Origin of the sequence: Pseudonocardia petroleophila, from assembly GCF_014235185.1 — a bacterium.
GTDB lineage: Bacteria > Actinomycetota > Actinomycetes > Mycobacteriales > Pseudonocardiaceae > Pseudonocardia > Pseudonocardia petroleophila.
The window spans coordinates 627,033-683,900 of the sequence record NZ_CP060131.1; the positions used below are offsets into that span (position 1 = coordinate 627,033).

A 56,868-nucleotide genomic window follows, 5' to 3' on the forward strand; every position below is an offset into this window, starting at 1 on the left:
CCCGTCGGGGGCGGTCGCGACCGCCTCCTCGCAGTTCGCCGCGGGCACCAGGAACACCGTGGCCCCGACCTCGCGGGCGGCGATCATCTTGAACGGCACGCCGTCGATCGCCGACACCGCCCCGGACGGACCGATCGACCCCGTCCCCGCGACGAACGTCCCGCCGGTGAGCTCGCCGGGCGTCAGCTTGTCGACCACGCCGAGGGCGAACATCAGCCCGGCCGACGGGCCGCCGATCCCGCCCAGGCTGATCGTGACGTCGGTGTCGGGCAGCGGGCCGAGCCCCGGTGTGATGCCCAGGAACCCCTGCGGCCGGTCCGGCCGGGTCCCGAGGACGACCGGCACCGTCAGCTCCTCGCCCGCCCGCCGGATCACCAGCGACGCGGTCTGGCCCGGCAGCGACCCGCCGAGCTGCTCGGTGACCGCCTCGGCCGTGGTCACCGGCACGCCGTCGACGCTGACGATCTGGTCCTGCAGCTCCAGCAGGCCGTCGGCCGGCGAGTCGGGGACGACGCCGACGACGACCACGGACGCGGGCGTCCCGAGCTCGTGGAGCGCGGCGGACACCGCGTTGAGCTCCGACGACGTGAACTGGGCCGCGTTCTCGTCCTGGACCTCCTGCGTCGTCCGGTCCGACGGGAAGATCGGCTCGCGGGGCACCAGCCGCCGCTCCGGGGACAGCCAGAAGGCCAGCGCCGTGAACAGGGAGAGCTTGTCGGTCACCGACACCGTCGTCATGTTGAGGTGCCCGGACGTCGGGTACGTCGGCAGGTCGGCGACGTCGATGATCGGGGCGCCCTCGTAGTCGCCGAGCGTGTCGTAGGTCGGGCCGGGGCCCAGCGCGACGAACGGCACCGGCAGCGTCGCGCCGATCACGCCGAGGGACAGCGCCAGCAGGGTGGCGGCCACGACGGTCAGCATGCGACGACTCACGATCGCGCACCTTATGCCGCGCCAGGTGAGGGCCATCTACGGTGGTGCCCGAGCGCGTACCGTGGGGGCCATGACTGACAAGCCGCCGTTCGGGTTCGGACCCTCCGACCGCGACGACTCGGACAAGGAGCGCGACCCCGCACGCGGTGACGGTCCGCTCGATCCCTTCGGCTTCGGCAACCTCCCCGGGATGCCCCCGGGCGGGCTCCCCGGACTGGGTGGCCTGCCGGGGATGGGCGGTCCGGGCGGGTTCGACGTCAGCCAGCTCGGCCAGATGCTCACCCAGCTCGGGCAGATGCTCAGCCAGGCGCAGAACAGCGGCGACGGCCCCGTCAACTACGACCTCGCCGCCCAGATGGCCACCCAGCAGCTCGCCGCCACCACCTCCTCGCTCACCGGGGCCCAGCGCTCCGCGGTGACCGACGCCGTGAAGCTGGCCGAGCTGTGGCTCGACGCCGCCACGGGGTTCCCGGCCGGCGCCACGGAGACGAAGGCCTGGTCGGCGAGCGAGTGGGTCACCGCGAGCATGCCCACCTGGAAGCGCCTGGTCGACCCGGTCGCGCGCCGGATGGGCAGCGCCTGGACCGACGCGCTGCCCGAGGAGGCGCGCGCCGCGGCCGGCCCCATGATGGCGATGCTCGGCCAGATGGGCGGGCTCGCGTTCGGCACCCAGCTCGGGCAGGGCCTCGCCACCCTCGCCGCCGAGGTGCTGACCTCCACCGACATCGGCATCCCCGTCGGCCCCGACCGCGTGGCCGCGCTGCTGCCGGAGAACGTCGAGAAGTTCACGAAGGACCTGGACCGCCCCGCCAGCGAGGTGCTGCTGTTCCTGGCCGCGCGCGAGGCCGCCCACCAGCGGCTGTTCGCGCACGTCGGCTGGCTCAAGGAGCGGCTGCTGCGCACCGTCGAGGAGTACGCGCAGGGCATCACGATCGACACCTCCAAGATCGAGGAGCTGGCCCGCGGCATCGACCCGTCCAACCCGGCGGCGATCCAGGAGGCCATGGGCTCCGGGATGTTCGAGCCCGAGACCACCCCCGAGCAGAAGGCCGCGCTCGCCCGCCTGGAGACGCTGCTCGCGCTGATCGAGGGCTGGGTCGACGCGGTCGTGGCCGACGCGGTCGGCGAGCGCCTGCCCGGCGCGGAGGCGCTGCGCGAGACGCTGCGCCGCCGACGCGCGTCCGGCGGGCCGGCGGAGCAGACGTTCGCCACGGTCGTCGGGCTGGAGCTGCGACCCCGGCGGCTGCGCGCCGCCGCGGAGCTGTGGCGGCTGCTCGGCGAGCAGCGGGGGGCCGAGGGCCGCGACGCGCTGTGGGCCCACCCCGACCTCATCCCGTCGGCCGACGACCTCGACGACCCCGCGGCGTTCGTCGCCAGGGACGAGGTGGGCGACCCGATCGCGGAGCTGGAGAAGCTGGCCGACACCGAGGCCGCGCCGGACCCCGAGGACGGGAAGGACTCCTAGTCGGGAGCGGGCTCCGGCTCGTCGCCGTCGGTGCCGACCAGGCCCAGCCCGGCGGCGGCGGAGAGCCCCTCGAGGTAGCCCATCGCGCGCTCGGTGCGCGGGTAGCGCCGCACCCAGGCCCAGAACTTCTCGTCGTGGCCGGGTTCGAGCAGGTGCGCCAGCTCGTGGACGAGCACGTAGTCGACCACCCAGCTCGGCGCGTCGCGCAGCCGCTCGCTGATCCGGATCGTCCGGTCCGCGGGGGTGCACGACGCCCAGCGGGTGCGCATCGTGGGCACCCAGCGGACGGTCTCCGGCACGGCGAGCCCGTCGAGGTGGCGGCGGTTGAGGTCGAGGCAGCGGCGGCGCAGCGCGTCGTCGCCCGCGCGAGCCGGGGACCGGCGGCGGGCCTCGCTGCGCTCGAGCCGCGACACCATCTCGTCGACCCAGCGGCGTTCCTCGCTCTCGCTCATCCACCCGGGGATGAACACGATCACGGTGTCGCCCTCGCGCCGCGCACTGACCATGCGCTTGCGGCGATGGCTGCGCCGGACCTCGACGACCGCGGGCAACGCCATGGGCCGAGTTTAGTCCCCGCACGTCACGACGGGACGACGACGTGGGTTGTCCACAGGCCCGCGCGGTCGACTGTGGATGGTCGGCGAACAGCGGCCCGGACCCGGCGCATCCTCGGGTCGTGCACCCGCTGCCGTCGCTGCTCTCCCTCGCCCCGCACCGGTCGCTGCTCCCCGTCGGGCCGCGCGCGCGGCGGATCGGCCTGTGCCCGGACGGCGGGGTACTCGTCGACGACCTCGACCCGCCGCTGGCCCTGATGCTCGACGAGCTCGGCTCCCCCGTCGAGCCCGGCCCGCTGCTCGACCGGGCCGTGCACCGGGGAGCCGACCGGGCGGCCGCCGTCGACCTGCTCCGCACCCTGCTCGCCGCCGGGTGCGTCGTCGACGCCGCGGCCGCGCGCCGGGTGGCCGGGCGGCGGACCCACCACGTCGTGCTGGTCGTCGGGGCCGGGCCGCTCGCCGCGGGTGTGGTCGTGGGGCTGGTCCGGGCGGGCGTGGGCACCGTGCACCTCGCCACCGACGGCACGGTCACCGGAGCCGACCTCGGCACCGGTCTCGTCGACGCCGACCGCGGGGCCCGCCGGGACCGGGCGGTCGCGCGGGCCGCCGCGCGGGCGGTGCCGGGCACCGTCGTCTCGGCGCCGCCGCAGCGGTCCGCCGCCGACCTCGTCGTGCTCGCCGACGCGCAGGCACCGCCACCGCGGCTGGTGGAGCGGCTGGTCGGGGACGGGGTCGCGCACCTGCCGGTCCGGCTGCGCGACGGCGTCGGCGTCGTCGGTCCGCTGGTGCTGCCCGGCCGCACCGCCTGCCTGCGCTGCCTGGACCTGCACCGGACCGACCGCGACCCGGGCTGGCCGCGCGTCGCGGCCCAGCTCGTCGGCAGCACGGGCGCCGCCGACCCCAGCTGCGTCGCCGCGACCGCGGCGCTGGGCACGGCGCAGGCGCTCGCGGCGCTGGACGACACCGCCGCGCCGCCCACGCTCGACGCCACGATCGAGTTCGACGTCCTGGCCGCGGCGGCCGTCACCCGTCGCTGGTCCCGGCACCCGGGGTGCGGGTGCGGTGGGCCGCGACACCCTCCGGCGACATGCGGTGGGGGCGGCCCTCGGGGGACACTGGGGTCGTGACGGACATCCCACGGCGCACGGCCGCCCGCACCGCGAAGCTCGCCAGCCTCCCGCTCGGGGCGGCCGGACGGGTCGCGGCGGGCTGGGGGCGTCGACTCGCGGGGGGCGACAGCGACGAGATCTCCGCCCAGATGATGCAGAAGAGCGCCGAGCAGCTGTTCGCCGTGCTCGGCGAGCTCAAGGGCGGCGCGATGAAGTTCGGCCAGGCCCTGTCGGTGTTCGAGGCGGCGGTGCCGGAGGAGTACGCGGCCCCGTTCCGGGAGTCGCTGGTCAAGCTGCAGTCGGCGGCCCCGCCGATGCCGCCGCGCGACGTCGACCGGATGCTCGCCGAGCAGTTCGGGCGCAACTGGCGCAGCCGGTTCACCGAGTTCGACGACACCCCGGCCGCCGCCGCCAGCATCGGCCAGGTGCACCGCGCGGTGTGGCGCGACGGCCGCGAGGTGGCCGTCAAGGTGCAGTACCCGGGCGCGGAGCAGGCGCTGCTGTCCGACCTGCGCCAGCTCTCGCGGATGAGCCGGGTCATGCAGCCGTTCATGCCCGGCCTGGAGATCAAGCCGCTGATCACCGAGCTGCAGGACCGGATGGCCGAGGAGCTCGACTACCGCGACGAGGCCGACAACCAGCGCGCGTTCGCCGCGGCGTACGAGGGCGACCCGCAGGTCAAGGTGCCCCGGGTCGTGGCGTCGGCGCCCAAGGCGATGGTCAGCGAGTGGGTCACCGGGCGGAAGCTGTCCGACGTGATCGCCCGCGGCACCCAGGAGGAGCGCGACCACGCCGCGGTGCAGCTCTCGGAGTTCCTCTACGCCTCCCCCGGCCGGGTGGGGCTGCTGCACGCCGACCCGCACCCGGGCAACTTCCTGCTGCTCGACGACGGCCGCCTCATGGTCATCGACTTCGGCGCCGTCGCCCGGCTGCCCGACGGGATGCCGCGGCCGCTGTCGGAGATGCTGCGGCTCGCGCTGGCGGAGCGGCCCGTCGACCTGCTCGCGCACCTGCGCCGCGAGGGCTTCGTCCGGCAGGGGTCGCCGATGACGGCCGACGAGGCCATGGCCTACCTCGCGCCGTTCACCGAGCCGATGCACACCGAGTCGTTCCGCTTCGACCGCGCCTGGCTGCAGAAGCAGGCCGAGCGCGTCGGCGACCTGCGCAGCCCGCAGTTCAACACCGCGCGCGAGCTCAACCTGCCGGCGCAGTACCTGCTCGTGCACCGCGTCACGATGGGGACGATCGGGGTGCTCTGCCAGCTCGACGCCGACGTCCCGCTCCGGGGGATCGTCCGGCACTGGAACCCGTGGATCTTCGAGGACTCCCCGCCGCCGTCCTGACGCGCCGACGGCGCCCCGGTCGCGGGAGGACCGGGGCGCCGTCGGCATCGGGGCGGCACCGCGCAGAGGGCGCCGCAGGCGGGTGGGGCTACCGCACCGCGAGCCGCGCGCGCTCGGCCCGGCGGGCGGCGAAGGCCGCGAGCCACGACCACCGCCGTCCGGCGGTGAGCTGGCGGACGAGGGCGTGGTCACGTGCGGCCTGTTGGGCCTCGTGCTGTCGGGATCGGGCCAGTGCTTCGTCCATGAGCAACATGCCGGGTCCTTCACGGTCGCGGATCGCGCTGGGGCCTGCGGGGGAAGCGTTGAAGTAGGTCATCGGAACTGCTCCTGTCTGGTGGTTGTCGCTGGTCAGGCCGTGGCCGCGGCGTACGCGCGGTCGCGGGCCAGGTCGGCCTTGCTGGGTCGCCCCCGGGGCCGCTTGCGCGGGATGACGGCGCCGCGCTCGAAGATCTCGCCGCCCCACACCCCCCACGGCTCCTCGCGCGCCAGCGCGCCGGCCAGGCACTCGGCCCGGATCGGGCACGCCCCGCACAGACCCTTGGCCCGCTCCAGCTCCGCGGGAGCCTCGGCGAACCACAGGTCGGCGTCGCCGGAGCGACAGGGCAGGTCCAGCCCGGCGCGGGGTGCCGCGTCGAGCAGGGACCCCAGCGGGGAGACGGGGTCGCCGCCCAGCTGGTCGGGACTGATCGCTCCGCCGTCCAACGGAACTGATCGGACTAGCACCGCACTACCTCCTGGTACTCGTGCTGCTACCGGAAAAACACGAAGGCCGCGAACCCTGTACGGGTCCGCGGCCTCGACTGCTGCCGGTGCGTGTCGGCGTCTACCTGAGACGACACCTCACCGCGGACATACCTGTGCTGTTGTCGACATCGATTCCCGCGAGCGTGACGACGGACGGGCGCGGCTTCACGACGCGCGCGTGGCCGCCCGGCACGAAGGCGGGCTCGGTCCACAGACGGGTGCCGTGAACCGGGACGAGGGAGACCGTCATCGTGATCATCGTGGGCACCTCCTCTGCGGATGGTCGTGGTGAGCAACGGGCTGGTGCAGTCCGTCGGGGAGATACGTTAGGGATACCCCGCCGGGGTGGGCAACCTATTTACGGGAACTTTCTCGCGGACGGGTTCACGCGTCGCTGACCAGGGCGAGGACGGCCGGTCCGTAGCGGTCGAGCTTGCGGGCCCCGATGCCGGGGATCGACACGAGCGCGGCGCTGTCGGCCGGGCGGTGCTCCGCGATCGCCGTCAGCGTGGCGTCGGTGAACACGACGTAGGCCGGGACCTGCTGCTCCCTGGCCTCCTCCGCCCGCCAGCCGCGGAGGCGGTCGAGCAGCTCGGTGTCGACGTCGGACGGGCAGTCGGTGCAGCGCCGCATCTTGAGCGCGTCGACGCCGAGCAGCGGCGACCCGCACACCCGGCACTTCGGCTTCGTGCCGCCGCCCCCGGAGGACGCGGCGATCCGCGAGGCCGGGTGGGAGTCCGGGATGAGGCCGTAGAGGAACCGGCTGCGCCGGCGCTTGCGCGCCCCGCCGGGCTGGCGCGACAGCGCCCAGGACAGCGCGAGCCGGCGCCGGGCGCGCGTCACCCCGACGTAGAGCAGGCGGCGCTCCTCCTCGATCGCGGCGTCGTCGCCGTCGGCGTGCTGGATGGGCAGCGTGCCGTCGGCGAGGCCGACCAGGAACACCACGTCCCACTCCAGGCCCTTCGCCGCGTGCAGCGAGGCCAGCGTGACGCCCTGGACGGCGGGCGGGTGCGCGGCGTCGGCGCGGACGTCGAGCTCCGCGCAGAAGCGGCGGACGTCGGCGTCGGGCTCGTCGGCGACGAGCTGCTCGGCCAGCTCGACGATCGCCAGCAGCGACTCCCACTGGGCCCGCTGCGCCGCACCACCGGGCGGCTCGTGCGTCAGGCCGACCGGGGCGAGGACCTCGCGCACCGCGTCGACGAGGGGGTCGGTGCGCCCGCTCGCCATCCGCAGCACGCTCATCGCCCTGCGCACCTCGGGCCGGGAGAAGAACCGCTCCCCGCCGCGGACCTGGAACGGCACGCCCGCCTCGGTGAGCGCCTGCTCGTAGGCCTGCGACTGGGCGTTGATCCGGAACAGCACGGCGATCTCGCCCGCCGACTCCCCGTCGTCGATCAGGCGGCGGATCCGCTCGGCCACGGCCGCGGCCTCGGCGGGCTCGTCGTCGTACTCGGTGAAGTCGGGCTCCGGGCCGGGCGGCAGCTGCCCGACCAGCGCGAGCCGGCTGCCGGCCACGCGGCCGCGCGCGGCGCCGATCAGCGTGTTGGCGCACGACACGACCTGCGGGGTGGAGCGGTAGTCGCGCTCGAGCCGCACGACGACGGCCTCCGGGAAGCGCCGCGGGAAGTCCAGCAGGTGCTTCGGGGTGGCGCCGGCGAAGGTGTAGATCGTCTGGTTGGCGTCGCCGACGACGGTGAGGTCGTCGCGCTCGCCCAGCCAGGCGTCGAGGACGCGCTGCTGCAGGGCCGTGACGTCCTGGTACTCGTCGACGACGAAGCACCGGTAGCGGTCGCGGAACTCCTCGGCGACGCCCGGGTGGTTCTCCAGCGCGGCGGCGGTGTGCAGCAGCAGGTCATCGAAATCGAGCATCTCGGCGCGGTTCTTCAGTGCCTCGTACCCGGCGTAGACGGCGGCGACCTGCTCGGCCGGGCCGGGGATGTCGCGGCTGCGGCGTGCGACCTCGGCCGGGTAGTCGTCCGGGGTGATCAGGCACGCCTTCGCCCACTCGATCTCCCCGGCGAAGTCGCGCAGCGAGGCCGCGTCGGTGCCCGCCTTCAGCCGCGCGGCAGCCTGCCCGACGATCCGCAGCTTGCCCTCCAGCAGCTGCCACTGGTCCCCGCCGACGACGCGCGGCCAGAAGTAGCGCAGCTGCCGCAGGCTCGCGGCGTGGAACGTGCGGGCCTGCACCCCGGACACGCCCAGGCCGCGCAGGCGGGTGCGCATCTCCCCCGCCGCGCGCGCCGTGAACGTCACGGCGAGGACCTGGCCCGGGGCGACGTGGCCGGTGCTGACCAGGTGCGCGATGCGGCGGGTGATCGTGCGGGTCTTGCCGGTGCCTGCTCCCGCGAGGACGCACACGGGGCCCCGGGGGGCGGTGACCGCGGCCCGCTGCTCGTCGTCCAGACCCGAATCACGCACGCGACCATCCTGACACCCGCGCCGGGAAGAGCCGCGCCCACCGCACTGTTGCACCGGACATGTCTCAGGTGACGATGTACTCGACGACGTGGTGCGGCTTCTGCCGGCGCCTCAAGCTGCAGCTCGACCAGGCCGGCATCGCCTACACGGAGATCGACATCGAGCGGGACCCCGACGCCGCGAGGTTCGTGGAGGGCGTGAACGGCGGCAACCAGACGGTGCCCGTGATCCTCTTCCCCGACGAGACGACGGCCACGAACCCCAGCCTCAAGCAGGTGCAGGACAAGCTCGCGGCCTGACGCTGCACACCGGCCGGTCGCCGTGCACATCTCACGAGCTGTGCACGGCGACCCGGTGGTGTGCACGGCACGTCACCGAGAGCGGTAGCGGTCGCGCAGGCGCTGCGCCACCGGCCCGAACCGGTCGAGGTCGCCCCACCCCCACCGGACCACCCCAAGGTCCTCGGCCCGCAGGGCGTCCTCGCGCAGCTTCTCCTCGTACAGCACCTCCGCCGGGTCCTGACCGGGCCGCAGTTCCCGGCCGTACTTGACGCGGCCGTCGAACTCACCGACCGTGCGCAGCTCCGGCCAGCCGAAGTCGACCCGGCCCACGAACCGTCCGGACACCGTCCGCACCTCCCACTGGAGCACCGGGGCCGGCAGCCCGGCCTGCGCGATGGCCACCCGGCTGCGCGATTCGCCCGGGCTCACGGCTCCGGCGTCGGCGAACGCCAGTGCCCGCCGCGCCGCAGGCATTCCCGGGAGGCGCGGTCTGCGCACCGACGCGAGGTCGAGCGCGCCGCGGCTGGTCAGGTGCCGGTGCAGTGCCTGGTCGGCTGCGACCACCGCCTGCTCGAACGGCACCGTCCGGCCCAGGTCGACCAGCGTCCGCTCCACCGAGGTCACCGCGATGCCTGCGACGGGTACCACCTCGTCGGTGTCGAGTGCGGCGCTGTGCACGTGCACCCGGCGTCCGCGACGGGCCCCGGAACTCCGCCGGTCCCTGGTGACGTGCACCCGGTCGAGCGGGGTCACCCACAGGGCCAGACCGTGCACGACCGCCGCGGAGGCGTGGCTGACCACCGCGTCGGTGGACAACTGCTCGCACGCGGCCCGCACCTGCAGCAGGTGACGGGCGGCGGCGTCGGGTGGCACACCACCGAACACGTAGGCGCCCGGTCGGACCGGGTCGAGCTGGCCGTCGCGCAGCAACCGGCGCAGCTCCCGCTCGGAGTACCCCTCGGCGAGCAGCCCGCCCCGCGTCCGCAGATCCATCCGCCCAGCCTGACGCGGCGGCGGATCGTCGACCAGTCCCCTGTGGACAACTCCGACCGTGCACACCCCGGTGTCGCCGTGCACACCTCAGGGCGTGTGCACGGCGACCGTCAGGTGTGCACGGCGTCCGTCCCTGTGGACTAGAGGGCGGCCCAGGCCTCCAGCATGCTGCGGGCGATGCTCACCTTGCCGGGCATGAGGAAGGGGGCGTCGGTGCGGGCGCTCCAGTCCCCCGCCGCCAGCGCCTTGCGGACGTCGGCGCGGGTGGCCCAGAAGGCCTCCGCGATCTCTCCGTCGGCCGGGACCAGGGGCACCGACGGGTCGGCGACGGCCTGGAAGCCGACCATCAGGCTCCGCGGGAACGGCCAGGACTGGCTGCCGAGGTAGCGGATGTCGGTGACGGTGGCGCCGACCTCCTCGTGGATCTCCCGCTCCACGCACGCCTCCAGCGACTCCCCCGCCTCGACGAACCCGGCGAGCACCGAGTAGCGCCCCTCGGGCCAGATGGGCTGGCGGGCGAGCAGCACCTGGTCGGCCCCGTCGTGCACCAGGCAGATGACCGCGGGGTCGGTGCGCGGGTACTCCTCGTGCCCGGCCGCCTCGCAGTGCCGGTGCCAGCCCGCGTTCGCCGGGTGCATCGGGGAGCCGTCGCGCGAGCAGAAGCCCGCGGCGTCGTGCCAGTTCAGCGCGGCGACGGCGGTGGTGAACAGGCCGGCGCCGAGCGCGTCGAGGACGGCGCCGGTCATCCGCAGGTCGGCCCACTCGCTCGGGTCGTCGCCCGCCACCAGGTCGGGCCGGCCGCGCACCCCCCAGTACGCGACGCCGTCGCGCTCGCCGAGCAGCACCGCCTCGGGGGGCGGTGCGTCGCCGGTGGTGGCGCGGGTCTTCAGGCGGGCGCCGCCGCCGACGTCCCAGCTCCCGGCGTCGCCGACGCGGAAGCCCGCGTCCGGCTCGGTGTCCCAGACGACCGGGGTGCGCCCGTCGGCGTCGACGACGACGAGCTGAGCCGTCGGCCACCCCGCCACCTGGCGGGCGGTGTCGGTGCGCAGCGGCTCGTCGCGGTCGACGGCGGAGCGGGACAGGACGGGCTCGGCGAGCAGGTCGAAGCTCACGCGATCCCGCCCAGCGCCCGCACGCCCCGGCCGATGACGTCGGCGTCGCCGACGACCACGCCCGAGAACCCGGACGGCGCGAAGAACCGCAGCGCCGCCTCCGCCACCTCGTCGGGGGTGACGGCGTGCAGCCGCGCGGGATGGGCGCGCAGCCAGTCGAGGTCGAGCCCGACGGCGGCGAGCCCGGCGATCGTGGACGCCAGCCCGCCCTGGTTGTCGAGCGAGATCAGCAGGGATCCGACGGCGTAGCTGCGGGCCGCGTCGATCTCGGCGGCCGTGGGCGGCACCGCGGACAGGCGCCCCAGCTCGTAGCGGGTCTCCAGCAGGGCCGCGGCGGTGACGTCGCTGGCCACGTCGGTGTCGACGCCCAGCACCGCGCCCCCGGGGATGAACTCGGCCCCGGAGTGCGCGCCGTAGGTGTAGCCCTTGTCCTCGCGGATGTTCTCCATCCAGCGCGAGGAGAAGTAGCCGCCGAACACGAGGTTGGCGAGCTGCAACGCGGCGTAGGCCGGGTCCTCGCGGGGCACGGCGGGACCGGACAGGCGCAGCTGCGACTGGACGGACCCGGGCCGGTGCACCAGCACCAGGTCGCCCGCCGTCGGGTAGGGCGGGGCGGCCAGTTCCAGCGCGGTGCGCTCCGAGGTCCAGGACCCCAGCGCCCGCTCGACGGCGGCGGTCGCGGCGGCCGGGTCGACGTCGCCGACGAGGGTGAGCGTGGAGCCGCGCGGCACCAGCGACGCGGCGTGCGTGGCCCGGACCTGCGCCGCCGTGACCGCGGTGACGGCCTCGGCCGTCGGCATCTCCGCGGTGATCGGGTGGTCGCCGAAGCGGACGCGCTGCAGCGCCTCGCGGGCGATCGTGCGCGGCTGCGCGCGGGCCACCGCGATGCGCTCGACGAGCCGCTCGCGCTCGCGGGCGACCTCGTGGTCGGGGTGGGTGGCGCCGGTCAGGAGGTCGGCGAGGACGTCGAGGACGACCGGCAGGCCGTCGGCCAGACCGGAGCCGTGGACGAGCAACCGCTCCGGGTCGACGCTCGCGCCGAGCTCGGCCCCGACGGCGGCGAGGTCGTCGTCGACGGCGACGCGGTCGCGGGTGGCGGTGCCGGTGAGCAGCGTCTCCGACAGCAGCTCGGCGATGGCCGGGTGCCCGTGGCCGGGGTCGGGGTCGGCGAACGGGACGCGCAGGCGCAGCTCGACCATCGGGACGCTGGCGCGGCGCGCCACGAGCACCCGCAGCCCGGTGGACAGGGTGGTGTCGGTGACGTCGGGCAGCGGCACCTCGCGGGTGACGCCGAGGTCCGGCAGCGGGCGCGGCCCCGTGGGGGTGCGCCCGATCTGCTCGGCGGAGCGGTGGGTGGCCGTCGTCATGCGTCTTCTCCCTTGGCCGGCTCCACCAGCAGCACACCGCGGCCCGCGCCGCGCAGCGTCGCCGCGGCGGCGCTCACGGCGGCGGGGGTGACGGCGGCGAGGCGGCCGGGCAGCTCGTCGGTGATCTCGGCGCGGCCGTAGAGCAGCTCGCGCGCCCCCAGGCCGAGCATGCGGTACATGACGCGGTCGTTCTCCTGGTGCGCCCCGGCCGACCAGCGGGCGACCTGGCGGGCCAGCTCGTCGGCGCTGGGGCCCTGGGCGGCCAGCTTCTCCAGCTCCTCGTCGACGGCTCCGATGACGCGGTCCGGGTCGACGGCGGCCGGGTGCACGGCGGTGATCGTGAACGTGTCGGGGTCGCGGGCGTCGAGCGAGCCCATCAGCCCCGCGGCGGCGGAGATGTCGGTGACGAGCCCGTCGGCGTGCACGAGCCTGCGCTGCAGGCGGGCGGCCTCGCCGTCGCCGAGCACGGACGCGAGCAGCATGTGGGCGAGGTAGCCGTCGAGGTCGGCGGCCGGGTCGGGCAGCCGGAACCCCATCGCGAGCGCGGGCAGCGGGGCGTGCGCGTCGGGGACGGCCTGGCGGCGCTCGGCCCCCGGCGCGGGTTCGGCGAACGACGGCCGGACCGGCGTCGGCCGGGCCGGGATGTCGCCGAAGTGCTTCTCGACGAGCGCGAGCGTCTCGTCGACGTCGATGAACCCGGCCACGGTGACCTGCGCGTTGCCCGGCGCGTAGTAGGTGTCGAAGAAGGCCGCGGCGTCGTCGAGGGAGGCCTGCTCCAGCTCGGAGAAGTCGCCGTAGCCGTTGTGCGCGTTGGGGAACGTGTCGTAGAGGACCGGCGGCAGCAGGATCCAGGGGAACCCGCCGTAGGGCCGGTTGAGCACGTTGAGGCGGATCTCCTCCTTCACCACGTCGATCTGGTTGGCCAGGTTCTCCTGCGACAGCGTGGGCGCGCGCAGGCGGTCGGCCTCCAGGAACAGCGCCCGCTCCAGCGCCGCGGCGGGCAGCACCTCGAAGTAGTCGGTGTAGTCCTGGTGCGTCGAGCCGTTGAACACCCCGCCGGAGCCCTGGACGTGCCGGAAGTGCGCCAGCTTCTCCAGGCTCTCGCTGCCCTGGAACATCAGGTGCTCGAACAGGTGCGCGAACCCCGTCCGCCCCTCGGGCTCGGACCGGAACCCGACGTCGACGTGCACCGCGACGCCGACGACGGGAGTGGCGGGATCGGGGACCAGCAGGACCCGGAGCCCGTTGGCGAGCGTGGTTCTGTGCAGCACGCCGCCGAATCTAGTCCGCCGTCCGGCCGACGGCTCGGCGCGCGTGCGGGAGCCGGGCGCAGAAGCGCGCGACGAGGTCCCGGCACGCGGCCGCGCTCGCCGCCGCCCGCCCGTCGAGCTCCGCGACGAGCCCGTCGAGGTCGAACTCGGCCTCGACGGCGGCGCGTCCCCGCTCGCCCCACGACTCGATCCACTGGGCCAGGACGTCCGGGGTGATCTCCGGGTGGAACTGCACCCCCAGGTGCGCGCCGTGGGTGAAGGCCTGCACGCACACCTCGTTGCGGGCGATCTCCACGGCGCCGGGCGGCAGGGTGAAGGCGTCGTCGTGGAACTCGATCCAGGTGCCCGGCGGCAGGAGGTCGGGGTCGGCCGAGCCCAGAGCGACGAACCCGCGCTCCGACCGCACCGCCCGGCCGACGGTGCCGCCCAGCGCCCGGGCCAGCAGCTGCCCGCCGAAGCAGATCCCCAGCACCGGGACCCCGGCGTCGAGGACCCGGTGCAGGTAGGAGAGCTCGCGGGCCAGCCACGGCAGCGCGTCGTCGGCGACGGACTCCGCCGACCCCATGACGACGAGCAGGTCGAGCCCCTCCGGCGCGGGCACGGACGCGCCGTCGCCGACGAGCGAGCCGATCGTCACCGCGAAGCCCTGCTCGGCCAGCGCGGGGACGATCGTGCCCGCGTTCCGCACCCCGTCGCCGGGCGCCGTGGTGTGGACGAGGACGAACGCGCGGCTCATCCCTCGGGCGCGACGGCCGGGAGCACCACGAACTGGCGCAGGCTCAGGTCGACGTAGGTGACCGGGCCGCGGGGCCCGGGGGTGTGGTCGACGTTGATGCCGGTCTCGGGCAGGCCGAGGAGCTTGTAGCCGTCGAGCAGGCGGGTGGTGGTGTTCCAGAAGACGCCGGTGCCGGTGTAGGCGTCGATGAACTCCGTGGCCGCGTCGGCGTCGGTGGCGCAGACGCACGCGGCGAGACCGGACGTCTCGCGGGCGGCGGTGAGCGCGGCGTCGACCGGGCCGTCGACGGTCGCCACCGTCACGTGCGCCTCGGCACCGGAGTCGAGCGCCCACTCGTGGCCGAGCGGGTGGTCGTGCGGGGCCAGGCTCGGGGTGATGTCGCGGTCGGCGAGCGCCTCCTCCGCGACCGGCCAGAGGCGGTCGTAGGCGTCGGCGTCGATGAGCAGCAGGTTGAGGCGGTTGCACACGCCGAGGCGGTCGGTCGACTCGGTGACCAGGCGCTCCACGTCGTCCTCGTCGGCGGAGCCGTGCAGGTAGAGCACCCCGCCGCCGTCGGCGTGGGCCAGGATCCGGGTGCCCGCGGCCGCCCCGAGAGCCGACAGGCGGCGGGTGACCTCGCCGCTGCCCCGCACCACGACCAGCGGCACGAGGCCGGGCAGCCCGACGAGCGCGTCGGCGCCCGCGTGCCCGGGCAGCGGCACGAGCTGCACGGCGGCGGCGGGCACCCCGTGCCGCTCCAGCGCCGGGGCGAGGACCAGCTCGACCAGGGCCGTCGCCGACCCCAGCGCGGCCGCCCCGGTGCGCAGGACGGCGGCGCTGCGGGCCTTGAGCACCTGCGAGGCGACGTCGACGGTCACGTTGGGGCGTGCCTCGAACACCGCCCCGATGACGCCGACGGGCACGCGCCGCTCGAACACCCGCTCCCCGGTGGGCAGCGTGCGGACCTCGCGCTGCAGCGGGGGCTCGGGGGTGTCGGCGAGGACCTCGAGCTGGGTGGCCATCTCGGCGATCCGCTCGGGCGTCAGGCGCAGGCGGTCGAGCAGGCCCGGCGCCATGCCGTTCTGCTCGGCCGCGGTGACGTCGGTGTGGTTGGCCTCCAGCAGCTGCGCGGACCGCTCCCGCAGCAGCGTCGCGGCGGTGCGCAGCGCGGCGTCGACGGCGGCCCCGCCCGCGGCCCGGACCCCCGGTGCGGCGGCCGCGGCGCGGACGGCGGCCGCGCGGACGGCCCCGTGCTCGGGGGACTCGGCCTCGGGGGTCTCTGCGGACGTGTCGACGCTGGTGCTCACGCGCAACAGGTTGCCACGGTCGCGGGCGGGGCCGCGCCGGGGTTTGCGACGGCGGTCAGGCCGGGGTCGCGTGCACCACGACGTTGTCCTCGTAGTGGCCCGTCGCCGGGTCGAAGGCGCCGCCGCAGGTGATCAGGACCAGGCCGGGCGGGCCGGCGCCGTCGAACAGGTCGAGCGGGAGGTCGGCCTTGCGGTACTCGCGCCGGGCGGTCACGGCGTAGCGCAGCTCGCGGCCGTCCGCCCCGCGGACGACGACCTCCTCCCCCGGCTCGACCTCGCGCAGCACCGCGAGCGCGCCGAGTCCGTCGGCGGCGGTGTCGACGTGCCCGGCCAGCACCGCCGAGCCGGACGCGCCGCCCACCAGCGGGCCGGGGGCCCACCAGCCGACCGTCGACGGCGGGTCGGGGATCACCAGCGCGCCGCCCGGGGCGGTGCCGACCGGGACGACGGGGGCGAGCACGCCGCGGCCCGGCAGGGCCAGCTCGACGGGCACGGCGCCGACCACGACCGGCGCGGCCGACGGTCCGGCGCCGGCCGGGACCGCGGCCCCGGAGCCGGTCGTCGGCACCGTCCCGAAGTCGGGCGCACCGGGCCCGGACAGCAGCAGCGCTCCCCCGGCCACCAGGCACGCCAGACCGGCGCCGGTGACCACCCGCAGGGGCCACCGGCGCGCGGAGGGGCCGGGCGTCAGGAGACCTGACGGCGGCGCCACGCGGCGCCGCCGACCAGGGCGACCCCGCCGCCGAGCAGGGCGATCGCGAGCAGCGGGGCGTCCGGCCCGGCCTGGCCGCCGTTGCCCGCGTCGACGGCGGTGGGCGCGTCGGCCCCGGCCGCGGTGGAGGCGTCGGACAGGCTCGCGGCGAGCGCGTCGAGGCGGTCGAGGGCCTCCTGGGCGGCGGCCTTCGCCTCGGGCGAGGCGTCCGGGGAGGCCAGGACGGCCTCGGCCGCGCTGCGGGCCTGCGCGAGCGCCTGCCCGGCGGCACTGAGCCACGCCTGGTCGAAGGGCTCACCGGTGCGGGCGCCGAGGTCGGCGAGCTGGGCCTGCTGCTCGGGGGTCAGCGCGTCGGTGACCGCGACGCCCTGCTCCTGCGCGAGCGTGCGGAGCTGCGCGGTCAGGGACTCGGCGTCGGAGGAGAGCTGCCCGCCGAGGTCGCGGACCCGGTCGCCCGCGCCCTGGTCCTGGCCCAGGCCGCCCAGTGCGGCGAGCCCGGTCGCGGCGGTGAGGGCGCCGCCGAGTGCGGCCGTCCCGGCCGCGTCGGCGTCGGCGGGCGCGGAGGCGGGTGCCCCCTCGGCCGGCGGCGCGGCCGGGTCGGCGGGCGCGGGCGACGAGCAGGCGCTGACGGTCACGAGGGCGAACGCGGCGAGCGTCGCCGCCGTCGAACGGATCTTCACGGATACCTCCGGGGAGCGGTGGGGAGTGCCCCGGAGGTTGGCCCGCCCGCCCGTCCCCCGCAGCGCCGGAGCGGGCCAACCCCTCGATCGGGTGAGATCCGGCCGCCGCCCGCGTTGACCTCGACCCGGGTCCAGGGAGCACGATCGCCCCATGACCGCACCCACCGCCGTCCGCACGGAGCTGTTCGGACCCGACCGCCGGTCGACGACCGTCGGGCTGGTCCTGCTGATCAGCCTCGTCGCGTTCGAGGCGATGGGGGTCGGGACCGCGATGCCGGCGCTGGTCGCCGACCTCGGGTCGGTGTCGATGTACGCGTGGCCGTTCGTGGCGTTCATGGCCGCGTCGGTGTTCGGCACCGTGCTCGGCGGGCGCTTCAGCGACCGGGCCGGGCCGCGGGTGCCGCTCGTCGTCGCACCGCTGTTGTTCGGGATCGGGCTGCTCGTCGCCGGTACGGCGGCGACGATGCCGCAGCTGCTCGTCGGACGGCTGCTGCAGGGGCTCGGGGCCGGCGCGCTGGGGGTCGGCGTCTACGTGCTGATCGCGCTGGTCTACCCCGAGCGCGTCCGGCCCGCGGTGTTCGGGCTGATCTCCTCGGCGTGGGTGCTGCCCTCGCTGGTCGGGCCGCCGGTCTCGGGGCTGGTCACCGAGGCCGTGTCGTGGCACTGGGTGTTCCTGGGCCTCGTGCCGTTCGTGGCGGTCGCGGTGGCGCTCGTCGTGCCGGCCGTGCGCCGCCTGGGCCCGCCGGACCCGGCGCGCACCGCCGCCCCGGCGCGCCCCGGTCTCGTGCCCGCCGCCGCGGCGGCCGCCGTCGGGATCTCCGCGCTGAGCTGGGCGGCCCAGCAGGGTGACGCGACCGGGGCCGTGGTCGCGGGCGTCGCGGTGCTGCTGCTGGTGCCCGCCGTGCCGCGGCTGCTGCCCCGCGGGGTGTTCCGGGCGGGGCGCGGCGTGCCGACCGTCGTCCTGTCCCGGGGGCTGCTCGCCGGCGTGTTCTTCACCGTCAACTCCTACCTGCCGCTCATGCTCAACGGCACCCACGGCTGGACGCTGGCGGCGGCCGGGCTGCCGCTGATCGTCGGCTCGCTGGGGTGGTCGAGCGCGGCGGCGTGGCAGGGCCGCCGTCCCGACCTGCCCCGCGCCCGGCTGCTGCGGATCGGCTTCTGCGCGCTCGGCACGGGCGCGGCGGGGATGCTCCTCGTCGCCCCGGCCTGGGGGCTGCCCTGGCTGGCGCTGCCGTTCTGGGCGCTCGCGGGCGTCGGGATGGGGCTCGGGTTCTCGTCGGTGTCGTTCCTGCTGCTGCAGAAGTCGGCACCCGAGGCCGTCGGCTTCCACAGCTCGGCCGCGCAGATCGCCGACCAGCTGACGACCGCGTCGATGATCGGCCTCGGCGGGGCGCTGCTCGCGGTGCTGGTGGCGCCGGGCGTCGCCCTGCCGGTGCTGGTGGCCGTGCTGGTCGGGCTGGCCGCGCTCGGTGCGGCGCTGGCCGGGCGGACGGCCTAGCGGCGCCGCTTCGGGTTCGACGGCGGCGGGACGACCGGGCCGATGTCGCCGTCCGGGGCGGTGTCCAGGTCCATGATCACGGGGGCGTGGTCGCTGGGCCCCGACCCCTTGCGCGCCTGGCGGTCGACCCACGCCGCGGCGACGCGCCCGGCCGGGTCGGCGCCGGCGAGCACCAGGTCGATGCGCATGCCCTGGTCCTGGTGGAAGCGGCCCGCGCGGTAGTCCCAGTAGCTGAAGAACCGCTCGGTGGGCCAGCGGTCGCGGACGACGTCGGCCAGGCCGAGGTCGCGCAGCGTCGTCAGGGCGCCGCGCTCGGCCGGCGTCACATGGGTGGAGTCGACGAACAGGGACGGGTCCCAGACGTCGTCGTCGGTGGGGGCGATGTTGACGTCACCGGCGATGACGGTGGTGGCCGCGTCGTCGACCGACGCCGCGAGCGCGGCCAGCCACTCCAGCTTGTAGGCGTAGTGCGGGTCGTCGGGGGTGCGGCCGTTGGGCACGTAGACCGAGGTGACGCGCAGCCCGCCGCAGGTGGCGGTGACGGCGCGGGCCTCGACGGCGTCGTTGAACGCCGGGGCGGCGGGCAGCGCGCGCCGCACGTCCTCCAGCCCGACGCGCGAGAGCAGCGCGACCCCGTTCCACCGCCCCTCCCCGACGTGCGCGACCTCGTAGCCGCGCTCCTGGAGCGGCTCGTCGAACGCCTCGGCGAACTGCTCGTCGGTCACCTTCGTCTCCTGCAGGCAGACGACGTCGGGGGCGCGCTCGTCGAGCCAGGGCAGCAGCCGCGGCAGCCGGACGAGGGCGGAGTTCACGTTCCACGTAGCCAGGCGCACGCCCGGCACGCTACCGTGGACGAGTTTGTACGATCATCGAACAAAGGGGTTCCCCGTGGTGCAGCCGACTCGTGACGACCACTTCAGCTTCGGGCTCTGGACCGTCGGCTGGCCCGCCGCCGACCCGTTCGGCACCGCCACGCGCCCCTGGCTCGACCCCGTCGAGTCGGTGCACCGGCTCTCCGACCTGGGGGCCTGGGGCGTCACGTTCCACGACGACGACCTGCTCCCGTTCGGCTCCACGCCCGACGAGCGCAGCCGGATCCTCACCCGCTTCCGCGCCGCGCTCGACGAGACCGGCCTCGTGGTCCCGATGATGACCACCAACACCTTCACGCACCCCGTGTTCAAGGACGGCGCGTTCACCAGCAACGACCGCGGCGTGCGCCGGTTCGCGCTGCGCAAGATCCTGCGCAACCTCGACCTGGCCGCGGAGCTCGGCGCGTCGACCTACGTGTTCTGGGGCGGGCGCGAGGGCGCCGAGGTCGACTCCGGCAAGGACATCCGGGCCGCGCTCGACCGCTACCGCGAGGGCATCGACACCCTCGCCGCGTACGTCAAGGAGCAGGGCTACGGCATCCGCTTCGCGATCGAGCCCAAGCCCAACGAGCCCCGCGGCGACATCCTGCTGCCCACCCTCGGCCACGCGCTCGCGTTCATCGCGGGCCTGGAGCACGGCGACATCGTCGGGGTGAACCCGGAGGTCGGGCACGAGCAGATGGCCGGGCTCAACTACTCCGCGGGCATCGCGCAGGCGCTGTGGGCTGGCAAGCTGTTCCACCTGGACCTCAACGGCCAGCGCGGCATCAAGTACGACCAGGACCTGATCTTCGGCCACGGCGACCTGATCAACGCGTTCTCGCTCGTCGACCTCATCGAGCACGGCGCCCCGGGCGGCGGCCCGGCCTACGACGGCCCGCGGCACTTCGACTACAAGCCGCTGCGCACCGAGGACGTCACCGGCGTGTGGGACTCCGCGGCGGCGAACATGCGGACCTACCTGCTGCTCAAGGAGCGGGCGGCGGCGTTCCGCGCCGACCCCGAGGTGCAGGCCGCGCTGGCGACGGCCGGGGTCGCGGAGCTGTCGACCCCCACGCTCAACCCCGGCGAGACCCTCGCCGACCTCGCCGCCGACCGCACCGCGTTCGAGGACTACGACGCCGACAAGGCGGGCGAGCGGGGCTACGGCTTCGGCAAGCTCAACCAGCTGGCGGTGGAGCACCTGATGGGGGCCCGATGACCACCCGTGCGCGGATAGCGTGCGCACCACGGTTTCCGCGCACGAGGGAGCACTGATGACGCTCGTGGCCGGCGTCGACTCGTCGACGCAGTCCTGCACGGTCGTGATCCGCGACGCCGCCACCGGCGCGCTGGTCCGGGAGGGCGGGGCGAAGCACCCCGTCGGCACCGAGGTGGATCCCGCGGCGTGGTGGTCGGCGCTGCAGGAGGCGCTGGCGCGGGCGGGCGGGCTCGACGGCGTCGGGGCGATCGCCGTCGCGGGTCAGCAGCACGGGATGGTGTGCCTGTCGGAGTCCGGTGACGTCGTCCGCCCGGCGCTGCTGTGGAACGACACCCGGTCCGCCGACGCCGCGCGCGACCTCGTCGACGAGCTGGGCGCCCGGGCGTGGGCCGACGCGACCGGCAGCGTGCCCGTCGCCTCGATCACCGCCACCAAGCTGCGCTGGCTCGCCACGCACGAGCCCGGGCACGCGGCGGCCACGGCGGCGGTGTGCCTGCCGCACGACTGGCTGACGTGGAAGCTGCGCGGCACCGGCGCGCTCGACGACCTCGTCACCGACCGCTCCGACGCCTCCGGCACCGGCTACTGGGGACCCGACGGCTACCGCCTCGACCTGCTGGAACGGGCGCTGGGCCGGTCCGACGTGCGGCTTCCCCGGGTGCTGGGGCCCGGGGAGTCGGCGGGCCGGACCCCGGACGGGCTCGTGGTCGGGCCGGGTGCCGGGGACAACGCCGGCGCCGCACTGGGTCTGGGTGCGCAGGTCGGCGACGTCGTGGTGTCGCTCGGGACCTCCGGCGTGGTGTCGGCGGTCAGCCCGGTCCCGACGGCCGACGCCACCGGGATCATCGCCGGGTTCGCCTCCGCCACCGGCGAGCACCTGCCGCTGGTCTGCACGCTCAACGCCGCACGGGTCCTGGACGCCGCGGGCACGCTGCTGGGGGTCGACCACGCGGAGCTCTCGCGGCTCGCGCTGTCGGCGCCTGCCGGGTCCGACGGGCTCGTGCTCGTGCCGTACCTGGAGGGCGAGCGGACGCCCAACAGGCCCGACTCCACCGGGGCGCTGCACGGCCTCACCCTCGGCAGCTCCACGCCAGCGCACCTCGCCAGGGCGTCGGTCGAGGGGCTGCTGTGCGGGCTCGCCGACGCCCTCGACGCCCTGGTCGAGGCCGGGGTGCCGGTCGACCGGGTGTTCCTGGTCGGCGGCGGGGCCCGCTCCGACGCGGTGGCCCGGATCGCCCCCGCGGTGTTCGGGCGCCCGGTGCTGCGGCCGACGCCCGGGGAGTACGTCGCCGACGGGGCGGCCCGGCAGGCGGCGTGGGTGCTCGCGGGCTCGGCCGCTCCCCCGGTGTGGGAGGCGGCCGACACGGAGTCCTTCGACGCCGACCCGGTGCCGTCGGTCCGCGCCCGCTACGCGCAGGCCCGGGACCTCACCGTCGCGAAGATCGGGGTCTGAGTGGGTGCGGCGGTGCGCGGGTCGGTGGGCCCTCGCGCGCGGGGCGAGGCGCGGCGCACGGGTCGAGGAGCCGTGGCGCGCGGGTCGGGGCGCGCCGCCGCACGGGTCGCCCTCCTGCGCCGGCCCGGGACCCCGCGGTGCGCGGGTCGGGACGCGTCCGGGTCGGGGCCGCGGTGACCGCCGGCCGGGACCTGGTCGCCCGCGGCGCGGGGGCGCGGGCGGCCGGGGGCGACGTGCGCCGGCACAACCTCGCGCTCGTGCTCGGTGAGGTCGTCGCCGCCGAACCGGTCTCACGGGCCGCGCTCGCCGCGCGCACCGGGCTGACCCGCGGCACCGTGTCCTCGCTCGTCGAGGAGCTCCTCGACGCCGGCCTGCTCGACGAGCTCGCCGCCGAGCGCAGCGGTCCGGGACGGCCGGCGAACCCGTTGCAGCTCAACCGCTCCGGGCCCGCCGGGCTCGGCGTCGAGATCGAGGTCGACCACATCTCGGCCTGCGTCGTCGACCTCACCGGGTCGGTGCGGGCGACCGCCCGGATCCCGTCGGCCCACCGGGACGCGCACCCCGGTGTCGCCGTCGGCCGGGCCGTCGCGCTCGCCCGGACCGTCCGCGCGGAGGCGGGGCTGGAGGTCGTCGGGGCGGCGGTGGCGGTGCCCGGCGTCGTCGCCGCGGACGGGGTCGTGGTGCGGGCCCCCAACCTGCCGCAATGGTCGGGGGCGGAGATCGGCCCGCTGTTCGACGGCCTGCCGGTCACCACCGCCAACGAGGCCGATCTCGCCGCGCTCGCCGAGCTCTGGTTCGCCGCCGGCCCGCCGGACGCGCTCTACGTCTCCGGGGGCGTCGGGGTCGGGGCGGGGATCGTGCTGGGCGGGCAGCTGTTCCGCGGGGTCGGCGGGCGGGCGGGCGAGCTGGGGCACGTCGTCGTCGACCCGGACGGGCCGAACTGCCGGTGCGGCGGGCACGGCTGCCTGGAGCAGGTCGCGGGTCAGGAGGCGCTGCTGCGCGCGGGCCGCACCACCGATCTGGACGCCCTGCCCCCGCACGTCCTCGACGGTGCCGCCCGCGCGCTCGGCGTCGCGCTCGCCGGCGCCGTCAACCTGCTGGACGTGCCGGTCGTCGTGCTCGGGGGGATCTACCCGCGGCTCGGGGAGCCGCTGCGCGCCGCGGTGCACGACCGGCTGTGCGAACGGGTCGTGCACCGGTCCGACGTCGAGGTGCGCCTCTCGGCGCTGGGCCCCGGCGGTGCGCTGCGGGCGGCGGCCGCGTCGGTGGTGCGGGAGCGGCTGCGCCGCCCCTGAGACGCCCGGCCCCGATCGACGGCCGAGCCACCCCGGCACCCGCCGAGTGTGCCGCCCCCACCCACCCCCGGCGAGTTTGCCTTTGCGGCCCGGCGAGTTCTCCGCCTACCCCCGGCGAGTTTGCCGATCGTGCACGGTGAGTTGGCCGATCGCGTGCAGCGGAGTGAGGCCTGCCGGGCGGCAGCGGCACACTCGCCGAGCGGAGCGGCGGACACGCCGGGCCGCAAAGGCACACTCGCGGGGCGACGGAGGCAAACTCGCCGGGCGGCAGCGGCAAACTCGCCGGGCGGGGGCGGCAAACTCGCCGGGTGGGGGCGGCGGGCTCGGCGGGTGGGGGCGGGACGCCCGGGGGGGGTCAGTCCTCGTCGTCGGGCGGGGTGGCCTTGCGGACGTAGAGCAGCCGGTCGCCGCGGTCGAGGGAGTCGACCTTCGACGAGTCGACGCGGTAGAGGTCGTCGCCGCGCACCACGGCCAGCACGATGTCGCCCAGGTGCCGCGGGGAGCCGCCCACCTCGGCCTCCTCCACCTCGCGCTCGCTGATCGCGAAGCCGGCGTCGGGCGTCAGCAGGTCCTCGACGACCTCGACGACGTTCGGGCTGGTCGTCGCCGCACCGAGCAGGCGGCCCGCCGTCTCCGCCGAGACGACGACGGAGTTCGCGCCCGACTGCCGCAGCAGGTGCACGTTCTCCGACTCCCGCACCGCCGCGACGATCCGGATGGTCGGTGACAGCTCGCGGGCGGTGAGCGTGACCAGCACGGCGGTGTCGTCGCGGTTCGTCGCGACGATGATCGCCGACGCGTGCGCCACGCCCGCGATGCGCAGCACGCTCGACCGGGTGGCGTTGCCGGTGACGGTGACCAGCCCGAGCGCCGACGCGGCGTCGAGCTGGGCGCGGTCGGTGTCGACGACGATGATGTCGTCGGGCCGCTTGTCGTCGCCGAGGAGCGTCTCCACGGCGGCGCGCCCCTTCGTGCCGTAGCCGACGACGATGGTGTGGTCGCGCAACCTGGACCTCCAGCGCTCGATCCGGAAGGACTGCCGGGAGCGTTCGGTGAGCAGCTCGACGGTGGTCCCGACGAACGTGATGAGGAAGATCAGCCGCAGCGGCGTGACGACGATCGTGGTCCACAGCCGGGCCGCGTCGCTGACCGGGACGATGTCGCCGTAGCCGGTGGTCGAGACCGACACCGTCGCGTAGTAGAACGCGTCGGCGAGGCTGATCGGGTCGCCGTTCGAGTTGTTGTCGAGGTACCCGTCCCGGCCGAAGTACACGATCAGTGCGGTGGCGGTCAGGGCCCCCATCGCGATCGCCAGCCTGCGGAGCAGCGAGACCAGCGGCGTCACCGTCGAGTCGGGCATGCGGATCGGCCCGACCAGCGACGGGTCGGCGATCGGTCGGCGGCGCCCCTCGCTCCTCACGCGCGGAGGGTAGCCCGCGGCACCCGTGCGACGATCACCGGCGTGAACTCCCGAGCCGCCATCGCCCTCGCCGGCTTCCTCGCCGCGGCCGGGGTTACCCACTTCGTGGCCCCCGACTTCTTCGACTCGATGGTGCCCGAGCAGCTCCCCGGCACCGCCCGGTTCTGGACCTACGCCTCGGGGGCCGCCGAGCTGGGCGTCGCCGCCGCGGTGGCCGTGCCCCGGACCCGGCGCCTCGGCGGGCTCGCGGCCGCGGCCCTGTTCGTCGCGGTGTTCCCGGCGAACGTCAAGATGGCGATCGACTGGTCCGACCGCTCCCTCGGCGAGCAGGCCGTCGCCTACGGTCGCCTGCCGCTGCAGATCCTGCTCGTGCTGTGGGCGCTGAAGGTGCGCCGCGACGCGCCGCGGCCGACGGCGACCGGCCCGGCCGCATGACCCGGTACGCCGTCCTGCTGCGCGGGATCAACGTCGGCAAGGCGAAGCGGATCGCCATGGCCGACCTGCGCACCCTGCTCGACGGTCTCGGCTTCACCGACGTCCGCACGGTCCTGAACAGCGGGAACGCCATCGTCACCGGTCCGGCCGACGACCCGACGGCGCACGCCCGCCGGATCGAGGCCGCCATCGCCGGGCACGCCGGGTTCGAGGTGCGGACCGTCGTGCTGACCGCCGCGGAGCTGCGCGCGATCGTCGACGCCCACCCCTTCGCCGAAATCGCCGACGACGGCTCGCGGATGATGGCCCACGTCCTGGGCGAGGCCCCCGATCCCGCCGACGCCCACGACCCGACGGCCGCCGACCCGGAGCACGCCCGCCTGGTCGGGCGGGTGCTCTACCAGTGGTGCCCCGACGGCGTGCTGGCCGCGCCCGCCGTCGGCTGGCCGGACGGCCGGCTCGTCACCACCCGCAACTGGAACACGCTCACGAAGCTGGTGTCGCTGCTGTAGGCACCGATTCCAGCAGCCCGCGCAGCCCCTCGGCGTCGAGGAGGTCGGCCGGGCGGACCGTGACGTCGGCGCGCACGTAGTGGAAGGCGGCCCGGACCTGTTCGGGCGGGCAGCCGGCCAGCGCCGCCCAGGCCAGCCGGTACGCCGCGAGCTGCACCGACAGCGCCGGCAGCCGGGCGTCGTCGGGCAGGGCGCCGGTCTTCCAGTCGACGACGGTCCAGCCGCCGTCGGGGTCGGCGAACACCGCGTCCATCCGGCCGCGCACCCCGACCCCGGCGACGATCGTCTCGAACGGCACCTCCACCTCGACCGGCCGCCGCTCGGCCCACTCGCTGGCCAGGAACGCCTCCTGCAGCTCGGCGAGCGAGTCGTCGGACACGGCGTCCTCGTCGGCCGCGCCGGGCAGCTCGTCGAGGTCGAGCAGCTGGGCCGCGCCGAACCGCTGCTCCAGCCAGGCGTGGAACGCGGTGCCGCGGCGGGTGTGCGGGTTGGGCGGCAGCGGCAGCGGGCGGCGCAGGCGGGCGGCCAGCGTGGCCGGATCGGCGGCCAGCTCGACGAGCTGGCTGACGGTCAGCTGCGCCGGCAGCGCGACGGTCGGCCGGGCGCGGGCGGCGGCCCGCTCGGCCAGCAGGACCTCGACGTCGGCGGCCCAGCCCTCGGGGTCGGCCGGGTCGACGCCGTCGCCGTCCTCGGGCTCGTCGGGGTCGGGCTCCTCGGGACCGGGGTCCTCCGGGTCGCGGTCCCCGGGGCCGGGGACGGACGGGGCGGGGACGTCGAGCAGCTCCAGCTGCGCGCCCGGGTCGGCGGCGTCGGCGCGGGCCGAGCGGGCGGCGTCGAGATCGGCCAGGGCCGCACGCACGCGGTCGGCCCCGGCGTGCACGTCGGCCGAGCGGGCGCCGAGGGGGTCCAGCGGCCACGGCAGGCCCGGCCCGTCGACGACGGCGGGGTTGGCCGCGCCGTCCTCGGGCGGGTCGGCCCACTGCTCGACCGCGTCCGGGACGGCCCGCCGGATCTGCTCCAGGAACTCCGAGGGCTCCTTCGGCTTCTCCCCCGCCGCGGGCCAGCGGTGCCCGGACACCAGCAGCACCCGCTCGCTGCGCGTCAGCGCGACGTAGAACAGCCGTCGCTCCTCGGTGAGCCGGCGCTCGTCGAGGGACTCGGAGTGGGCCTTGACCGCGTTCTCGACCAGCTTGCGGTCGGTGCACGCGGACAGGTCGAGCCCGGGGAGGTCGATCGCGTCGCCGCGCAGCGCCACCGGCAGCTCGGAGGGGTCGGTGAGCCAGGTGCCGCCGATCTTGCGGCCGGGGAAGACCTGCGAGACGAGGTGCGGCACGGCCACCACCTGCCACTCGAGGCCCTTCGCCGCGTGCACGGTGAGCACCTGGACGCGGTCCTGCGCGACCTCGACGTCGCCCGGCGTCAACCCGTCCTCGGCCTGCTCGGCGGTGTCGAGGTAGTCGAGCAGGGCGGGCAGCGTGGCCACCTCGGCGCCGGAGGCGAACTCGGCGACGACGTCGGCGAACGCGTCGAGGTGCGTGCGGCCGACCGGGCCGGGCCGGGCGGCGGACTCGGCGTCGAGCAGCAGGAGGCGCTCGGCGTCGGCGACTAGGTCGGTGAGCGGGGCCGCCGCGCGGGCGCGCAGCCAGCTCAGCTCGCGGCCCAGCCGCACGATCCGGTCGTGGCCCGCGGGCGTGTAGGCGGCCGGGTCGCCCGGGTCGTCGAGGGCGTCGACGAGCCCGGCCTGCTCCGCCTGCTCGGCGGGCAGCGCGCCCATCGCGAGCTCGGCCGGCGTCAGCGGGCCGGAGCGCGGAGCCGTCCCCGGCACCAGCTCGCGGGCGCGCGCCCACAGCGCGGCGAGGTCGGCGACGCCGAGCCGCCAGCGGGCCCCGGTGAGCAGGCGGATCGCCGACGGCCCGGCCAGCGGGTCGGCGACGAGCTTGAGCGCGCTGACGAGGTCGCGCACCTCCGGCGTGTCGAGCAGCCCGCCGAGACCGACGACCTCGACCGGCAGCCCGCGGGAGCGCAGGGCGTCGGCGACGGCGTCCATGTCGGCGCGGCGCCGGACGAGCACCGCCGAGCTGGGCGTGCGCTCGTCGGTCCACTGCTCGGCGATCGCGTCGGCCACCCACCCCACCTCGGTGGCGACGTCGGGCAGCAGCGCCACCCGGACGTCACCCCGGACCTCGGTCGACCCGGCCCGCAGCTCCCCGACGCCGACGGCCCCCGGCGCCGTCCGCAGCGGCTCGGACACCGCGTTGGCCAGCGCGAGCACCTCGGCGGGGTTGCGGAAGCTGGTGAGCAGGCCGAACTCGTCGGCGGGTTCGTCCGGCCCGGCGGGGAAGTCGGTGCGGAAGCGCACGAGGTTGCCCGCGCTCGCGCCGCGCCACCCGTAGATCGACTGGCACGGGTCGCCCACCGCCGTGACCGACGGCCCGTCGGCGCGCACCGGTTCCCCGGGCACCGTGCCGAACAGCGCCCGCAGCAGCACGCGCTGGGCGTGGCCGGTGTCCTGGTACTCGTCGAGCAGCACCGCGCGGTAGGTGGCGCGCTCGGTCTCCCCGACCTCCGGGTGGCTCTCCGCCACGCGCGCGGCGATCGCGAGCTGGTCGGCGAAGTCGACGGCCCGCTCCGACCGCTTGCGGGCCGCGAACGCCTCCACCAGCGGCAGCAGCTCCAGGCGCATCCGCTGGGCGTCGATCCAGCGCTTGTAGGTCAGCGACGGGTCGGCCCGCTGCCCCTTCCCCCGGGGCGCCGAGGACAGCGTCTCGACCAGCCGCTCCGCGTGGACGCGGACCGCGTCGGTGCCGACGAGGTGCTCGCCGAGCTCCCCGGCCAGCGCCAGCAGGTAGCCGGTGACGGTGGCGGGCACGCGGTCGATGTCGAGGTCGTCGGCCCAGGTGCTGACGACGCGGTGCGCGAGCTGCCAGGCCGCGGTCTGGCTGAGCAGCCGCGCGGCGGGCTCCGCGGGCAGCCGCAGCGCGTGCTCGCCGACCAGCCGCCCGGCGTAGGCGTGGTAGGTGGAGACGGTCGGCTCCCCGGCGAGCACGGCCGCCCGGCGCTCGCCGCTGGGGTCGAGCTCGTCGAGCAGGCGGGTGCCCGCGAGGCGCCGCAGCCGCGAGCGGACGCGGGCGCCGAGCTGCTGCGCGGCCTTGCGCGTGAAGGTCAGACCGAGCACCTGCTCGGGCAGCACCTCACCGGTGGCCACCAGCCAGACGACCCGGGCGGCCATCGTCTCCGTCTTGCCCGCCCCGGCCCCCGCGACGACCAGCGCCGGGCGCGCGGGCGCGGAGATGACGGCGGCCTGCTCCTCGGTCGGGGGGTCGACGCCGAGTGCGGTCGCGAGCGCGCGGGGGGTGAGGAGCACGGTCACGCCTCCGTGACCGGGCGGCCCGCGCCATGGGCGGGGCAGCTGGTGCGGACCGGGCAGCGGTCGCAGTCGGGGCCCAGTCGCGCGACGAACACCGAGCCCGAGGACTGCACCCCCGCGTCGCGCACCACCGCCCGCCACAGCTCGACGCCGCCCTCGTCGAGCGGGGGCTGCGTGGGCTCCTTCGCCTCGCCGCCGGCCCTGCGGTCGGCCACGTAGACCAGGCGCGCGCCGCCGGGACCGGCCGCGGCGTCGACGAGGTCGCCGAACGCGCCGAGGGCGGCGGCCAGCTGGTAGACCGCGAGCTGCGGGTGCTCCGCGGCCGCGCGGGCGCTCACCGCCGTCTTGCCGGTCTTGACGTCGACCACGACCGGGCGCCCGTCGGCGTCGACCTCCAGCCGGTCGACCCGGCCCTTCAGCCGCAGCCACGGCCCCGCGGTGCCGACCTCGACCTCGTCGGGCGGCAGGTCGAGCTGCACCGCCTGCTCGACGGCGACGAGCGACAGTCCGCCGGCCCGGCTCGACCGCACCCAGTCGTCGAACGCCGCCAGCATCCCGCGCACCCGGGTGAGCTCGCGACGGCCGAACCACGGCGCGCCCGCGTCGAGCCGGGCCCACGCCGACTGCAGCGCCGTCTCCAGCTCGCCCGGTTCCGCGCCCGCCGCCGCGGCCTGGACGAGCGCGTGCACCAGGGACCCGGTGATCGCGGCGAGCGCCCCGTTGTCACTGCCGCCGTGGCGCTCCAGCACCCAGCGCAGCGGGCAGCGCAGGATCTTCTCGACGTCGGACGGCGACACCGGCACGACCTCGCCCGGCTCCCGCAGCGGGGCCTGCGCGGAGAGCGGCGCGAGGCCGTACCACTGGTCGGGGTGGGCCCCGGGCACGCCGGCCTCGGCCAGCCGGGCCAGCGCCGCGGCGGCCCGCGCGTGCCTCCCCGGATCCGCGTCGGGATCGCAGACGGCCCGGCGCAGCTCGCCCACCAGCTCGGCGAGCACGAGGGAGCGGCCCGGGCGGTGCACGGGACGCTCGGCCTTCTCCGCGGGCAGGGGATCGAGCTCGTCGAGGAACCGGGACGGCTGCTCGTCCTCCCCCTGCACGCCGCTGACCAGCAGCGTCGTGCGGGCGCGGGTGCACGCCGAGTAGAACAGCCGCCGCTCCTCGGCCAGCAGCGGCGCCATCCGCGAGACCGTCTCCTGCGGCGCCGCGACGCCGGCCACGAGGTCGACCAGCCGCTCGTTGCCCAGCAGGCTCCCGCGCAGCCGCAGGTCGGGCCAGGCCCCCTCCTGCACCCCCGGCACCGCGACGACGTCCCACTCCCGGCCGCGCGCGGCGTGCGCGGTGAGCAGCACGACCGCCTCCCCCTGCGGGGCGCGGGCGGCGAGGGTGTCGCTGGGCAGGTGCTGCTCGGTGAGGTACTCGGTGAACCCCACGACGCCCGCGCCCGGCAACCGGTCGGCGTGCCGCGCCGCCGCGTCGAACAGGGCGAGGACGGCGTCGAGGTCGCGGTCGGCCGCGGCACCCGCCGGGCCGCCCCGCGCGCTCGCCTCGCTCCAGCGCTGCCCCAGCCCGCAGCGCTGCCACACCCGCCAGAGCACCTCCTCGGCGCTCTCGCCGTCGCGCACGGCGTCGCCCGCCAGCGCCAGCAGCGCGCCGACGCGCCGCAGCGGGGCGGTCTCGTTCGCCGGGAGTGCGGCCAGCGGGTCGGGCCGGCCGCGGGCCGCGGCGCGCAGGGCGTCGACGAGCAGGGGGTCGGACCCCTCGCCGGAGTCGCCGTCGGGGCCGCCCGCGTGCAGCCGGAGCAGGCCGCGGCGCAGGCGGCGCATCCGCATCGGGTCGGCCGAGCCCAGCGGGGAGGTGAGCAGGGCGGTGGCGGCGTCGGCGTCGAGCTCGTGGGGGCGGGCGGCGTAGCGCAGCACCATGAGCAGCGGGACGACGGCGGGCTGACGGGCGGTGGGCAGCTCGTCGGGCGGGGCGGCGATCGGGACGCCGGCCGCGAGCAGCGCGCGCCGCAGCGTGGGCAGCGAGCGGCGCGTGGATCGCGACAGCACCGCCATCCGCGACCAGGGCACGCCGTCGGTGAGGTGCGCCCGGCGCAGCCGGTCGGCCACCCAGCCCGCCTCCTGCGCGGCGGAGGCGAAGATGCGGACGTCGACGACGCCGGCCGCGGCGCCCGAGGACCCGGTCTCCCCCGACGACCCGGTCTCGCCCGACGACCCGGCCTCCCCCGACGACCCGGTCTCGCCGGGCGGGCCGACGCGGCGGCGCCCCGGACCCGCGCCGGGCAGCCGGGCCGCCAGCCGCGCCCCGGCGGCGCGGACGGCGGGGGCGCTGCGGTGGTCGACGTCGAGCACCACCGTCTCGGCCTCGATCGCGGTCATCCCCGTGGGGTCGGCTCCGCGGAAGTTGAGCACGGCCTGGTCGGGGTCGCCCGCCAGCAGGACGGTGCGGGCGGTGGAGCCGAGCGCGCGGACCAGCTCCATCTGCTGGGGGTCGAGGTCCTGGGCGTCGTCGACGAGCAGGTGCTGCACGCGGTGCCGCTCGGCGGCGAGCAGCTCGGGGTCCGACGCCAGCGCGTCGAGGGCGGCGGAGACCAGCTCGGCGGCGTCGAGCGCGGGGGCGGTGGCCTGCGGGGCGCCGCGGCCCGCGGCCCCGCGCAGCAGCGTGACCTGCTCGTAGGTGCGGAAGAACCGGCCGGCCGCGCTCCAGGCCCCGACGTCGTGCATCTCGCCGAGCGCGGCGAGCTCGTCGGGCCCGAGCCCGCGCTCGGCGGCCCGCAGGATCAGCTCGCGCAGCTCGGCGGCGAACCCCGGCAGGGCGAGCGCGGGGCGCAGCCGCTCGGGCCAGCCCGAGCCCGGGACCTCGTCGAACAGCTCCCCGGCCAGCAGGTCGCGCACCACGGCGTCCTGCTCGGCGCTCGCCAGCAGCCGGGGCGGCGGGTCGCCGTGGCGGGCGGCGTGCAGGCGCAGCACCCCGAACGCGTACGAGTGGACGGTGCGGACGAGCGGCTCGCGCAGCGTGCGGTCGGCGCCGCCGGCGAGATCGGCCAGCCGCTCGCGGAACTCCCCCGCCGCGCGCCTGCTCCCGACCAGCAGCAGCGTGCGCGCCGGGTCCTCCCCCGCCGCCACCCGCCCCGCGACGGCGGCGAGCAGCAGCGTGGTCTTGCCCGTGCCCGGCCCGCCGAGGACCTTCAGCGGGCCCGCGTCGTGGGCGAGCACCCGCAGCGCGGCGGCGTCCCACTCCGGGACGACCCCGCCCCGGCGCGGCGCGCGCACGAGGCCGGGCGCCACGCGGGCGGAGGGGAGCGTGCGGGTCACACGGGGGATGCAACCACCCACCCCCGACAGTTCCGCGGTGGGGTGCGCGGCCGCGTGTGCGAGCATCCCCACCGTGAGCACGCTGCACCGGCACTCCTTCGGCGACGGCGGACCGGTCCTCGCCCTGCACGGCGTCACCGGGCACGGGGAGCGCTGGCGGGTCCTCGCCGACGCCCTGCCGGACCACCGCCTGATCGGCGTCGACCTCCGCGGCCACGGCCGCTCCCCGTGGACCCCGCCGTGGGGGTTCGAGCAGCACGTCGCCGACCTGCTCGCCGTCCTCGACGCCGAGGGCCTCGACCGCGTCCCGGTGATCGGGCACTCCTTCGGCGGGGCGATCGCGGTGCACCTGACCCGGATCGCGCCCGAGCGCGTCGAGCGGCTCGTCCTGCTCGACCCGGCCATCGGGCTCGACGCCGGGGACATGCTCGAGACCGCCGAGGACACCCGCGCCGACGAGTCCTACCCCGACCTCGACGCCGCCCGCGCCGACCGCGCGCAGCGCTGGGAGGGCATCGCCGCCGAGCTGGTCGAGGCCGAGCTCGCCGCCCACCTCGTCCCCGACGGCGACCGGTGGCGCTACCGCTACTCCCGCGCCGCCGTCGTCGCGGCCTGGGGCGAGATGGCCCGCGCGGCGGTCACCCCGGTCGGGCCGACGCTGCTGGTCCCGGCCACGAAGGCCGACTTCGTCGACCCGGCGTGGGTCGACGCCTGCCGCGCCGCGCTGGGCGACGACCTCACCGTCGCCCCGGTCGACGCAGGGCACATGGTGTTCCTGGAGCGCACCGCCGAGGTCGCCGAGCACATCCGCGCGTTCCTGCGGTGATCGACGAGGAGACGGTCGAGCGGATCCGCGAGGTGGTGCGCGCGATCCCGCCGGGCGAGACGTCGAGCTACGGGGAGGTCGCCGCGCGCGCCGGGCTGCCCGGCCGCGCCCGCCTGGTCGGCCGGATCCTCGCCGAGGACGGCCACGACCTGCCCTGGCACCGGGTGCTGCGCGCCGACGGGACCTGCGCCCCGCAGGTCGCGCGGGAGCAGAGCGCCCGGCTGCGCGCCGAGGGCGTCCTCCTGGAGGACGGCCGCCTCCCCCGGCCCCGCCGCTGAGCGACGGGCGGGCGCCGGCCGCAGTGGGGTGGCTCCACTGCAGCCCGATCGGAGTGGAGCCACCCCACTGCGACGCGGGCGGGGCGACCGCGGCGCGGCAGCGACCCGGGCGGGGCGACCCGCGGCCGGTCCGGTCACGCCGTCCGCGACAGCGCGGCTCCCGCCGCGTGGAAACGGGCCGCCACCAGCTCGACGACGGCGTCGTGGTCGGCGATCGGGGCCCCGACCACGTCGGCCCCGCAGTCGTCGAGCGTGCGCTGGAACAGCCCCGGCGCGAGCAGCCAGGACGCCACCGCGACCCGCGACGCGCCGTCGGCCCGCAGCGCGGCCACCGCCTCCCCCACCCGCGGCCCGCCGGTGGCGATGGTCGCGAGCGTGACGGGGCGGCCGAGGGACCGGCCCAGCCGCCGGGCGGCGCGCTCGCCGTCGGCCTGCGCGCACGGGTCGCTCGACCCGGCCACGGCGAGCACGACGGCGTCCCCGTCGCGCAGCCCCGCGGTGCGCAGCCGGTCGGCGGCCGCGCCGACGAGTGCGGGATCCGGGCCGAACGTCCCGCCGATCAGCACGTCGGAGCGGCCCGTGGCCCCGATCTGCGCCGGGACGTCGACGCGCACGTGGTAGCCCGCGGCCAGGAACATCGGGACGGCCACGCACGGGCCGGGCAGCGCGGCGAGCGCGTCGGCGGGGGTGGGGCGGCGGACGTCGACGTAGCAGGCCTCGACGCGCACCCCGAGCCGGTGGCGGACGCGGGCGGCCACCGCCTCGGTGACGACCGCGCCCGCCGGGTCGCGCGTGCCGTGCGCGACGAGCAGGAGGTTCACCGGTCGTCGCCGTTCAGGCAGTGCCCGCCGCCCGCGGGGTCGAGCGCGAGGCGGTAGCCCCGCTTGACCACGGTCTGCACCAGCTTCGGCTCGCCCAGCGCGGCGCGCAGCCGCGCCATCGCCGTCTCCACCGCGTGCTCGTCGTCGCCGCCGCCGGGCAGGGCGCTTAGCAGATCGGCGCGGCCCACCACCCGTCCGGGACGGCGGGCGAGGCTGCGCAGCAGCGCCATGCCGGCGGGCGGCACGGCGCGCAGGTTCCCGTCGACGAGGACGGCGTGCCCGCGCATCTCGACGACGTGCCCGGCCACCGGCAGCCGCCGGGCGCGGTCGGGCATCTCGGCCTCGAGCTTGCGCACCATCGCGCCGAGCCGCGAGCGCTGCGGCTGCACCGTGGGGACGTCGACGGCCTCCAGCGGCGCCGCCGTGACCGGCCCGACGCACAGCGACACGACCGGGCCGCGCAGCGCCGCGATCAGGCCGTCACGCACGCCGCGCTCGGCGGCCCGGGCCAGCAGGCTGGCCGCGGCGGGCGCGCTGGTGAACGCGAGCGCGTCGACCGAGCCGGCGAGGACGGCGTCGAGCAGGCGGTCGAGCGGGCCGAGGTCGGCGGGCGGGAGCCACCGGTACACCGGGATCTGGACGACGGACGCGCCCGCGATCTCCAGCGCCTCGACGACGTCCGGCAGCGGCTCTCCGTGCAGCTGCACCGCGATCCGCCTGCCCTCCAGCGGGCCGGCGAGCAGGTACTCCAGCACCTCGGCCGAGGACTCCGACGGCGGCGACCAGGCGTCGACGAGGCCGGACGCCCGGATCGCGCCGCGCGCCTTCGGACCGCGCGCGAGCAGCGTGCCGGAGCCCAGCGCGGCGAGGAGGTCCTCGCCGATGCCCCACCCGTCGGCGGCCTCGACCCAGCCGCGGTACCCGATCCCGGTGGTGGCGACGGTGATGTCGGGCGGGTGCGCGATGAGGTCGCGGGTGGCGGCCTGCAGGTCGGTGTCGTCGGCGACCGGGACGATCCGCAGCGCGGGCCCGTGCAGCACGCAGGCGCCGCGGCGCTCGAGCATCGTGCCGAGCTCCTCGGCCCGGCGCGCGGCGGTGACGCCGACGGTGAACCCGGCCAGCGGGGGGACGTCGACCTGGGGCGTGGTGGATGCGGTGGTGGTGGTCACGGCGGCTACCACGGTAGCCCGACGTCCAGCTGTCCGTCCTCGACGCGCACCGGATAAGAGGGCAACGACACGTCGGCGTCGTCGAGGCAGCGCCCGTCGACGAGGCTGAACGCCTGCTTGTAGACCGGTGACGCGACCGTCGGCACCCCGCCCCGGTCCCCGACGATCCCGCGCGACATCACCGCGGCCCCGGAGAACGGGTCGACGTTGCCGACGGCGTGCACGGAGCCGTCGTGCAGCCGGAACAGCGCCACCTGGACGTCACCGACGAGCGCCGCGACCCCGCGCTCGGGCAGCAGCCGCTCCAGCGGGCAGATCGTCGTCCACCGGACGGAGGTCTCCGTGGCGGTCACGCCCCCACCCCCGGCAGCCCGAGCGCGACCGGCACGCGCTGCCCGCGCTCCTCGCGGGTCCGCACCAGCGGATCCGGGGTGTCGGGCGCGTTGACGAAGGACACGAACCGCGCGAGCTTCTCCTCGTCCTCCAGCACCCCGCGCCACTCGTCGGCGTAGCTGCCCACGTGCTGCTCCATGGCGGCCTCCAGGTCGGCGGCGATGCCGAGGGAGTCCTCGACGACGACCGCGCGCAGGTGGTCGAGCCCGCCCTCGAGCGACTCGATCCACGGCGCGGTGCGCTGCAGGCGGTCGGCGGTGCGGATGTAGAACATGAGGTACCGGTCGATGTAGCGGACGAGCGTCGCGGTGTCGAGGTCCGAGGCCAGCAGCTCGGCGTGCCGCGGGGTGAAGCCGCCGTTGCCGCCGACGTAGAGGTTCCAGCCCTGGTCGGTGGCGATGATCCCGAAGTCCTTGCTGCGGGCCTCCGCGCACTCGCGCGCGCAGCCCGACACCCCGGACTTGAACTTGTGCGGCGCCCGCAGCCCCCGGTAGCGCAGCTCCAGGGCGACCGCGAGCCCGACGGAGTCCTGCACGCCGTAGCGGCACCACGTCGTCCCGACGCACGACTTCACGGTGCGCAGCGACTTCCCGTACGCGTGGCCCGACTCGAACCCGGCGTCGACGAGCCGGCGCCAGATCGCGGGCAGCTGTTCGACGCGGGCGCCGAACATGTCGATCCGCTGCCCGCCGGTGATCTTCGTGTAGAGCCCGAAGTCGCGGGCCACCTCGCCGATGATGATCAGCTGCTCCGGGCTCACCTCGCCGCCGGGCAGCCGCGGCACCACCGAGTAGGTGCCGTTGCGCTGCAGGTTGGCGAGGAAGTGGTCGTTGGTGTCCTGCAGCGCGGCCTGCTCGCCGTCGTGCACGTGCCCGGTGCCGAGCGAGGCCAGGATCGAGGCGACGGCGGGCTTGCAGATGTCGCAGCCGCGGCCCGTGCCGTGCTCGTCGACCAGACCCGAGAACGTGCGGATGCCGGTGCTCGCCACGATCTCGAACAGCTCCGCGCGGGAGAACGCGAAGTGCTCGCACAGGGCCTTCGAGACCTGCACGCCGGAGTCGACCAGCAGCTTCTTCAGCAGCGGCACGCACGACCCGCAGCTCGTGCCGGCCCGCGTGCACGCCTTGAGCGCGGGCACGGTGTCGGCGCCGTCGCCGATCGCGTGCACGACGGCGCCCTTGGTCACGGCGTTGCAGGAGCAGATCTGCGCGGAGTCCGGCAGTGCGTCGGCGCCGAGCTCCACCCCGCCCGGCGCGATCATCGCCACCGGGTCGGCGGGCAGCGGCGACCCGACGAGCGGACGCAGCGCGGCGTACTTCGACGCGTCGCCGACGAGCACCCCGCCCAGCAGCGTGCGCGCGTCGTCGGAGACCACGAGCTTGGCGTACGTCCCGGCCACCGGGTCGTTGACGACGACCTCCAGCGCGCCCGGCGTGGTCGCCTGGGCGTCGCCGAAGCTCGCGACGTCGACGCCCAGCATCTTCAGCTGCGTCGACATGTCGAGCTCCTCGGGCGTCATCGTCGCCCGCCCGCCGAGGAGGCGGTCGGCCACGACCTCGGCCATCGCGTAGCCCGGCGCGACCAGCCCGTACGTGCGGCCCTCCAGCGCGGCGACCTCGCCGATCGCCCACACGTGCTCGTCGGAGGTGCGGCAGCGCTCGTCCACGAGCACCCCGCCGCGCTCCCCCACCGGCAGCCCGGCCGCGCGGGCCAGCGCGTCGGCGGGCCGGATCCCGGCGGAGAAGACGACGAGGTCGGCGTCGAGCTCGACGCCGTCGGACAGCGTCGCCACCAGGCGGCCGCGGTCCTCGGCGATGCCGTTCACCGACACCCCGCAGCGCACGGCGAGCTCGGCGGACTCCACGAGCCGCCGCAGCAGCGCCCCGCCGCCCTCGTCGACCTGCACCGGCATCAGCCGGGGCGCGATCTCGACGACCTGCGGCGACAGGCCAAGCGAGCGCAGCGCCCGCGCGGCCTCCAGCCCGAGCAGCCCCCCGCCGACGACGACGGCCGAGCGCCGCCCGGCCCCGGGCCGCGCCACGGCCTCCGCCGCGGCGGCCCGGATCGCGTCGAGGTCGTCGAGGGTGCGGTAGACGAAGCAGCCGGGGAGATCGCGGCCCGGCACCGGCGGCACGAACGGCACCGAGCCGGTCGCGAGCACGAGCGCGTCGTAGGGCAGGACCCGACCGGACTCCGTGGTGACGCGGCGGGCGTCGCGGTCGACCGCGACGGCGGGATCGCCGAGGTGCAGGTCGACGGTGAGCGAGGGCAGCGTCAGGTCCTCCGCGCTCACCCCGTCCACGTAGGACGACAGCGCGACCCGGTCGTAGGCGGGACGGGCCTCCTCGCCCAGCACCGTGATGTGCCACTCCCCCGCGGAGTCGCGGTCGCAGAGGGCCTGGACCAGGCGGTGCCCGACCATCCCGTTGCCGATGACGACGAGTTCCAGCATGGCGCCGACGGTAGGGAGCGGCCGTTACGGACACGCGGTCCCCGATGACGCCGCGGTTACGCCCCCCGCACATCGGCTGGTGGGAGCGGTGAGCCGCACGGGTCCGGGCGGGGGGCCCGGGTCCGACGTAGCCTGCGCGCGTGACCCTCTCCGATAAAGCCGCCGAACTCAAGCGCCTGCACACCGATCCCGAGATCCTCGTCGTCGTCAACGTCTGGGACGCGATCACCGCGAAGGTCGTCGCCGACCAGGGCAGCAAGGCACTCGCCACCGCCAGCCACTCCATCGCCGCGTCGCTGGGCTACCCCGACGGCGAGAACATCCCGCGCGACCTGATGATCGACATGGTGGGGCGCATCGCGGCCGCCGTGGACATCCCCGTCACCGCCGACCTGGAGAGCGGGTACGGCGACGCGGGCGAGACCGTCCGCCGCGCGATCGGGGTCGGCATCGTGGGGGCCAACCTCGAGGACAAGATGGCGCCGCTGCCCGAGGCCGTCGCCGCCGTCACCGCCGCGCTGAAGGCCGGCGAGGCCGAGGGCGTCGACTTCGTCCTCAACGCGCGCACCGACGCGTTCGTCAAGGCGGGCGACCGCGACAAGGCCGACGTGCTCAAGGACGCGATCGAGCGCGGCCGCGCGTTCGTCGACGCCGGTGCGCCGTGCGTGTTCGTGCCCGGCAAGCTCGACGAGCCCACCGTCGTCGCGCTGGTCGAGGGCATCGGGGAGCGCAAGGTCAGCGTGATCAACGTGCCCGGCTCGCTGCCGCAGGCCCGCCTGGCCGAGCTCGGCGTCGCGCGCATCTCCTTCGGCCCGTGGACCCAGCGCTCGGCGCTGACCCACCTGGCCGGCCTGACGAGGGACCTGCTCGCCGGCGGGGCGCTGCCCGAGGGCACGCAGCCGCTGAACTGAACCACGGCCCGGGGTTCACGGAGAGTGAGATCCTCACCCTCCGTGAACCCGGGCGATCGTGTGCGGTCGTGAACGTCAGACGCCCGCGTACGCCGCGCGCGGGGCGGTGGCGTCGGCCGGAGCCGGCCGCAGGTACACGACGTAGGTGACCACGGCGCAGACCACGTAGAACGCGAGGAACGACCAGTAGGCCGTGTCGCCGGACTGCGTCGTGAGGAACGACTGGCGGAACGCCAGGTTGATGAACAGCCCGCCCAGCGCCCCGACCGCGCCCGCGATGCCGATCACCGCTCCGGAGATGCGCCGGGCCCGCAGGTAGGACGCCCGCTCCTCGGCCCCGCCCGCGATCGCGACCCGCGCCTGGCCCCGGAAGATCGCCGGGATCATCTTGTAGGTCGAGCCGTTGCCCAGCCCCGTCAGCACGAACAGCAGCACGAACCCGGCCGTGAACAGGCCCAGCGAGTCGACGGCCGACGCCCCGATGATCACCGCGGTGGCGACGACCATGGCCAGGAAGTTCCAGAACGTGACGCGCGCACCGCCGAGGCGGTCGGCGAGCGTGCCCCCGACCGGGCGGATCAGCGACCCGAGCAGCGGGCCGATGAACGTGACGGCCGCGGCCTCCAGCGGGGTGCGCCCGAACTGGTTCTGCAGGACCAGCCCGAACGCGAAGCTGTAGCCGATGAACGAGCCGAACGTGCCGATGTAGAGGAACGACATCACCCAGGTCTGGCTCTCCTGGATCGACTCGCGGAACGCGCCGGTGTCGTTCCGCACCGACGTCAGGTTGTCCATCTTGACCGCCGCGAGCACGGCCGCGACCAGGATCAGCGGGATGTAGACGCCGAGCAGCACGCGCGGTGCGCCGGTGCCGGCCGTCGCGATGATGAGCAGCCCGATCAGCTGGATCACCGGCACGCCGATGTTGCCGCCCCCGGCGTTGAGCCCCAGCGCCCACCCCTTGCGCCGCTCGGGGAAGAACGCGTTGATGTTCGTCATCGACGACGCGAAGTTGCCGCCGCCGACGCCGCCGACGGCCGCGACCGCGATGAACACCCAGTACGGCGTGCCCGGCTGCATGACGATCGCGGCCAGGATCGTGGGGACCAGCAGCAGCAGCGCGGACACCACGGTCCAGTTGCGGCCCCCGAAGCGGGCCACGGCGAACGTGTACGGCAGGCGCAGGACCGCCCCGACCAGCGTCGGCACCGCGACCAGGAAGAACTTCCCCGCCGCGTCGATCCCGTACTCGGGGCCCATGAACAGCACGAGCACCGACCACATCGTCCAGATCGAGAACCCGATGTGCTCCGACAGGATCGAGAACCAGAGGTTGCGGTTGGCCACCCGCGCCCCGGTGCGCTCCCAGAACCCCGCGTCCTCCGGGTCCCAGTGGTCGATCCACCGGCCGGCCAGCGCGGAGCGCGCCTCCGGCTGCTGCTGGTCCGTCGTGGTCACGTCGGCCTCGTCTTCCGTCGTCGGGTGTCGACGCCGGACGTTAGGCACGGGCCGTTACGGTCTCGTCCGGTCCACGTGTCACGCGCGATAACCGGTTCTCACCGCGCCGCGGCGCACCTGTGAGATCAGAGCAGCGCGGTGACCAGACCGGCGGCGCGCTCCAGCCCGGGCAGGGTGCGGGCGGAGGCCTCGGGGTGCTGCGCGTGCAGGGCGAGGCGGTAGAGCGCGGCGCGCAGCAGCATCTGCGGCCACTCGTCGAGGTGGGCCCAGCGGTGCGGGAGGGTGTCGTCGGCCCCGCCCCAGGCCAGGGCGTCGACGACGACGACGGCCGCCGCCCACTCCTTCGGGCGCCACGCCGGGACGAGGTCGACCAGCGCGGGGACGTCGCCGTCGAACAGGACCGCGCCGAACAGCTCCGCGTGCACGACCTGCGGGGTGACCTGCACCGCCGTGCGGTACGCCGCCAGCTCCGCGTACAGGGTGCCGCCGGTGGCGGGGTCGAGGCTGAGCCGACGCTCCCCCCACGCGGCCGCGGCGGAGCGGGCCAGCAGGTCGTCGCGCCCGTCGAGGACGCGGGGGCGGGCCAGCTCGGCGGTGGCGGCGTGCAGGCGGTTGGCCGCCTCGATCACCGCGTCGTAGCGGGGCTCCAGCACGCCGGGGACGTAGCGGCTCGCGGCCCAGCCGGCCACGACCCACCGGCCGTCCGAGGACCGCACCGGGTGCGCGAGGCGCAGGCCCTCGACCTGGAGCCCGTCGAGCACCCCCGCCGACCACGCGGCCACGGCGTTGTCGGGCACCGGGCGGACGAGGACGTCGCCGCAGTGCCAGGCCCGCCGGCCCGCCCACACGACGGGGCGCGGCTCGGTGTCCTGGACGCCGAAGGCGGTGCGGACGTGCGGCGGCAGGGTGGTACCCGTGGGTCCGCTCGGGAGGACGGGAGCTGCGGTCACGTTCGGGCACGCTACCTGCGGACGGTCCGCGATCGACGGCGCCACGCGGGGCGGGGTCGCGGGGATCCCGCAGGTCGGCCCCGGCGCGGCCGCGGTCAGTCCTCCGGGTCGCCGAAATCCTCCTCGGGATCCGGGTCGTCCCCGTCGTCGGAGGGCTCGGCGTCGTCGTCGGAGTCGTCGGCGTCGGCGTCGGCGTCGGTGTCGGCGTCGGCGTCGGCGTCGGCGTCGGAGTCGTCGTTGTCGGAGTCGGCGTCGGCGTCGGTGTCGAAGTCGAAGTCGGTGTCGGAGTCGGAGTCGAAGTCGGTGTCGGTGTCGGCGTCGGCGTCGGAGTCGGCGTAGGTGCCGTCGGAATCCGCATCGGCGTAGGTGCCGTCGGAATCGGTGTCGGCGTAGGTGTCGTCGGAATCGGTCTCGCCGACGGAGGTGTCGGCGTCGTCGGCGGAGACGGCGTCAGCGTCCGATCCGGAGGTGCCCAGGACGTCCCCGCCCCGGTCCTCGGAGTCGTCCTCGTCCACCGCCGCGTCAGGGCCACCGGACGTGCCGGGGTCGTCGGAGTACCCGTCCACCGTGTACGACCCGCCGGACCCGGAGACGTCCCGCGCGGGGTCCGTGCCCTCGGTGCCGCTGCCGCCCGACCCGCCGTCGGAACCGTCGGTGGAGCCCCCGTCCGCGTAGCCGGTGGACCCGGCCGGGGGGATCCCGTACGCCTCGAGCAGCGCCTCCTCGTACGCCGCCGCGAGCTCGGCCCGGTCGTCGCCGGACCCGGCGGGCACCCCGTACACCTCGGCCGGCTGCGCGGCGTCCCCGCCCCCGGACCCCGACGAGGCGGGCGACGTCGACGCGGCCATCTCGTTGAGGGCGTCGATGCTCTCGTCGTCGTACCCCCAGGGACTCGCGGCCGCCTCCCCGGTGCTCGTCGGGGCGACGGGGGCGGGCCCGGTCGCGTCCTGGCGGGCGGCCTGCTCGAGCGCGGCCTCCACCAGCGGGGCGGTCCAGGCCGCGGCCGGCGTGGAGCGGACGACCTCGAGCGCGAGCTCGGCGTCGTCGGACGGCACACCCGCGGCCGGGAGGCCCGGGGCCGGGGAGACCGGGGACGGGGAGACCGAGGACGGCGGGGCCGGGGTCCCGTCGTCCTCCGGCGGGGCGGACCGCGCCCCGTCGGCGTCGCGGAGCGGGCCCACCGGGGCGACGCGCAGGGCGGCCGGCGGATCGGGGTAGCGGTCGTCGACGACCGGGGCCGCCGCGTCCGCGACGGGCGCGGCCGGCTCGCCGGCCGTCGCGGACGGGCCCGCGTCCTGCTCGGCGGTGCGCTTCGCGTCGGCGTCCTCGCGGCCGCCTCGGTCGCGCTCGCGGTCACGGGCCTCGTCGGCGGGCTGGTCGGGCCCGTCCACGACGTCGCCGACGGCCCCGCCGACGGTGTCGACGACCTCCCCGACCGGTCCCTGCTCCGAGCGGCCCGCGTCGCCGTCGCGCGGCGCGGGCCCGTCGGCGACGTCCTCGACGGTGTCGACGACGGTCTCCACCGGCCCGGACGGCGCCTCCGCGGCGGGGGCGGGCGCGGCGGGCGCGCTCTCGGCGGGTGCCGGGGCGGGGTCGCCGGGCCGGTCGGCCGAGCGCTCCCGGTCGCGGTCGCGCGCACCCCCGTCGAGCACCCCGCCGACGGCGTCGGCGGTGCCCGCCACGGCGCCGTCGACGCCCTGGGCGAGCTGGTCGACCGGGCCCTCCGGGGCCGGTGGGGACGGCGCGGGCGAGGACGGGGCGAGCGGGGCCGGGGCGGGCGGGGACGGCGGCACGTCGACGCCCTCGTCGCCGGGGCCGCGGGGATCGGGCGGGCCGCTGGTGTCGACGTCCTGGCGCGGCGCGCCGTCCGGCTCGTCGCGACCGCCGACGACGTCGGGCCGGGTCGGGAGCGGGGAGGCCGGCGCGGGCGCGGGCGCGGGCACGTCCTCCCCGCGGATGACCTGGCGGACCTGTTCGCCGACCTGCTCGGTCTCGGCGACGTCGTCGGGCAGCGGCCGGGCCACCGCGTTCTCGACGCCGCCCTCCAGCGCCGCCAGCTCGTCGCGGCGGGCGTCGCGCTGGCGGATCCGCAGGTCGCGCTGCTCGTCGAGGGCCGAGAGCGCCGCGGCCTGCTCGGGCGAGCGCTGCGCGGGCGGAGGGGCCGCGGCGAGCGTGCTCTCCAGGCCCGACAGGGCGCGCTCGGCCTCGGCCAGCTCGGCGCGGGCGGTGTCGAGCTCCTCGAACGAGTCGAGCTGCGACAGCAGCGTGGCGCGGCGGTTCTCCAGCAGCTCGCGGCGCTGCTCCAGCGCCTCCACCGGGCCGGTCGGGCTCGCCGCCCGCTGCTCCTCGGGCAGCCGCAGCCACTCGGCCTCGACCTGCGCGATCGTGTCGAGCTGCCGGTTGACCGAGGCGAGCGTGACGCGCGCGCCCCGCGCCCAGTCCTCCTCCGACGCCGCGGCCTCCGTGGCCGTCGGCGCCGGCGGCTGCGACGCGGTGACGGCGTAGCCCCCGGCCAGGATCCCGGCGGCGCCGAGCACCGCGAGCGCGCGCCGCCGGTGCGGGACGGAGGTGTGCAGGCCGCGGGTGCGGCGCCCCGGCGGGGTGTCCGAGCGGCGGGCGAGCGCGGCCGCGCGGCGGCGCGCGGCCCGGTTCACCGGCACCTGCGGCGCCACCGTCACGGCCTCCGCCGCCGGGGCGGCGTCGGGGGTGGGGGGCTGCTCGGCCGGCTCGGCGAGCCAGGGCAGCGTGGCGGCCAGCCGGGCGTCGCCCCCGGACTGCATCGCGGCCCGGCGGGCCTGCCGCGCGGCCGAGCGGTGGGCCGCGGTGCAGTAGCGGCGCGGGGGGCGGCCGGGGACGTCCTCGATCGCCACCGCGCAGCCGGGGAGGGCGCACCGGCGCGTCGTCTCGGTCATCGGCTCGCGCCCCCTCACCCGGAACTTGATCTTCCGAGTGGCGAAAGTACCCCGGCGAGCCGAAGTTGTCACTGCTCCAAGTGGGAAGTAGTCCCTGGTCAGAGTGACGCTGAGTACATGCGGGGGCCGATCCTCACGCTCCGTCCCCGCGCGGGACGCCGGGCGACGGCCGACGGTGTGACGGCGCGGAACGGGCGCTCCCCGCCGTCACCGCGACGACGAACGGCGCGCCGCCCACCGGGGTGGACGACGCGCCGTTCGGTGCGGAGGCGTCAGTAGGTGGGCAGGCTCGTGTCGACCTGGTTGGCCCACGCCAGCACGCCGCCGCCGACGTGCACGGCGTCGCGGAAGCCGGCCTTGTGCAGGGCCGCGAGCGCGTCGGCGGAGCGGGCACCGGACTTGCAGTGCAGCACCACCGGCTTGTCCTGCGGGATCTCCGAGAGCGCCTCGCCGGACAGGATGCGGTCCTTCGGGATGAGCACCGAGCCGGGGATCTTGACGATCTCGTACTCGTGCGGCTCGCGGACGTCGATGAGGGCGAAGTCCTTGCCCGCGTCGAACATCTCCTTGAGCTCGGTCGCGGTGATCGTGTGGCCGGCGGCCGCGCTCTGCGCGTCGTCGGACACCACGCCGCAGAACGCGTCGTAGTCGATCAGCTCGGTGATCGGCTTCGTCTCCGGGTCCTTGCGGATGTTGATCGTGCGGTAGCTCATCTCGAGCGCGTCGTAGACCATCAGCCTGCCCAGCAGCGGCTCACCGATGCCGGTGATCAGCTTGATGGCCTCGTTGACCATGATCGAGCCGATCGACGCGCACAGCACGCCCAGCACGCCGCCCTCGGCGCACGACGGCACCATGCCGGGGGGCGGGGGCTCGGGATAGAGGTCGCGGTAGTTGAGGCCCTTGCCGTTGGGCGCGTCCTCCCAGAACACCGACGCCTGGCCCTCGAACCGGAAGATCGAGCCCCACACGTAGGGCTTGCCCAGCAGCACCGCGGCGTCGTTCACCAGGTAACGGGTGGCGAAGTTGTCGGTGCCGTCGAGGATGAGGTCGTAGTCGCGGAAGATGTCGAGCACGTTGGACGAGTCGAGCCGCACGGGGTGCAGCCGGACCTCGACGAACGGGTTGATCTCGGCGATCGAGTCGCGCGCCGACTCCCCCTTCGGCCGTCCGATGTCGGACTGGCCGTGGATGACCTGGCGGTGCAGGTTGGACTCGTCGACCTCGTCGAACTCGGCGATGCCCAGCGTGCCGACGCCCGCGGCGGCCAGGTAGAGCAGTGCGGGACTGCCGAGGCCACCGGCCCCGACCACCAGCACCTTGGCGTTCTTCAGCCGCTTCTGCCCGGTCATCCCCACGTCGGGGATGATCAGGTGGCGGCTGTAGCGCGCCACCTCGTCCTTCGTCAGCTCGGCGGCCGGCTCCACGAGCGGCGGTAGCGCCATGGGACATGCTCCTCGGTTGTCGTCGTCTGTGTGCGGCAACGTCAGACCGCAGCGGGATCTTCCCAGAGTTCGCCGACCGCCCGGGCCACGGCGTCCGGCGCCTCCATCTGCGCGACGTGGCCCACGCCGGGCAGCATCAGCAGCCGCGCGCCCGGGATCGTGGCGGCCGTGCGGGCCGCGAGCCGGGGCGAGACGAGCCGGTCGCGGTCACCCCACACCACGAGCGTCGGCGCCTGCACCCGCGCGGCCTGGCGCCACAGCCCGCCGAGCGCCCAGCTCGCGATCATCTGGCCCGCCGTCCCCATGACGGCCTGGCGCGCCCACGGCAGCCCGGCCCGCGCCTCGAGCTCGGCCACGGCCTGGGCCAGCCGGTGCGGCGGCACGACGCCCGGGTCGCCGAAGCACAGCCGGATCGTCTGCTGGGCACGCTCGGTCGCGGTCAGCCCCGCGATCTGCGCCCTCGCCCGCCGCCCGAGCACCGGGACCATGGCCAGCGCGAGGCGCGGGTCGGCGATGCGGCGCGGATCGGGCCTGCGGTCGGGCATGGCCGGCGAGACGAGCGTCAGTGACGCGACGAGCTCGGGCCGCCGCGCCGCGACGCTGATCGACAGCGCACCGCCGAGGGAGTTGCCGAGCAGGTGCACCCGCTCCCCGCGCCCGGCGAGGAAGCACATCAGGGCGTCGGCGTGGCCGTCCGGCGACCAGTCCGGCGTCGCGAGCGGGCGCGAGTGCCCGAACCCGGGCAGGTCGACCGCCGTGCCCGCGGCGCGGCCGGACAGCTGCCCGGCGAGGTCGGTCCAGTTCGTCGCGGAGCCGGACAGCCCGTGGACGTAGACGGCCGGGATCCCGTCGGGGCCGGGCGTCTCGCGGACGTGCAGGGTGACGCCGCCGGAGGTGACCTCCCGCCCGGGCCACGGCTCGCGGAGGCCGCGCTCGGCCGATACCTGTGTGCTCACCCCCCGAGCATCACCCCGGCGGCGGGCGTCCGGCCAGTCCTGGTGGTGTGAGTTACCATCGGTAACACGTGCGGCGGTGATAGCTTCCGGCGCATCCGACCCGTTCCGCGGAGGCTGTCCCGGTGTCCCACGACAACACGCCGTCCCCGGCCGACGGGCTCACCGCCCAGGCGGAGGCGCTCGTCACCCGGGCCGGCACGTTCGCCCGGTGGGCCGCCCGCACGGGCACCGAGATGGCCCGCCGCCTGCCCGGCGCCGCGGCCGTCGAGTCCGAGCTCGGCCAGCTCGAACGGGTCGCCCTGTCCGAGCTGCGCCGCCGCCTCGACACCATCGACCCCCTCGACGACGGCGCCCCCGACGGGCCCGTCGAGAACCCGACGCGCAACGTCGCGCCGCCGAAGCAGACCGAGCCGCTGCGGGTGGCGATGGCCGAGCTGCTGGGGCGGTCGCTGGAGCAGTCCAAGCAGCGGGCCAGGGAGTACCTCTACCTCGCGCTGCTGCGCCAGCTCGTCCCCGACGAGGCCCGGATCCTGTCCGCGCTCGCCGACGGCAGCACCTACCCGGTCGTCCACGTCGACTGCCGCACCGGCGTGTCCGGGTCGCGCCGGGTGCTGTCCTACGCCTCCACCGTCGGCCGGGCGGCCGGGGTCGCGGTGCAGCCGTCGGTGCCGCGGTACCTGTCGCGGCTGCTGCACTTCGACCTCGTCGAGCTCGGTGAGGCCGCCACGGACCTGAACGTGCAGTACGACATCCTCATGACCGACCAGACGGTGCGCGACGCCGAGGACGCCGCCCGCGCCGAGGGCCGGGCCCGGTTCGTCCGCGCGACGGTCCGGATCTCGCCGCTGGGCCGCGACCTGTGGGACGCCTGCCACCCGCACGCCGACGTCGAGCCCGCCCCCGAGCCAGCGGGCGCGGCCCAGGTCCGGGTCGGGCCGGCGGTCGACCGCCCCACCCGCTACGCCTGGGAGCAGGTCCTCCCGCCGGAGCCCGCCATCGCCGTGCCGCGCACGGCGCCGCTGGAGGTCCCCCTCCCCCGCCCGATCAACGGGAACGGCCGCCACCCCCGCGACGACTGAGCGGGCCCGTCAGACGGAGAAGTGCACGACCGCGTAGGACTGCAGCTCGCCGACGGCGAACCCGAGCACCGCGCCGACCGTGATGAGGATCCACTCGTCCTGGGAGAACGCCGGGCGCAGGATCTCCTCGAACTCCTCGGGCGAGAGCTCCTGCATCTTGGTGACCAGGACGTTGCGGATGTCCATGGCGTCCTCGGCGTAGTCCTCCATGTAGGCCATGGTCTCCGGCAGCGCCGCCATCACCTGGGCGCTGACGATCCGCTTCATCTCCTGGTAGCGGGTGCTGCCGACGGAGAACACGAGCAGCGGCTTGACCAGCCCGGCCTGGGAGTCCAGTACGACCTGGACCTCCTTCTGCACCATCACGAACAGCTTGTCCGACATGGGCCCGGTGAGGACGGCCTCGATGATGTTGTGCGGGGTGATGATCTCCTTCGCGATCAGCTCCCCGTAGGCCGCGGCCACCTCCTTGTGCCGCTTGAGGAACAGCCCCTGCCAGACGAACAGGCCGAAGTACCGGGTCGGCCGTTTCGGATTGAAGATCATCTTCAGGGCGAGCCAGTCGGTGAACCAGCCCGTCAGCCCGCCCGCGATCGGCATGATGATCGGCAGCTTGAGCAGGGCCCAGGCCACCGCCTGGAGCAGCCCGATGATCGCGCCGAAGTAGATGCCCGAGTACCGGATGAACGCGAACTCCTTGTGCCCCGCCTCCTTGAAGATGCGGTTGAGCAGCGCCTTGTCCTTGACCAGGTTCGTGACGATCATGTCCTTGAGGTCGAAGACCCCGTCGATGTCGTCCTTGATCGCCGCCATCATGTGCTCGACGATCACCGGCGCCTGCCTCTGCACCCGCCCGATGACGATCCGGCGCACGCTCTCGGGGATCGACTCCCACAGCCCGGGCTGGAACTGCGTCGCGACCTGCCGCGTGATCGTCTCGATGTTGTCCAGGAGCGGCTTCTCGATCTCCTTGGCCACGCGCTCGGCGTCGAGCCGGTCGAAGATCTCCTCCGGGCTGATGAGCTTCTCGGTCATCGTGTCGCAGACGATGCTCGCCATCCGGGCCGCGCGCCGCGGCACGATGCCCTGCCAGCCCAGGTACGGCGGGATGCCCCGGAACTCCAGGGGGCGGAACATCATCTCGATCGCGACGATCTTGGTGAAGTACCCGATGACGGCCGCGACCAGCGGCATCGACAGGTAGATGTACCAGTTGCGCCCGACGTCGGCGATGATCTCGTCCACGCCCACCCCTGTCGCCGCAGCGCCCGACTAGTCCGTCCGGTCGATCAGATTGGCATACCGCCACAACCGGGTGAGCGGCCCGCCCACGATGCCGACCTCCCGCAGGAACGGCATCAGCTTGCGCGCCGACCAGGCGATCGACGCGCGGTGGTGCGGGTTGGCCAGCGCCGCCCGGCGGGCGGTGGCCGGGTCGAGCCCGACGCTCGCGTACACCTGCGGGTGGATCAGGCTGCGGACGACGACGAACGACACGACCGGCGTCAGCGTCCTGGCCACGCGTCGCTGGTGGGCGGTGAGCCGGGGCATCAGCCGGGCCAGCTCCTCGCGCGCCCAGCGGACGTGCCGCGCCTCCTCCGTCACGTGGATCCGGTTGACCATGCGGCTCAGCGGCTGCACCCGCTCGTCGCGCATCGACTCGCGCTGCAGCTGGTCGAGCGTCTCCTCGGCGACGAGCACGCTGGCGAACATCGCCGCGCCGCCCGCGGTGGCCCCGAACAGCCCGCCGAGCGCGTGCACGAGCGGGCCGGGGCGGTAGTCGGGCACGTCGAAGCGCGCGGCGAGCTTGGCGAACATGATCGAGTGGCGGCACTCGTCGGCGATCTCGGTGAGGGCGTACTGGACGTGCCCGGTGCGCGGGTCGCGGTCGTAGGAGTACCTCAGCAGCATCTGCATGAGGATCATCTCGAACCACAGCCCCACCTGCGCGATGCTGCAGATCTCGTGGATCGACAGCGTCACCTTCTCGTCCTCGGTCAGCCCGTCCCACAGGTCGGTGCCGTAGAGCGAGCAGCGCTCGGGGCTGATGCCGTAGAGGCCCGCGACGAGCTCGGCGTCCCAGTCGACGTCGATCGCCGGCTCGTAGGAGTGCTCGAGCGAGGAGCGCAGGAGGCGCTCGGCGACGGACTCGCGGTCGGTGACCTTCATGCCCGGACCCTTCGTTGGGTGTTACCGGCGGTTACTGTTACCACAGGTAACGTGATGGGGGCCTCACTTGTCAATACCCGCCCGCCACCGCCGGTCCGGTCGCGCGTTGTACCGGGCATGAGCACCGCGGTCCGCCTCGCCGGCTACGCCACGGCCCTGGCGCTCGTCTTCGGGGTCGCGTTCGGGGTGGGGTCGGCGGTCGGGGAGCCGCCCGCCGGGGTCCCCGCCGTGGCCGCGCACACCTCCGACGCGCACGGGCACGCGCCGGATCGGCCCGGACCGGACGGGTCCGGCGCCGCGGACGCGCGCACCGACGGGCTCGCGGCCACCTCGGCGGGCTACACGCTCGTCCCGGCCGTCGACACGCTGGTGCCGGGGACGCCCGGCGAGTACGCGTTCACCGTGACCGGGCCGGACGGGGCCCCGGTCACGGCGTACGACGTCGAGCACGAGCGGCCGCTGCACCTGATCGTCGTGCGCCGCGACGCCGCCGGGTTCCAGCACCTGCACCCGACGCTCGGCCCCGACGGCGTGTGGCGGGTCCCGCTGACGCTGCCCGCGGGCGGGGTCTACCGCGTCTACGCCGACCTCGTCCCGACCGGCGGACCCGAGCTCGTGCTCGGGACCGACCTGTTCGCGCCGGGCGACTTCACCCCGATCCCGTTCGGGCCGTCGCGGGTGGCGCAGGTCGACGGCTACCAGGTCCGGCTCGACGGCGACCTGGTCCCCGGCACGTCCTCGCCGGTGTTCGCGACGGTCAGCCTCGACGGCGCCCCGGTCACCGACCTGGAGCCCTACCTCGGCGCGTTCGGCCACCTGGTCGCCCTGCGCCGCAGCGACCTCGCCCACCTGCACGTCCACCCCGACGCCCCGACGCCCGCCCCGACCGACCGCTCGGGGCCCGGCGTCGCGTTCGTGGCGGAGGTGCCCTCGGTCGGCGGGTACCGGCTGTTCTTCGACTTCCGGCACGGCGGCGTCGTGCGGACCGCCGAGTTCACCGTCGACGTCGGCTGACGTGCGCCCCGGCACCGCTGCGTGCACGGCCGCCGCGGCGGCCGTCGTCGTGCTGTCGGCGGTGCCGCCGTGGCAGTTCCGGAACTGGCAGTGGGTGGCCCTCGCGCTGACGGTGCCGGTCGTACTGGCCGGGCTGCGGTCGGTGCGGTCCGGCCGCGACACCACCGGCCTGCTGACGGCGGCGGGCGCGCTCGCCGCACTCGGCTGGTCGGTGCTGGCGCTGCTGGCGGGGGGCGCGGGGGTGCCCGGCATGGTCCAGGCCGCCGGGTCGCCGGTGCTGGCGCTCGACGCGGCGGCCGGCCTGGCGGTGGCGCTGCTCCTGCGCGACCGGCCCGGCGGCGACGGGCCCGACCGCGACCGGCCCGACGAGACCCGTGGCGTGCGCCCGCTCGGCCTCCTGGTCCCCGCCCTCGCCGTCGCCGCGCTGGGCTTCCGGCTGGGCGCCGGCGACGGCGTCGGCGCGGTGGGGGCCGCCGCCGCGGTGCTGGTGGCCGGGTGCCCGTGCGCCCTGCTGCTGCTCCCCCGGCTCGCCGCGGGCCCGCCGCGGGTCGTCGTGGCCGCGGCGCACGGGCCCGACGTGCTGCGCACCGCGGGCGCCCTGCACGCCGCCGAGGGCGGGACGGCGCCGGTGGGACGCGCCGTCGCCGTCGCGGCCAGGGCCCGGCACGCCACGCTGCCGGGCGTGTCCGACCCCGACGGCGACCCCGCCACCGGCCTGCGCGGCGTGGTGTCGGAGCTGGACGGCCCGGACCGGGTGGTCGCGCACGCGGCGCTGGCCGGCCCGCCCGGGTGGCTGGCCGCGCACGGCGTCCCCCCCACCGAGGCCGCCGCGCGGGCCGCCGCGCGCGGGGTCGAGGTGTGGTGCGTCGCCTGGGACGGCGTGGCGCGCGGCTGGCTGGAGATGGCGACCGCGCCGCGCCCGGGGACCCGCAGGCGGCGGACCGCGCAGGTCGCCGCACTCGCGGCCGCCGCGCTCGGCGCCGCGGCCGCCGCCGCGGGCGCGCTGGCCCCGGCCACCGCGGGGGCCGTCCCGGCCTGCGTCGTGCTGCTGGTCGTCGCGCTGCGGTCGCTACCGCTGCCCGACGGGGGCGACAGCGTGCACCCGATCGGGGCTACCAGCGGGTAGGGTGTGCTACCGCCCCTGATCGGGGCACGCACGCGATCGGAAGGCCGCCGCCGATGACCCACTCCACGGGCCGATGACCGAGGCCACCGCGCCCCCCAACCGCGGGGCGCGCCTCTCCCGCAGCGCCCGCCGCGCCCAGCTGCTCGTCGCCGCGCGCGACGTGTTCGCCGCGCAGGGCTACCACTCCGCGGCGATGGACGACATCGCCGAGAAGGCAGGCGTCAGCAAGCCGGTGCTCTACCAGCACTTCCCGGGCAAGATGGAGCTCTACCGGGCGCTGCTGACCACCTACGCCGACGAGCTGGTCGACCGCGTCCGCGCGGCGCTGAGCCACCCCGGCGACAACCACGACCGCGCCCGCGCGTCGGTGTCGGCGTACTTCGACTTCGTCGCCGACGAGGGCAGCTCGTTCCGGCTGATCTTCGAGTCCGACCTGCGCGGCGAGCCCGAGGCGGCCGCCGTCGTCGAGGGCGCGTCGAGCCGCTGCATCGACCTGATCGCCGAGGCCGTCACGACCGACGCCGGTCTCGACGAGCCGCGCGCCCGCCTGCTCGCCGTCGGGCTGGTGGGGCTGAGCCAGGTCACGGCGCAGTACTGGCTCGACTCGGGCAAGACCGTCCCGCGCGACGAGGCCGTCGAGCTGGCCACGGGCCTGGCCTGGCGCGGGCTGGCCGGCTTCCCGCGGATCAGCCCCTGACGCGCGCATCCGGGGCGACGCGGTGCCGCCCGAGGAGCCCCGGGGCGGCACCGCGCGCGTCTCAGGAGGCCCGGCGCTGCGCGGCGACGGCCCCGCGCACGAGCGCGCCCAGCCGTCCCGCCACCCCGGCCACCCGCTCCACCGGCAGCATGTGCCCCGCGTCGGGGAAGATCGTCAGGGCCGCCGAGGGCAGTGCGGCGTGGATGCGCCGGGACGCGGCGACCGGCGTGAGCTTGTCGCGCGACCCGGCCAGCACGACCGTCGGGATCTCCGCGAACGCCGCCAGCGCCGCGTCGCGCTCGTGCGCGGCGAGCGTGGGCCGGAACCCCGAGACCGTCAGCGGGCGACAGGCGGCGACGGCCCGGACCGTGAGCCGCACGGCCTCGCGGTCGGCCCCCGGCCCGAGCAGCAGCCAGCGCATCGCCGGCGCCAGCGCCCGGGGGCTCCCCAGCCGGGAGCCCCGCGACCAGCGCTTGGTGCCGTAGAGGCGCTCCTCCACCCGCCGCACGACGGGCACGGTCCGCCGCGGCAGGCCGAACGAGGTGTCCGCCAGCCCGCCCGACGCCGTCGCGACGAGCGCGATCCCGGCCGCGCGGGCCACGACGCCGGGATGCCGGTCGGCCAGCGCCATGAGCGTCATCCCGCCCATCGAGTGCCCGGCGAGCACGAGCGGGCCGGTGGGGGCGGTCTCCGCGATGACCAGCGCGAGGTCGTCGGCGAGCTGGTCGAGCGTCAGCGACGCCGGGTCGGCGACGCCGGAGCGCCCGTGCCCGCGGTGGTCGTAGCGCACGACCCGCACGCCCGGCCCGGCCAGCGCGGCCGCGACCGGGGCCCAGGTCGAGCAGTCCAGCGTCCAGCCGTGGGCGAGCACGAGCGTGACCGGCGCCTTCTCGGCCCCCTCCACCTCGACGTGCAGCGGGACCCCGTCAGCGGTGAACATCAGATCAGGTGCGCCTTCCGCCAGAGGTACTCCGTCGGCCCGCCGATGAGCCGCTGCTCGCGCAGGAACGGCACCAGCTTGCGCGCCGACCACCGCATCATCTCCTGATGGTGCGGGTTGGCCTGGGCGGTCCGGTAGCCCACGGCCGGGTCGATCCCCACGGAGGCGTAGACGTCGCGGTGGATCAGGTTCGTCGCGACGACGTGGGCGATCCGTGCGGTGAGGTAGTTCGCCAGCGCCCGCTCGGCCGCGTTGACCTTCGGCATGAGGCGGACGAGCTCCTCGCGGGCGTACCGGACGTGCCGCGCCTCCTCGGTCACGTGGATCTTGTTGACCATGCGGGTGAGCGGCTGCACCGTCTCGTCGCGCATCGCCTCGCGCTGCAGCTGGTCGAGGATCTCCTCGACGAACAGGGTGCCCGCGAACATCGCCGGCCCGGTCGCGACGGCCTTGAAGAAGCGCCCGAGCTCGTGGGTGACGCGGCGGGGGCGGTAGTCCGGCACCCCGCACTGGGCGTTCATCTTCGCGAACATGATCGAGTGCCGGCACTCGTCGGCGATCTCGACCAGCGCGTACTGGATGTGCCGGCTGCGCGGGTCGCGGTCGTAGGAGTACCGCAGCAGCATCTGCATGAGGATCATCTCGAACCACAGCCCGATGCGCGCGACGCTGCACAGCTCGTGGATCGACAGGGTGCGCTTCTGCTCGTCGGACAGCGTGTCCCACAGGTCGGTGCCGTAGAGCGACACGCGGTGCTCCGGCACGCCCCAGAGCCCGTCGACGAGCGGGGCGCTCCAGTCGATGTCGATGCTCGGCTCGTAGGAGTGGTCGAGCGACGACTTCAGCAGCCGGGCCGCGGTCGCCTCGCGGTCGCCCACCCTGGTCGCGGATCCAGCGGTCATCGTTCCTCCTGTGTTACCGGCGGTAACTGTTACCTCTGGTACCGTGCCTCCAGTGGAGCCTCCTGTCAAGCCGACCGACCGCCAGGTCCGCCGCGCCCAGCGCCGCGCGGAGATGGTGCAGGCCGCGATGGACGCCGTCCGCCGGCACGGACCGGGCGTCTCCGTCGCCGACATCGCCGCCGAGGCCGGCATCACGAAACCCGTGCTCTACCGGCACTTCGACGACCGCGCCGACCTGCACCGCGCCGTCGGCCACGAGGCCGCCGCGCTGCTCATGGCGCGCATCGCCCCGGAGCTGATGAAGAACCGCGAGCCCAAGGAGCACATCCGCGGCGTCATCGACGGCTTCCTGTCCGGCGTCGAGGACGAGCCGCAGCTGTGGCGCTTCGTCGTGCACAACCCGGGCGAGCACACGCCGGGGGCCGAGGTCGTCGACGACGTCCGGCAGACCATCGCGAGCCTGCTGTCGTCGCTGATCGGGGTGCGGCTGCGCGAGGCCGACCTCGACCCGGGCGGCGCGGAGGCCTGGGCGATCGGGCTCGTCGGGATGGTGCAGAGCGCCGGCGACTGGTGGCTGGAGCGCCAGACGATGAGCCGCGAGGCCGTCACCGACTACCTGACCACGCTGATCTGGGGCGGCGTCGCGGGCGTGCTCGGCGACCAGGACGCCGCCGGCCCGCACGCCCCGCTGCGCCTGCTGCCGCCGACCGGAACGGGAGAGCCGACATGACCGACGAGGAGCACGAGGACGGTTACCGGGGGCCCGCGACGCTCACCGTCGACGGGCGCGACGTGCCGGTCAGCGTCGTCCTCGACGCCCGGCACGAGCCGCACGACGGGCGTTTGCACTGGTTCGGGCGGCTGTCGCTGGAGCGCGACGCCGAGCCCGCGCTGCTCGGTGCGCTCACGGCCGCGTCGAGCCGCCTCGAGCTGAGCACCGAGGGCGGCCGCTGCGACGCCCGCATCGGCGACCGCGACCCGTGGGGGCGCTTCCGGGTCACCGGCGTCGGCCGGCTCCCGTACGCCGTCGAGGAACCCCCGCTCGACGACGACTGACCCGACGCGGCACGGTCCCGACCGGGCGGGCCGGTCGGGACCGTGTCGTGCGTCGGGCGGGTCGCGCCTCGGGCGGGCCGTGCGTCGGGCGGGCTCAGCCGATGGCGAAGCCGACCCGGCGGCCCTCCTCGGGCGCGATCTCCACGTAGGCGATCTGGGCCGAGCGGATGACGTACTTGCGGCCCTTCTCGTCGACCAGCCGCAGCAGGCCGTCGCCGCCGGCGAGCGCCTCGTCGACCAGCTTCGAGACCTCGTCCGCGGTCTGGTCGCTGGACACCACGAGCTCGCGCTGGCTCTCCGCGATGCCGATCTTGACCTCCACCGGGGGACCTCCTGGTCGTCATGTGTGTACGTGCGCCCGCCAGGCTAGTCGAGCGGGCAGGCCCGGGCATGGACGGGCGGTGTGCCGTGAGCGAACTACGACAGCCCGAGCTTGGTCATCCGCTTGCCGTGGTTGGACTGCAGCCGCCGCAGCAGGGCGCCGATGCCGGCCAGGTCGCCGGAGCCGGTGACGATGAACTCGGCCAGCTCGTCGCGCTCGGCCACGATGTGCTGGGCCTGCGTGACGGCCTCGCCGAGCAGGCGGCGACCCCACAGCGCGAGCCGGTCGTGCACCTGCCGGTCGGCCGCGCAGGCCGCCCTGACCTCGCGCTCGGCGAACGCGCTGTGCCCGGTGTCGGCGAGCACGTGGCGCACCAGCTCCCCCGTCGGGCCGGACACCCAGGCCGCGACCTCGCGGTAGAAGTCGGCCGCGAGCCCGTCGCCCAGGTAGGCCTTGACCAGCGACTCCAGCCAGCTGCGCGGCGCGGTGGAGGCGTGGTAGCCGTTCCACATGGCGACGAAGGGCGCCATCGCCTCCTCGATCGGCACCCCGATGCCCTGCAGGTGCTCCTCGAGCAGCCGGAAGTGCCCGATCTCCGCGGCCGCCATCGACGACAGCGCG

The 56,868-nt window shown here is 75.9% G+C and carries 52 protein-coding genes (2 of these 52 running past the window's edge); 19 read left to right on the forward strand and 33 right to left on the reverse strand.

Going from position 1 to position 56,868, the window contains the following annotated elements; genetic code table 11:
• Positions 1–933, reverse strand: partial view of a YlbL family protein gene (locus H6H00_RS03065; protein ID WP_185719862.1) — the 5' portion only. Its footprint begins 87 nt before the window's first position; only the first 933 of its 1,020 coding nucleotides appear in the window; its start codon is at positions 931–933; the stop codon falls past the left edge of the window.
• A gap of 70 nt (positions 934–1,003) precedes the next feature.
• Between H6H00_RS03065 and H6H00_RS03070 the strand changes: the two genes are divergently transcribed.
• Positions 1,004–2,398: a zinc-dependent metalloprotease gene (locus H6H00_RS03070; protein ID WP_185719863.1), complete on the forward strand. Its 1,395-nt coding sequence runs from the start codon at positions 1,004–1,006 to the stop codon at positions 2,396–2,398.
• Here H6H00_RS03070 and H6H00_RS03075 read toward each other — a convergent pair.
• Positions 2,395–2,955: a M48 metallopeptidase family protein gene (locus tag H6H00_RS03075; protein WP_185719864.1), complete on the reverse strand. Its 561-nt coding sequence runs from the start codon at positions 2,953–2,955 to the stop codon at positions 2,395–2,397. The two genes, H6H00_RS03070 and H6H00_RS03075, sit on opposite strands and share 4 nt — an antisense overlap.
• A 119-nt stretch (positions 2,956–3,074) precedes the next feature.
• On the opposite strand from H6H00_RS03075, the gene H6H00_RS03080 reads away from it, so the two are divergent.
• Both H6H00_RS03080 and H6H00_RS03085 read left to right on the forward strand, forming a co-directional pair.
• Positions 3,075–4,079: a hypothetical protein gene (locus H6H00_RS03080; protein WP_185719865.1), complete on the forward strand. Its 1,005-nt coding sequence runs from the start codon at positions 3,075–3,077 to the stop codon at positions 4,077–4,079.
• Positions 4,076–5,404 (forward strand): ABC1 kinase family protein, encoded by a 1,329-nt coding sequence (locus H6H00_RS03085; RefSeq protein WP_255425547.1) that lies wholly within the window; start codon positions 4,076–4,078, stop codon positions 5,402–5,404. The genes H6H00_RS03080 and H6H00_RS03085 overlap by 4 nt, the downstream gene beginning before the upstream one ends.
• A gap of 88 nt (positions 5,405–5,492) precedes the next feature.
• On the opposite strand, the gene H6H00_RS03090 is transcribed toward H6H00_RS03085, so the two are convergent.
• The 4 genes from H6H00_RS03090 to H6H00_RS03105 form a co-directional block, all read right to left on the reverse strand.
• On the reverse strand, positions 5,493–5,657 hold the full coding sequence (locus H6H00_RS03090; protein ID WP_185719867.1) for a hypothetical protein: 165 nt from the start codon (positions 5,655–5,657) through the stop codon (positions 5,493–5,495).
• Positions 5,658–5,752: 95 nt separating this feature from the next.
• On the reverse strand, positions 5,753–6,106 hold the full coding sequence (locus H6H00_RS03095) for a WhiB family transcriptional regulator (RefSeq protein WP_379540070.1): 354 nt from the start codon (positions 6,104–6,106) through the stop codon (positions 5,753–5,755).
• A gap of 121 nt (positions 6,107–6,227) precedes the next feature.
• Positions 6,228–6,407 (reverse strand): hypothetical protein, encoded by a 180-nt coding sequence (locus H6H00_RS03100; RefSeq protein WP_185719868.1) that lies wholly within the window; start codon positions 6,405–6,407, stop codon positions 6,228–6,230.
• Between the two features lie 125 nt (positions 6,408–6,532).
• Positions 6,533–8,566, reverse strand: coding sequence for an ATP-dependent DNA helicase UvrD2 (locus tag H6H00_RS03105; protein WP_185719869.1), 2,034 nt, complete (start codon positions 8,564–8,566; stop codon positions 6,533–6,535).
• A 59-nt stretch (positions 8,567–8,625) separates the two neighbouring features.
• On the opposite strand from H6H00_RS03105, the gene H6H00_RS03110 reads away from it, so the two are divergent.
• On the forward strand, positions 8,626–8,865 hold the full coding sequence (locus H6H00_RS03110) for a mycoredoxin (protein ID WP_185719870.1): 240 nt from the start codon (positions 8,626–8,628) through the stop codon (positions 8,863–8,865).
• Positions 8,866–8,937: 72 nt separating this feature from the next.
• On the opposite strand, the gene H6H00_RS03115 is transcribed toward H6H00_RS03110, so the two are convergent.
• The 8 genes from H6H00_RS03115 to H6H00_RS03150 form a co-directional block, all read right to left on the reverse strand.
• Positions 8,938–9,840, reverse strand: a complete 903-nt coding sequence (locus tag H6H00_RS03115; protein ID WP_185719871.1) for a hypothetical protein — start codon at positions 9,838–9,840, stop codon at positions 8,938–8,940.
• Positions 9,841–9,980: 140 nt separating this feature from the next.
• Positions 9,981–10,952, reverse strand: a complete 972-nt coding sequence (gene nudC / locus H6H00_RS03120; protein WP_221775774.1) for an NAD(+) diphosphatase — start codon at positions 10,950–10,952, stop codon at positions 9,981–9,983.
• On the reverse strand, positions 10,949–12,319 hold the full coding sequence (locus tag H6H00_RS03125; RefSeq protein WP_185719872.1) for a M16 family metallopeptidase: 1,371 nt from the start codon (positions 12,317–12,319) through the stop codon (positions 10,949–10,951). The genes nudC and H6H00_RS03125 overlap by 4 nt, the downstream gene beginning before the upstream one ends.
• The gene (locus tag H6H00_RS03130; RefSeq protein ID WP_185719873.1) at positions 12,316–13,590 is read right to left on the reverse strand and encodes a M16 family metallopeptidase; all 1,275 of its coding nucleotides are present in this window, start codon (positions 13,588–13,590) and stop codon (positions 12,316–12,318) included. The genes H6H00_RS03125 and H6H00_RS03130 overlap by 4 nt, the downstream gene beginning before the upstream one ends.
• Positions 13,591–13,600: 10 nt before the next feature.
• On the reverse strand, positions 13,601–14,326 hold the full coding sequence (locus H6H00_RS03135) for a type 1 glutamine amidotransferase (RefSeq protein WP_185719874.1): 726 nt from the start codon (positions 14,324–14,326) through the stop codon (positions 13,601–13,603).
• Entirely contained in the window at positions 14,323–15,612 is a 1,290-nt protein-coding gene (locus H6H00_RS03140; RefSeq protein WP_185719875.1) for an aldehyde dehydrogenase family protein, read from the reverse strand. Before H6H00_RS03140 ends, H6H00_RS03135 begins: the two co-directional genes overlap by 4 nt.
• A 55-nt stretch (positions 15,613–15,667) precedes the next feature.
• Positions 15,668–16,264: a class F sortase gene (locus tag H6H00_RS03145; RefSeq protein WP_185719876.1), complete on the reverse strand. Its 597-nt coding sequence runs from the start codon at positions 16,262–16,264 to the stop codon at positions 15,668–15,670.
• Between the two features lie 35 nt (positions 16,265–16,299).
• Positions 16,300–17,004, reverse strand: coding sequence for a DUF4142 domain-containing protein (locus H6H00_RS03150; protein ID WP_185719877.1), 705 nt, complete (start codon positions 17,002–17,004; stop codon positions 16,300–16,302).
• A gap of 151 nt (positions 17,005–17,155) precedes the next feature.
• On the opposite strand from H6H00_RS03150, the gene H6H00_RS03155 reads away from it, so the two are divergent.
• Positions 17,156–18,502 carry an MFS transporter gene (locus H6H00_RS03155; RefSeq protein WP_185719878.1) on the forward strand — a complete coding sequence of 449 codons (1,347 nt, stop codon included), beginning with the start codon at positions 17,156–17,158 and terminating at the stop codon, positions 18,500–18,502.
• Here the strand turns inward: H6H00_RS03155 and H6H00_RS03160 are convergent.
• Positions 18,499–19,335 carry an exodeoxyribonuclease III gene (locus H6H00_RS03160; RefSeq protein WP_185719879.1) on the reverse strand — a complete coding sequence of 279 codons (837 nt, stop codon included), beginning with the start codon at positions 19,333–19,335 and terminating at the stop codon, positions 18,499–18,501. The genes H6H00_RS03155 and H6H00_RS03160 overlap by 4 nt on opposite strands.
• A 55-nt stretch (positions 19,336–19,390) precedes the next feature.
• Here H6H00_RS03160 and xylA point away from each other — a divergent pair, with 55 nt between their 5' ends.
• From xylA to H6H00_RS03175, 3 genes are all read left to right on the forward strand, one after another.
• Positions 19,391–20,575 (forward strand): xylose isomerase, encoded by a 1,185-nt coding sequence (gene xylA / locus H6H00_RS03165; RefSeq protein WP_185719880.1) that lies wholly within the window; start codon positions 19,391–19,393, stop codon positions 20,573–20,575.
• A gap of 55 nt (positions 20,576–20,630) precedes the next feature.
• Positions 20,631–22,028 carry a xylulokinase gene (locus H6H00_RS03170; protein ID WP_185719881.1) on the forward strand — a complete coding sequence of 466 codons (1,398 nt, stop codon included), beginning with the start codon at positions 20,631–20,633 and terminating at the stop codon, positions 22,026–22,028.
• 137 nt (positions 22,029–22,165) lie between these two features.
• Complete coding sequence (locus H6H00_RS03175) at positions 22,166–23,323, forward strand: ROK family transcriptional regulator (RefSeq protein WP_255425548.1); 1,158 nt, start codon at positions 22,166–22,168, stop codon at positions 23,321–23,323.
• Positions 23,324–23,678: 355 nt separating this feature from the next.
• Here H6H00_RS03175 and H6H00_RS03180 read toward each other — a convergent pair whose 3' ends face one another.
• On the reverse strand, positions 23,679–24,683 hold the full coding sequence (locus H6H00_RS03180; RefSeq protein ID WP_185722120.1) for a potassium channel family protein: 1,005 nt from the start codon (positions 24,681–24,683) through the stop codon (positions 23,679–23,681).
• A gap of 102 nt (positions 24,684–24,785) precedes the next feature.
• On the opposite strand from H6H00_RS03180, the gene H6H00_RS03185 reads away from it, so the two are divergent.
• Positions 24,786–25,178, forward strand: a complete 393-nt coding sequence (locus H6H00_RS03185; protein ID WP_185719882.1) for a DoxX family protein — start codon at positions 24,786–24,788, stop codon at positions 25,176–25,178.
• A complete protein-coding gene (locus H6H00_RS03190; protein WP_185719883.1) occupies positions 25,175–25,690 on the forward strand; it encodes a DUF1697 domain-containing protein in 516 nt (171 codons plus the stop codon). The genes H6H00_RS03185 and H6H00_RS03190 overlap by 4 nt, the downstream gene beginning before the upstream one ends.
• Here the strand turns inward: H6H00_RS03190 and H6H00_RS03195 are convergent.
• Together H6H00_RS03195 and H6H00_RS03200 are read right to left on the reverse strand one after the other, a co-directional pair.
• The gene (locus H6H00_RS03195) at positions 25,665–29,060 is read right to left on the reverse strand and encodes an ATP-dependent helicase (RefSeq protein ID WP_185719884.1); all 3,396 of its coding nucleotides are present in this window, start codon (positions 29,058–29,060) and stop codon (positions 25,665–25,667) included. The genes H6H00_RS03190 and H6H00_RS03195 overlap by 26 nt on opposite strands.
• Positions 29,057–32,437 carry an ATP-dependent helicase gene (locus H6H00_RS03200; RefSeq protein WP_185722121.1) on the reverse strand — a complete coding sequence of 1,127 codons (3,381 nt, stop codon included), beginning with the start codon at positions 32,435–32,437 and terminating at the stop codon, positions 29,057–29,059. The genes H6H00_RS03195 and H6H00_RS03200 overlap by 4 nt, the downstream gene beginning before the upstream one ends.
• A gap of 7 nt (positions 32,438–32,444) precedes the next feature.
• Here H6H00_RS03200 and H6H00_RS03205 point away from each other — a divergent pair, with 7 nt between their 5' ends.
• Entirely contained in the window at positions 32,445–33,197 is a 753-nt protein-coding gene (locus H6H00_RS03205; protein ID WP_255425549.1) for an alpha/beta fold hydrolase, read from the forward strand.
• Positions 33,197–33,475: an MGMT family protein gene (locus H6H00_RS03210; protein WP_185722122.1), complete on the forward strand. Its 279-nt coding sequence runs from the start codon at positions 33,197–33,199 to the stop codon at positions 33,473–33,475. Before H6H00_RS03205 ends, H6H00_RS03210 begins: the two co-directional genes overlap by 1 nt.
• Positions 33,476–33,609: 134 nt before the next feature.
• Here the strand turns inward: H6H00_RS03210 and H6H00_RS03215 are convergent, their stop codons facing one another.
• From H6H00_RS03215 to nirB, 4 genes are read right to left on the reverse strand one after another with little or no spacing between them, the layout of a single operon-like run.
• Positions 33,610–34,296: a sirohydrochlorin chelatase gene (locus H6H00_RS03215; protein WP_221775775.1), complete on the reverse strand. Its 687-nt coding sequence runs from the start codon at positions 34,294–34,296 to the stop codon at positions 33,610–33,612.
• Complete coding sequence (locus tag H6H00_RS03220; protein WP_185719886.1) at positions 34,293–35,465, reverse strand: uroporphyrinogen-III synthase; 1,173 nt, start codon at positions 35,463–35,465, stop codon at positions 34,293–34,295. The genes H6H00_RS03215 and H6H00_RS03220 overlap by 4 nt, the downstream gene beginning before the upstream one ends.
• A gap of 5 nt (positions 35,466–35,470) precedes the next feature.
• The gene (nirD, locus tag H6H00_RS03225) at positions 35,471–35,818 is read right to left on the reverse strand and encodes a nitrite reductase small subunit NirD (RefSeq protein WP_185719887.1); all 348 of its coding nucleotides are present in this window, start codon (positions 35,816–35,818) and stop codon (positions 35,471–35,473) included.
• Positions 35,815–38,310 (reverse strand): nitrite reductase large subunit NirB, encoded by a 2,496-nt coding sequence (gene nirB / locus H6H00_RS03230; protein WP_185719888.1) that lies wholly within the window; start codon positions 38,308–38,310, stop codon positions 35,815–35,817. Before nirB ends, nirD begins: the two co-directional genes overlap by 4 nt.
• 140 nt (positions 38,311–38,450) lie before the next feature.
• Between nirB and H6H00_RS03235 the strand changes: the two genes are divergently transcribed.
• Entirely contained in the window at positions 38,451–39,221 is a 771-nt protein-coding gene (locus H6H00_RS03235; protein ID WP_185719889.1) for an isocitrate lyase/PEP mutase family protein, read from the forward strand.
• Positions 39,222–39,296: 75 nt separating this feature from the next.
• Here H6H00_RS03235 and H6H00_RS03240 read toward each other — a convergent pair whose 3' ends face one another.
• The 5 genes from H6H00_RS03240 to H6H00_RS03260 form a co-directional block, all read right to left on the reverse strand.
• Positions 39,297–40,679 carry a nitrate/nitrite transporter gene (locus H6H00_RS03240; RefSeq protein WP_255425550.1) on the reverse strand — a complete coding sequence of 461 codons (1,383 nt, stop codon included), beginning with the start codon at positions 40,677–40,679 and terminating at the stop codon, positions 39,297–39,299.
• A 125-nt stretch (positions 40,680–40,804) separates the two neighbouring features.
• A complete protein-coding gene (locus H6H00_RS03245) occupies positions 40,805–41,629 on the reverse strand; it encodes a TIGR02569 family protein (protein WP_185719890.1) in 825 nt (274 codons plus the stop codon).
• Positions 41,630–41,724: 95 nt separating this feature from the next.
• Positions 41,725–44,541, reverse strand: coding sequence for a hypothetical protein (locus H6H00_RS03250; RefSeq protein WP_185719891.1), 2,817 nt, complete (start codon positions 44,539–44,541; stop codon positions 41,725–41,727).
• Between the two features lie 272 nt (positions 44,542–44,813).
• Entirely contained in the window at positions 44,814–45,986 is a 1,173-nt protein-coding gene (gene moeZ / locus H6H00_RS03255; protein ID WP_185719892.1) for an adenylyltransferase/sulfurtransferase MoeZ, read from the reverse strand.
• A 41-nt stretch (positions 45,987–46,027) separates the two neighbouring features.
• Positions 46,028–46,942, reverse strand: a complete 915-nt coding sequence (locus tag H6H00_RS03260) for an alpha/beta fold hydrolase (protein ID WP_185719893.1) — start codon at positions 46,940–46,942, stop codon at positions 46,028–46,030.
• 122 nt (positions 46,943–47,064) lie between these two features.
• Between H6H00_RS03260 and H6H00_RS03265 the strand changes: the two genes are divergently transcribed.
• Positions 47,065–48,021 (forward strand): Abi-alpha family protein, encoded by a 957-nt coding sequence (locus H6H00_RS03265; protein ID WP_255425551.1) that lies wholly within the window; start codon positions 47,065–47,067, stop codon positions 48,019–48,021.
• A gap of 9 nt (positions 48,022–48,030) precedes the next feature.
• Here the strand turns inward: H6H00_RS03265 and H6H00_RS03270 are convergent, their stop codons facing one another.
• Both H6H00_RS03270 and H6H00_RS03275 read right to left on the reverse strand, forming a co-directional pair.
• The gene (locus H6H00_RS03270) at positions 48,031–49,215 is read right to left on the reverse strand and encodes a DUF445 domain-containing protein (protein ID WP_185722126.1); all 1,185 of its coding nucleotides are present in this window, start codon (positions 49,213–49,215) and stop codon (positions 48,031–48,033) included.
• Positions 49,216–49,293: 78 nt separating this feature from the next.
• Positions 49,294–50,190, reverse strand: a complete 897-nt coding sequence (locus H6H00_RS03275; RefSeq protein WP_185719894.1) for an AurF N-oxygenase family protein — start codon at positions 50,188–50,190, stop codon at positions 49,294–49,296.
• 117 nt (positions 50,191–50,307) lie between these two features.
• On the opposite strand from H6H00_RS03275, the gene H6H00_RS03280 reads away from it, so the two are divergent.
• From H6H00_RS03280 to H6H00_RS03290, 3 genes are all read left to right on the forward strand, one after another.
• On the forward strand, positions 50,308–51,204 hold the full coding sequence (locus tag H6H00_RS03280) for a DUF8832 domain-containing protein (protein ID WP_185719895.1): 897 nt from the start codon (positions 50,308–50,310) through the stop codon (positions 51,202–51,204).
• Between the two features lies 1 nt (position 51,205).
• Positions 51,206–52,330, forward strand: coding sequence for a hypothetical protein (locus H6H00_RS03285; protein WP_185719896.1), 1,125 nt, complete (start codon positions 51,206–51,208; stop codon positions 52,328–52,330).
• 73 nt (positions 52,331–52,403) lie between these two features.
• A complete protein-coding gene (locus tag H6H00_RS03290) occupies positions 52,404–53,027 on the forward strand; it encodes a TetR/AcrR family transcriptional regulator (protein ID WP_185719897.1) in 624 nt (207 codons plus the stop codon).
• A 61-nt stretch (positions 53,028–53,088) separates the two neighbouring features.
• On the opposite strand, the gene H6H00_RS03295 is transcribed toward H6H00_RS03290, so the two are convergent.
• Positions 53,089–53,967, reverse strand: coding sequence for an alpha/beta fold hydrolase (locus tag H6H00_RS03295; RefSeq protein WP_185719898.1), 879 nt, complete (start codon positions 53,965–53,967; stop codon positions 53,089–53,091).
• A complete protein-coding gene (locus tag H6H00_RS03300) occupies positions 53,967–54,869 on the reverse strand; it encodes an AurF N-oxygenase family protein (RefSeq protein ID WP_185719899.1) in 903 nt (300 codons plus the stop codon). Before H6H00_RS03300 ends, H6H00_RS03295 begins: the two co-directional genes overlap by 1 nt.
• Before the next feature lie 52 nt (positions 54,870–54,921).
• Between H6H00_RS03300 and H6H00_RS03305 the strand changes: the two genes are divergently transcribed.
• Together H6H00_RS03305 and H6H00_RS03310 are read left to right on the forward strand one after the other, a co-directional pair.
• Complete coding sequence (locus H6H00_RS03305) at positions 54,922–55,599, forward strand: TetR/AcrR family transcriptional regulator (protein ID WP_255425552.1); 678 nt, start codon at positions 54,922–54,924, stop codon at positions 55,597–55,599.
• Positions 55,596–55,925: a DUF4873 domain-containing protein gene (locus tag H6H00_RS03310; protein WP_185719900.1), complete on the forward strand. Its 330-nt coding sequence runs from the start codon at positions 55,596–55,598 to the stop codon at positions 55,923–55,925. The genes H6H00_RS03305 and H6H00_RS03310 overlap by 4 nt, the downstream gene beginning before the upstream one ends.
• Positions 55,926–56,019: 94 nt before the next feature.
• Here H6H00_RS03310 and H6H00_RS03315 read toward each other — a convergent pair whose 3' ends face one another.
• Positions 56,020–56,247 carry a DUF3107 domain-containing protein gene (locus H6H00_RS03315; protein WP_185719901.1) on the reverse strand — a complete coding sequence of 76 codons (228 nt, stop codon included), beginning with the start codon at positions 56,245–56,247 and terminating at the stop codon, positions 56,020–56,022.
• A gap of 95 nt (positions 56,248–56,342) precedes the next feature.
• A protein-coding gene (locus H6H00_RS03320) for a ferritin-like fold-containing protein (protein ID WP_185719902.1) crosses the window boundary here: on the reverse strand, positions 56,343–56,868 show its 3' portion. It continues 137 nt past the right edge of the window; the window shows 526 of its 663 coding nt (coding positions 138–663); the start codon falls outside the window, past its right edge — the gene reads right to left on this strand; the stop codon is at positions 56,343–56,345.

Excerpts from the sequence above, each read along its gene's own strand:
- H6H00_RS03070 (WP_185719863.1), top strand. The coding sequence starts at position 1,004 with ATGACTGACAAGCCGCCGTTCGGGTTCGGACCCTCCGACCGCGACGAC.
- H6H00_RS03075 (WP_185719864.1), bottom strand. The coding sequence starts at position 2,955 with ATGGCGTTGCCCGCGGTCGTCGAGGTCCGGCGCAGCCATCGCCGCAAG.
- H6H00_RS03090 (WP_185719867.1), bottom strand. The coding sequence starts at position 5,657 with ATGTTGCTCATGGACGAAGCACTGGCCCGATCCCGACAGCACGAGGCC.
- H6H00_RS03100 (WP_185719868.1), bottom strand. The coding sequence starts at position 6,407 with ATGATCACGATGACGGTCTCCCTCGTCCCGGTTCACGGCACCCGTCTG.
- H6H00_RS03110 (WP_185719870.1), top strand. The coding sequence starts at position 8,626 with ATGTCTCAGGTGACGATGTACTCGACGACGTGGTGCGGCTTCTGCCGG.
- H6H00_RS03115 (WP_185719871.1), bottom strand. The coding sequence starts at position 9,840 with ATGGATCTGCGGACGCGGGGCGGGCTGCTCGCCGAGGGGTACTCCGAG.
- H6H00_RS03125 (WP_185719872.1), bottom strand. The coding sequence starts at position 12,319 with ATGACGACGGCCACCCACCGCTCCGCCGAGCAGATCGGGCGCACCCCC.
- H6H00_RS03135 (WP_185719874.1), bottom strand. The coding sequence starts at position 14,326 with ATGAGCCGCGCGTTCGTCCTCGTCCACACCACGGCGCCCGGCGACGGG.
- H6H00_RS03155 (WP_185719878.1), top strand. The coding sequence starts at position 17,156 with ATGACCGCACCCACCGCCGTCCGCACGGAGCTGTTCGGACCCGACCGC.
- H6H00_RS03170 (WP_185719881.1), top strand. The coding sequence starts at position 20,631 with ATGACGCTCGTGGCCGGCGTCGACTCGTCGACGCAGTCCTGCACGGTC.
- H6H00_RS03180 (WP_185722120.1), bottom strand. The coding sequence starts at position 24,683 with ATGCCCGACTCGACGGTGACGCCGCTGGTCTCGCTGCTCCGCAGGCTG.
- H6H00_RS03190 (WP_185719883.1), top strand. The coding sequence starts at position 25,175 with ATGACCCGGTACGCCGTCCTGCTGCGCGGGATCAACGTCGGCAAGGCG.
- H6H00_RS03200 (WP_185722121.1), bottom strand. The coding sequence starts at position 32,437 with ATGCTCGCACACGCGGCCGCGCACCCCACCGCGGAACTGTCGGGGGTG.
- nirB (WP_185719888.1), bottom strand. The coding sequence starts at position 38,310 with ATGCTGGAACTCGTCGTCATCGGCAACGGGATGGTCGGGCACCGCCTG.
- H6H00_RS03250 (WP_185719891.1), bottom strand. The coding sequence starts at position 44,541 with ATGACCGAGACGACGCGCCGGTGCGCCCTCCCCGGCTGCGCGGTGGCG.
- moeZ (WP_185719892.1), bottom strand. The coding sequence starts at position 45,986 with ATGGCGCTACCGCCGCTCGTGGAGCCGGCCGCCGAGCTGACGAAGGAC.
- H6H00_RS03270 (WP_185722126.1), bottom strand. The coding sequence starts at position 49,215 with ATGCCGCTGGTCGCGGCCGTCATCGGGTACTTCACCAAGATCGTCGCG.
- H6H00_RS03275 (WP_185719894.1), bottom strand. The coding sequence starts at position 50,190 with ATGAAGGTCACCGACCGCGAGTCCGTCGCCGAGCGCCTCCTGCGCTCC.
- H6H00_RS03280 (WP_185719895.1), top strand. The coding sequence starts at position 50,308 with ATGAGCACCGCGGTCCGCCTCGCCGGCTACGCCACGGCCCTGGCGCTC.
- H6H00_RS03290 (WP_185719897.1), top strand. The coding sequence starts at position 52,404 with ATGACCGAGGCCACCGCGCCCCCCAACCGCGGGGCGCGCCTCTCCCGC.
- H6H00_RS03295 (WP_185719898.1), bottom strand. The coding sequence starts at position 53,967 with ATGTTCACCGCTGACGGGGTCCCGCTGCACGTCGAGGTGGAGGGGGCC.
- H6H00_RS03300 (WP_185719899.1), bottom strand. The coding sequence starts at position 54,869 with ATGACCGCTGGATCCGCGACCAGGGTGGGCGACCGCGAGGCGACCGCG.
- H6H00_RS03310 (WP_185719900.1), top strand. The coding sequence starts at position 55,596 with ATGACCGACGAGGAGCACGAGGACGGTTACCGGGGGCCCGCGACGCTC.